Origin of the sequence: Microcoleus sp. bin38.metabat.b11b12b14.051 (genome assembly GCF_013299165.1) — a bacterium.
Classification (GTDB): Bacteria; Cyanobacteriota; Cyanobacteriia; order Cyanobacteriales; family Microcoleaceae; genus Microcoleus.
Map to the genome: position 1 here is coordinate 380,747 of NZ_JAAFKD010000002.1, position 44,025 is coordinate 424,771.

The 44,025-nt window shown below is 46.4% G+C and carries 44 protein-coding genes and 1 pseudogene (1 of these 45 running past the window's edge); 25 read left to right on the forward strand and 20 right to left on the reverse strand.

What is annotated here, in order from left to right; translation table 11 throughout:
* Positions 1 to 234: the 3' end of an ATP-binding protein gene (locus QZW47_RS04210; protein WP_293124300.1), read on the forward strand. Its footprint begins 363 nt before the window's first position; 234 of the gene's 597 nt are visible here — the last part of the coding sequence; the start codon falls outside the window, past its left edge; it ends in the stop codon at positions 232 to 234.
* Between the two features lie 291 nt (positions 235 to 525).
* Here the strand turns inward: QZW47_RS04210 and QZW47_RS04215 are convergent, their stop codons facing one another.
* Positions 526 to 930: a gamma-glutamylcyclotransferase gene (locus QZW47_RS04215; protein ID WP_293124302.1), complete on the reverse strand. Its 405-nt coding sequence runs from the start codon at positions 928 to 930 to the stop codon at positions 526 to 528.
* A gap of 120 nt (positions 931 to 1,050) precedes the next feature.
* On the opposite strand from QZW47_RS04215, the gene QZW47_RS04220 reads away from it, so the two are divergent.
* Positions 1,051 to 1,650 carry a glyoxalase-like domain protein gene (locus QZW47_RS04220; protein WP_293124303.1) on the forward strand — a complete coding sequence of 200 codons (600 nt, stop codon included), beginning with the start codon at positions 1,051 to 1,053 and terminating at the stop codon, positions 1,648 to 1,650.
* 411 nt (positions 1,651 to 2,061) lie between these two features.
* Here QZW47_RS04220 and QZW47_RS04225 read toward each other — a convergent pair whose 3' ends face one another.
* The 4 genes from QZW47_RS04225 to QZW47_RS04240 form a co-directional block, all read right to left on the reverse strand.
* Positions 2,062 to 3,333 carry a bifunctional sterol desaturase/short chain dehydrogenase gene (locus tag QZW47_RS04225; RefSeq protein ID WP_293124305.1) on the reverse strand — a complete coding sequence of 424 codons (1,272 nt, stop codon included), beginning with the start codon at positions 3,331 to 3,333 and terminating at the stop codon, positions 2,062 to 2,064.
* A 414-nt stretch (positions 3,334 to 3,747) separates the two neighbouring features.
* The gene (locus QZW47_RS04230; RefSeq protein WP_293124307.1) at positions 3,748 to 4,383 is read right to left on the reverse strand and encodes a restriction endonuclease subunit R; all 636 of its coding nucleotides are present in this window, start codon (positions 4,381 to 4,383) and stop codon (positions 3,748 to 3,750) included.
* A gap of 18 nt (positions 4,384 to 4,401) precedes the next feature.
* Positions 4,402 to 5,025 carry a restriction endonuclease subunit R gene (locus tag QZW47_RS04235; protein WP_293124309.1) on the reverse strand — a complete coding sequence of 208 codons (624 nt, stop codon included), beginning with the start codon at positions 5,023 to 5,025 and terminating at the stop codon, positions 4,402 to 4,404.
* 105 nt (positions 5,026 to 5,130) lie between these two features.
* Entirely contained in the window at positions 5,131 to 6,051 is a 921-nt protein-coding gene (locus QZW47_RS04240; protein WP_293124310.1) for a polysaccharide deacetylase family protein, read from the reverse strand.
* Positions 6,052 to 6,150: 99 nt separating this feature from the next.
* On the opposite strand from QZW47_RS04240, the pseudogene QZW47_RS04245 reads away from it, so the two are divergent.
* Together QZW47_RS04245 and QZW47_RS04250 are read left to right on the forward strand one after the other, a co-directional pair.
* A pseudogene (locus QZW47_RS04245) lies at positions 6,151 to 6,857 on the forward strand (Uma2 family endonuclease).
* A 59-nt stretch (positions 6,858 to 6,916) separates the two neighbouring features.
* Positions 6,917 to 7,051: a hypothetical protein gene (locus QZW47_RS04250; RefSeq protein ID WP_293124311.1), complete on the forward strand. Its 135-nt coding sequence runs from the start codon at positions 6,917 to 6,919 to the stop codon at positions 7,049 to 7,051.
* A gap of 29 nt (positions 7,052 to 7,080) precedes the next feature.
* Here the strand turns inward: QZW47_RS04250 and QZW47_RS04255 are convergent, their stop codons facing one another.
* A complete protein-coding gene (locus QZW47_RS04255; protein WP_293124312.1) occupies positions 7,081 to 8,730 on the reverse strand; it encodes a hypothetical protein in 1,650 nt (549 codons plus the stop codon).
* 265 nt (positions 8,731 to 8,995) lie between these two features.
* On the opposite strand from QZW47_RS04255, the gene QZW47_RS04260 reads away from it, so the two are divergent.
* Entirely contained in the window at positions 8,996 to 9,130 is a 135-nt protein-coding gene (locus QZW47_RS04260; protein WP_293124314.1) for a hypothetical protein, read from the forward strand.
* 193 nt (positions 9,131 to 9,323) lie between these two features.
* Here the strand turns inward: QZW47_RS04260 and psb27 are convergent, their stop codons facing one another.
* From psb27 to QZW47_RS04275, 3 genes are all read right to left on the reverse strand, one after another.
* Entirely contained in the window at positions 9,324 to 9,722 is a 399-nt protein-coding gene (gene psb27, locus QZW47_RS04265; protein ID WP_293124316.1) for a photosystem II protein Psb27, read from the reverse strand.
* A gap of 412 nt (positions 9,723 to 10,134) precedes the next feature.
* Entirely contained in the window at positions 10,135 to 11,367 is a 1,233-nt protein-coding gene (gene recF / locus QZW47_RS04270; RefSeq protein ID WP_293124318.1) for a DNA replication/repair protein RecF, read from the reverse strand.
* A gap of 253 nt (positions 11,368 to 11,620) precedes the next feature.
* Positions 11,621 to 14,443 (reverse strand): cation-transporting P-type ATPase, encoded by a 2,823-nt coding sequence (locus QZW47_RS04275; RefSeq protein ID WP_293124320.1) that lies wholly within the window; start codon positions 14,441 to 14,443, stop codon positions 11,621 to 11,623.
* Positions 14,444 to 14,756: 313 nt separating this feature from the next.
* On the opposite strand from QZW47_RS04275, the gene QZW47_RS04280 reads away from it, so the two are divergent.
* The 7 genes from QZW47_RS04280 (at position 14,757) to QZW47_RS04310 (ending at position 20,384) form a co-directional block, all read left to right on the forward strand.
* Entirely contained in the window at positions 14,757 to 14,939 is a 183-nt protein-coding gene (locus QZW47_RS04280; protein WP_293124322.1) for a hypothetical protein, read from the forward strand.
* Between the two features lie 487 nt (positions 14,940 to 15,426).
* Positions 15,427 to 15,945: a phycocyanin subunit beta gene (locus QZW47_RS04285; RefSeq protein ID WP_293124324.1), complete on the forward strand. Its 519-nt coding sequence runs from the start codon at positions 15,427 to 15,429 to the stop codon at positions 15,943 to 15,945.
* Positions 15,946 to 16,068: 123 nt separating this feature from the next.
* Positions 16,069 to 16,557 (forward strand): phycocyanin subunit alpha, encoded by a 489-nt coding sequence (cpcA, locus tag QZW47_RS04290; RefSeq protein ID WP_293124326.1) that lies wholly within the window; start codon positions 16,069 to 16,071, stop codon positions 16,555 to 16,557.
* Between the two features lie 148 nt (positions 16,558 to 16,705).
* The gene (locus QZW47_RS04295) at positions 16,706 to 17,515 is read left to right on the forward strand and encodes a phycobilisome linker polypeptide (protein WP_293124328.1); all 810 of its coding nucleotides are present in this window, start codon (positions 16,706 to 16,708) and stop codon (positions 17,513 to 17,515) included.
* A 171-nt stretch (positions 17,516 to 17,686) separates the two neighbouring features.
* On the forward strand, positions 17,687 to 18,556 hold the full coding sequence (locus tag QZW47_RS04300) for a phycobilisome linker polypeptide (RefSeq protein ID WP_293124330.1): 870 nt from the start codon (positions 17,687 to 17,689) through the stop codon (positions 18,554 to 18,556).
* Positions 18,557 to 18,884: 328 nt separating this feature from the next.
* Positions 18,885 to 19,163: a phycobilisome linker polypeptide gene (locus tag QZW47_RS04305; RefSeq protein ID WP_293124332.1), complete on the forward strand. Its 279-nt coding sequence runs from the start codon at positions 18,885 to 18,887 to the stop codon at positions 19,161 to 19,163.
* Positions 19,164 to 19,550: 387 nt separating this feature from the next.
* A complete protein-coding gene (locus tag QZW47_RS04310; RefSeq protein ID WP_293124334.1) occupies positions 19,551 to 20,384 on the forward strand; it encodes a HEAT repeat domain-containing protein in 834 nt (277 codons plus the stop codon).
* A gap of 255 nt (positions 20,385 to 20,639) precedes the next feature.
* On the opposite strand, the gene QZW47_RS04315 is transcribed toward QZW47_RS04310, so the two are convergent.
* Positions 20,640 to 20,768 (reverse strand): hypothetical protein, encoded by a 129-nt coding sequence (locus QZW47_RS04315; protein WP_293124336.1) that lies wholly within the window; start codon positions 20,766 to 20,768, stop codon positions 20,640 to 20,642.
* Positions 20,769 to 20,786: 18 nt separating this feature from the next.
* On the opposite strand from QZW47_RS04315, the gene QZW47_RS04320 reads away from it, so the two are divergent.
* Positions 20,787 to 21,413 carry a HEAT repeat domain-containing protein gene (locus QZW47_RS04320; protein ID WP_293124338.1) on the forward strand — a complete coding sequence of 209 codons (627 nt, stop codon included), beginning with the start codon at positions 20,787 to 20,789 and terminating at the stop codon, positions 21,411 to 21,413.
* On the opposite strand, the gene QZW47_RS04325 is transcribed toward QZW47_RS04320, so the two are convergent.
* Both QZW47_RS04325 and QZW47_RS04330 read right to left on the reverse strand, forming a co-directional pair.
* On the reverse strand, positions 21,402 to 21,695 hold the full coding sequence (locus QZW47_RS04325; RefSeq protein WP_293124340.1) for a DUF2103 domain-containing protein: 294 nt from the start codon (positions 21,693 to 21,695) through the stop codon (positions 21,402 to 21,404). The genes QZW47_RS04320 and QZW47_RS04325 overlap by 12 nt on opposite strands.
* Before the next feature lie 100 nt (positions 21,696 to 21,795).
* Positions 21,796 to 22,266 carry a response regulator gene (locus QZW47_RS04330; protein WP_293124342.1) on the reverse strand — a complete coding sequence of 157 codons (471 nt, stop codon included), beginning with the start codon at positions 22,264 to 22,266 and terminating at the stop codon, positions 21,796 to 21,798.
* 391 nt (positions 22,267 to 22,657) lie between these two features.
* On the opposite strand from QZW47_RS04330, the gene QZW47_RS04335 reads away from it, so the two are divergent.
* The gene (locus tag QZW47_RS04335; protein ID WP_293124344.1) at positions 22,658 to 22,984 is read left to right on the forward strand and encodes an antibiotic biosynthesis monooxygenase; all 327 of its coding nucleotides are present in this window, start codon (positions 22,658 to 22,660) and stop codon (positions 22,982 to 22,984) included.
* Positions 22,985 to 23,265: 281 nt separating this feature from the next.
* Here the strand turns inward: QZW47_RS04335 and cas6 are convergent, their stop codons facing one another.
* On the reverse strand, positions 23,266 to 24,144 hold the full coding sequence (gene cas6, locus QZW47_RS04340; protein ID WP_293124346.1) for a CRISPR-associated endoribonuclease Cas6: 879 nt from the start codon (positions 24,142 to 24,144) through the stop codon (positions 23,266 to 23,268).
* An 86-nt stretch (positions 24,145 to 24,230) separates the two neighbouring features.
* Between cas6 and QZW47_RS04345 the strand changes: the two genes are divergently transcribed.
* The 8 genes from QZW47_RS04345 (at position 24,231) to QZW47_RS04380 (ending at position 32,828) form a co-directional block, all read left to right on the forward strand.
* Entirely contained in the window at positions 24,231 to 27,776 is a 3,546-nt protein-coding gene (locus QZW47_RS04345) for a GAF domain-containing protein (RefSeq protein ID WP_293124348.1), read from the forward strand.
* Positions 27,773 to 28,399, forward strand: coding sequence for a response regulator transcription factor (locus QZW47_RS04350; protein WP_293124349.1), 627 nt, complete (start codon positions 27,773 to 27,775; stop codon positions 28,397 to 28,399). The genes QZW47_RS04345 and QZW47_RS04350 overlap by 4 nt, the downstream gene beginning before the upstream one ends.
* A 552-nt stretch (positions 28,400 to 28,951) precedes the next feature.
* On the forward strand, positions 28,952 to 29,485 hold the full coding sequence (locus tag QZW47_RS04355) for a DsbA family protein (RefSeq protein WP_293124351.1): 534 nt from the start codon (positions 28,952 to 28,954) through the stop codon (positions 29,483 to 29,485).
* A complete protein-coding gene (gene dps, locus QZW47_RS04360) occupies positions 29,482 to 30,039 on the forward strand; it encodes a DNA starvation/stationary phase protection protein Dps (protein ID WP_293124353.1) in 558 nt (185 codons plus the stop codon). The genes QZW47_RS04355 and dps overlap by 4 nt, the downstream gene beginning before the upstream one ends.
* Positions 30,040 to 30,243: 204 nt before the next feature.
* Positions 30,244 to 30,621, forward strand: a complete 378-nt coding sequence (locus tag QZW47_RS04365) for a cupin domain-containing protein (RefSeq protein WP_293124355.1) — start codon at positions 30,244 to 30,246, stop codon at positions 30,619 to 30,621.
* 95 nt (positions 30,622 to 30,716) lie between these two features.
* Entirely contained in the window at positions 30,717 to 30,896 is a 180-nt protein-coding gene (locus tag QZW47_RS04370; RefSeq protein WP_293124357.1) for a XapX domain-containing protein, read from the forward strand.
* A gap of 108 nt (positions 30,897 to 31,004) precedes the next feature.
* Complete coding sequence (locus QZW47_RS04375) at positions 31,005 to 31,664, forward strand: isochorismatase family protein (RefSeq protein ID WP_293124359.1); 660 nt, start codon at positions 31,005 to 31,007, stop codon at positions 31,662 to 31,664.
* A gap of 396 nt (positions 31,665 to 32,060) precedes the next feature.
* Positions 32,061 to 32,828: a glucose 1-dehydrogenase gene (locus tag QZW47_RS04380; protein WP_293124361.1), complete on the forward strand. Its 768-nt coding sequence runs from the start codon at positions 32,061 to 32,063 to the stop codon at positions 32,826 to 32,828.
* 636 nt (positions 32,829 to 33,464) lie between these two features.
* Here the strand turns inward: QZW47_RS04380 and QZW47_RS04385 are convergent.
* The gene (locus tag QZW47_RS04385) at positions 33,465 to 34,547 is read right to left on the reverse strand and encodes a class I fructose-bisphosphate aldolase (RefSeq protein ID WP_293124363.1); all 1,083 of its coding nucleotides are present in this window, start codon (positions 34,545 to 34,547) and stop codon (positions 33,465 to 33,467) included.
* A gap of 33 nt (positions 34,548 to 34,580) precedes the next feature.
* Between QZW47_RS04385 and QZW47_RS04390 the strand changes: the two genes are divergently transcribed.
* From QZW47_RS04390 to QZW47_RS04400, 3 genes are all read left to right on the forward strand, one after another.
* Positions 34,581 to 34,871, forward strand: coding sequence for a hypothetical protein (locus QZW47_RS04390; protein ID WP_293124365.1), 291 nt, complete (start codon positions 34,581 to 34,583; stop codon positions 34,869 to 34,871).
* The gene (locus tag QZW47_RS04395; protein WP_293124367.1) at positions 34,775 to 37,393 is read left to right on the forward strand and encodes a M1 family metallopeptidase; all 2,619 of its coding nucleotides are present in this window, start codon (positions 34,775 to 34,777) and stop codon (positions 37,391 to 37,393) included. The genes QZW47_RS04390 and QZW47_RS04395 overlap by 97 nt, the downstream gene beginning before the upstream one ends.
* Positions 37,394 to 38,119: 726 nt before the next feature.
* Entirely contained in the window at positions 38,120 to 38,536 is a 417-nt protein-coding gene (locus QZW47_RS04400) for an NUDIX hydrolase (protein WP_293124369.1), read from the forward strand.
* Positions 38,537 to 38,730: 194 nt separating this feature from the next.
* Here QZW47_RS04400 and QZW47_RS04405 read toward each other — a convergent pair whose 3' ends face one another.
* From QZW47_RS04405 to petC, 6 genes are all read right to left on the reverse strand, one after another.
* Positions 38,731 to 39,213, reverse strand: coding sequence for a hypothetical protein (locus QZW47_RS04405; RefSeq protein ID WP_293124371.1), 483 nt, complete (start codon positions 39,211 to 39,213; stop codon positions 38,731 to 38,733).
* Positions 39,214 to 39,264: 51 nt separating this feature from the next.
* Entirely contained in the window at positions 39,265 to 40,317 is a 1,053-nt protein-coding gene (locus tag QZW47_RS04410; protein ID WP_293124373.1) for an FAD-dependent oxidoreductase, read from the reverse strand.
* Positions 40,318 to 40,576: 259 nt separating this feature from the next.
* The gene (psbQ, locus tag QZW47_RS04415) at positions 40,577 to 41,032 is read right to left on the reverse strand and encodes a photosystem II protein PsbQ (RefSeq protein WP_293124375.1); all 456 of its coding nucleotides are present in this window, start codon (positions 41,030 to 41,032) and stop codon (positions 40,577 to 40,579) included.
* A 90-nt stretch (positions 41,033 to 41,122) separates the two neighbouring features.
* A complete protein-coding gene (locus QZW47_RS04420; protein ID WP_293124376.1) occupies positions 41,123 to 41,974 on the reverse strand; it encodes an alpha/beta fold hydrolase in 852 nt (283 codons plus the stop codon).
* A 337-nt stretch (positions 41,975 to 42,311) separates the two neighbouring features.
* Positions 42,312 to 43,301, reverse strand: a complete 990-nt coding sequence (gene petA / locus QZW47_RS04425) for a cytochrome f (protein ID WP_293124378.1) — start codon at positions 43,299 to 43,301, stop codon at positions 42,312 to 42,314.
* Positions 43,302 to 43,462: 161 nt separating this feature from the next.
* On the reverse strand, positions 43,463 to 44,005 hold the full coding sequence (gene petC / locus QZW47_RS04430) for a cytochrome b6-f complex iron-sulfur subunit (protein WP_293124380.1): 543 nt from the start codon (positions 44,003 to 44,005) through the stop codon (positions 43,463 to 43,465).
* Positions 44,006 to 44,025: the final 20 nt, after the last annotated feature.

Sequence of the window (44,025 nt, forward strand, 5' to 3'; positions counted from 1 at the left end):
GTTTTTCACCAGTGCAAACTTGCTACGGTCGAAGGGTTTACAAATGCTGTTCGCCATGCTCACAAAAATCTGCCATTAGCAACTCCAATCGAGCTTTTGATCGCGATATTTAACGAACGCCTAGAAATCAATATTTGGGATTTGGGAGAACCTTTTGATTTCCAGGCGAAGTTGGCAGAAGAATTGTCAGAAAAAAGTCCGTTTAAAAACGAGCTGGAATTTACGATTCACTAAACATGACTTTTTTTAAAGCTGATTGGAGATTTATTTATTCGGTACATTCCAGAGTCCTTACGGGACACGGCAATGTCGTGTCCCTAGCGTAATGTGTACCTCACATATAGCAGTTCGATCTCTGATATGAGGTATTGACAGGCTCAATATCTCAATCCGCCAATCCTTGTCCGTAGTTCGACTACGCTCACGCTTCCGCTTCCTGCCGCTCCGGGCCAATCAAAAATCAAAACCTTTACCTCACATGAGTGAGACTCGGCTATACGTGTAGACGCGGTTTCAGCCGCCGTCTTATTCTGTGAAAAATCTATTTTCCCACGTCCCATCGGGCAGCCAGATGCCTCTCAGAGCACGGACGCGATCGGGTGTCATGAAGTATGCCCAAGCCGTGCCTAATGGTTTGAGATGTCGATCGCAGATTTCGACTTCCTGCCGCTGATATTCGTTTTCCGTAGGTTCGCGCAGCGGGTGATAGTCTTCCAGTCGGTCTAAATCCTCCAAAATAGCGGAATTTGCGAAATTTAGCAGAAAACCATAGACATTGCCATCTCCGGTCACCATTGCAGGATAGCCGATCGGCAGTGCAAAAAGTTGACCGCGGGCGATCGCTGGACAAGCATCCACAACCTTTCCCTCGCAGTAGCGCAGGTAGTTGGACTCCCCCGGTTTGAGAGTGCCATAGACAAAGACTTTCATCAGGTAGGGCTAAAACGCTAGTTTTTGCTATATTAGATGCCTAAGCAAATAGTTTAAGTCTCGCGGGCGATCGCGACTGCAATTTTCCTAAATTTCGTTGTTTACCCTTTTTTATAATTCATGACTGTAGCAGTTAGTTTTATTGCTTTTGGACTTCGGCCTTTGTACTTGAGCTCTTTTTTGCCCGACTTACCCTTGGACGGCTTGTTTTCGACTCAAGGCATTATGGTAATGCTGCTGGCCGCCTATGCGGGGGCGATGTGGATGTTTCTCACCAGCGCTCCGAAGGTACACACCGTGATGGTATCGGATCTCGCACAGGCGAGGGAATTCTATGAAGGTATGCTCAGCCTCCCCGTCGCAGAAGTGCCGCTACACTACTACTACAATTACGAGCAAACCTTGGGGACAACTGGTATCGATCCCCTGTATTTGTCGCCGAATGTCGGCAGGGGAACGAGCTCTCAAACGATGGGGAATCCCGAGGGTTTGTGGTATCAGTTGATGAAAAATACTCAACTGCACATTATTAGTGGCGCGGGTGTCGGGGAAAAAAATCGCCAACGTCATGTTTGTTTCGATCGCGATTGTTTGGATCAGCTATTAATGAGGGTACAAACTCGCGGTATTAGTTATAAAATTCGCCGGGAAAAGCCGCTTAATTTTTTGGTTAAGGATTATGATGGCCGCGTGATAGAAATGGCTGAGGTTAGTAATTAGATAATAGTCGGCGGTTGAAACTCGGCGGTTGAAACTCGGCGGTTGAAACTCGGCGGTTGAGATTCGGCGGTTGAAACCCGGCGGTTGAAACTCGGCGGTTGAAACCGCGACTACACAAACGATGTCCGCCTCCGCGGACTGAAGAGCAGATCAGAGTCGGCGGTTGAAACCGCGACTACACATCAGATCAGAGTCGGCGGTTGAAACCGATCCTACACAAACGATGTCCGCCTCCGCGGACTGAAGAAGGTAACGTAATTTTAACGGTCTGTATTCAACCCGCGGAGGCGGGTTTTGTCTGTGTCGCCGCGGTTTCCAACCGCCCGGTATTCTTATCTTCAACCCGCGGAGGCGGGTTTTGTCTGTGTCGCCGCGGTTTCTAACCGCCCGGTATCCTGGGTTTCTGATGTATCAATTAATCTTCGCTTCAACGCTAGATTTTTCTGCTACTTTTTTAATCTCTGCAACCGTTTTGCGGCTGAAGAGTTGGAAATACAAAGAAACAAAGAATTCTTTAACTGGGAAAACAATTAACGTCAAAGGATTGATTGTCACGATGATGTTGCGAGTATCAGCTTTAGCTTGCTTGACAACTTGCTGCGCTACCCAGTCAGGAGACATAATGCCGATCGGGTTTAAATTACTTTTGAACGGCCCTAAAATCAGTTTACGCACGATGCAGGGCGCATCCAGCCGTCGCAGGGTGACTAAATCTCCAAGTGCGCGCTTGCTGAGTTCGTACAGGGGACTGACAGCGGGAATCACTTCTGCTTCTGAAGTGTTGATCCAGACTTCTTTACAAGCCATGTTTTCGTTAGTACGGACTGTTAAGAAAAAGAGTTCCATCAGCCGCCACGCGGAAAAAGTGTTAATTTCGTATGAGTTTGCGATCGCCTCTCCGGTTCTTTCGCCCTGTACGTTAATTCCGTGATTGATGACGAGAATATCGATTTTTTCTAACAATTTAGCTAAATCTGCCTCTTCGCCAGCGTGCCAAGTTACGGTTTTTACAGGCAAAATCTCGCCGTCTACATTCATAGTAATTTCCTCATTTCCAGAGGAGAGGGCGATCACTTTTGCACCGGCTTGATGCAGATGTTTGAGAAGCAAACGCCCTAAAGTTCCCGATGCGCCGGTGACGGCGACAGTTTTGCCTTTGAGAGAAAGTGCTGTACCCATAAGTTTATCTATTAAGGTGAAAGTACCGCAATAGTAAGCATTTTGATTGTCGAAATGATGCTTCCAGTGATAAGGTTTATTAACAAACCAGTTACCAGGGATAGTACGGAAGTCTCCCGGTTGGTGGGTGATGTCGGTTAACTCGTCTGCGCCTTTGATGCCGATCGCGCGGGCGATCGCGCTCAACAAAAAGCTTAAAGTATAAATACAACCCGCTGCTGCGCCCCAGTGATATTCCGGCAACCAAAAATAAGCTAAAACCCACAGCAACAAGCCCAAAACCATCATCGTCGCAGCTTCGGGCACGTCGTGACGCCAGTGTGCTTGCTTGTAAATAGTCTCGCTAACCGGGGTCAAATTCGGGCGGAAAACCCGGTGATGCCAATTGTGCAGTTTTTGGAGTGGCGGCACATAATGAGACGCAACGTGATAAAAGTCTCTGATGATTTCTGCCCAGCAGACAGAAGCTATTCCCACAGCGCCGACTATCCAGTAATTTACCATGCTCGCACCAGTTTCAAATTTGAGATATTATATCATACCCCGTCACAAAAAGGGTTTGTAGTGAGGACTTTAGTCCGCTGATTGTGAGGACTTGCATTCCTTACAAAAAAGGTTTGTAGTGAGGACTTTAGTCCGCTAATTGTGAGGAATAAAATCCTTACAAAAAGGGTTTGTACTGAGGACTTTAGTCCGCTAATTGTGAGGAATAAAATCCTTACAAAAAGGGTTTGTAGTGAGGACTTTAGTCCGCCGATTGTGAGGAATAAAATCCTTACAAAAAGGGTTTGTAGTGAGGACTTTAGTCCGCCGATTGTGAGGAATAAAATCCTTACAACAAAGTAATTTAATTATGATGGCTATCGGCGGACAGGACATTAGATATTGTTGGCTTCTAAAGATAACTAAAAATGGCTTTTATGTCTTGTCTGGCAATTGACTCAACCGTTTTAATATCTGCAAAACGCGGTACAATTCATTGCATGAATTGCGGATAATAAATTCTGGAGACAAGGCATACTGGGGAGTTTCGCCACCTCTGACTAGCTTGGCAAAAATGAAATTAGCCCCTGTGGCAATCATCCCAAAAGTCGGAGTTTTGGGATTGGGATCTGCCAGCATATATGTCAGGAGTTGGGCAAGTGCTGCGTCAGTTGAGAAAGAAAGTTGTTTGGATTCAATTACTGTTATCCAAAAGTTTTTTTTCAAGATGAGAACATCTATTCTGCCTTCGATGATTCTGCCTTCGTCTTCCTCTTGAATGGCGATCGACTTTTCGGCTTTGAATTGAAAAGGAGACTCGTAGAGACCGGCAATAAACAAAATGGGGCTGACAATTGTTAGCTTGACTGCATTTTCTAGTACAGGCGGGGAGTCAACCAAGTTGTAGTAGATATCTTGAACGCGATCGAGCAATTGTTTTTCTATGTCTGTGACTTCCGGCAAATTTTCTTGCCATTCTGGGAAGAAATCAGCTTTACGAACTCGCTGTAAGCCGAAGTTATCGATTAAATAGCGGAGGTTGACCTCTCTTGCTTGAAGTTTTTGTATCATAATTTGCACCGTACTATTTTAAGCTAGTTGACTCAGGCGTTTGAATATCTGCAAAACGCTGTACAATTCATTGTTGCGTCGGCGAATTGAAAATTGCTCGGACAAAGCATAACGTGGAGTTTCCCCTCTGAGTAACTTAATAAAAATAAAGTTACCGCCAGTAGTAATCATCCCAAAAGTCGGTTTATCTGGATGAGGATCTGCCCACATATAAGCTAGGAGTTGCCCCAATCCTTCCTCAATGGAAAAAGCAGCTTTTTTTGACTCAATTACCATTACCCAAAATTGGTCTTTTAAAAGTAAAACATCTAGTCTGCCTTCGATGATGACGCCATCATCATCTTCTTGAATTTGAATGGACTTTTCAGCTTTTACCTGAAAAGGAGACAGGTAAAAGCCGGCAATAAACAAAAGTGGCCCGACTACGGACAGCTTAACGACATTTTCTAGCAAAGGTGGATAGGTAAGTAAATTGATAAATCCTGCTTTTAGCCGATCTAGTGATTGTTTGTCTAAGTCGCTAATTTCTGGCAAATCCTCTTGGAATTCTCGGAGAAATTGCTCGTCTTCCGCTAACTGAAGACCGAAATTGTCTATCAAATAGCGAATATTTATATCTTTGGCTGGGAGTATTTGTGTCATTGTTTTAATTTTAGATATCTATAGTCCTATTATACTTCTATTTCTCTGCATCTTGATATTTGTACAGATATATTTTGACATTTGATGACTTGTATGCCGCGCAATTTATTTAGGTTTTCGATCGCCATTTTGCTGTTTTTGGTCTGCTTGCATTTGCAGCAATTGCGGTACAGTAACAAAACGATATCCCTGCTGTTTGAGTTTGGGAATAATCGCAGAGACGGCCTCGACTGTTTGCTGGCGATCGCCCCCGCCGTCGTGCAACAATACGATCGCCCCCGATGTCGCTTGAGACAGCACGCTACGGGCTATAGCAGCCGCCGGAGGTTGCGAAAAGTCTTTAGGGTCGATCGACCACATGACAACCACGTAATTCTTCTTTTTGGCATAATCCGCGAAACCATTATTTAAGCGGCCGCCGGGGGGACGAAACAACAAACTTTTCGCGCCAGTCGATCGATAAATATGAACCCCAGTATTATCTATTTCATCCGATGCAGTTTTTTCAGTGACATTGTGATAAAAATGATGCCATGTATGATTGCCGATCGCATTTCCCGCTTTTACTACTTGTTTGGCAATTTCTGGATTCTCGCGCAAATTTGCACCCAAGCAGAAAAATGTAGCTACCGCGTTATGTTTCTGCAAAACTGCTAATATTTTCAAAGTTTCCGCAGTTGGGCCATCATCAAACGTCAGCGCAATAACTTTTGAGTCGCTGATACTTGCTTTATATACAATTTGGCTGCGAAATTGCGTCGGCGGTGCGAAAACTAAAGGTTGTGCGGCGGCGGGTTGCGGAGTGGGAGTTGCGGCGGGAGAAGGCTGTATTTGGGGCTTCGGCGGTTTCAGGAGATGGGGCGGGGGATTGCCAAAAGGGGGGATTTGGGCGATCCTCTTCGAGGGCTCCGCTAACGAATTTGAATTTAGACTTTTTGGGCGATCGGGAAACAGCAAACTTAGAGATATCGATCCGATAACTATAGCGGTTTTAATGCAGGACTTTTTAGTAAATTTGGTCTTCATAAACTGTACTATTTGCTGTCAACTATCTAATTATCGCTTACAACTTTACCAAATTAGTTATAATTCAAAATAGCAACACATCACAATAAAAGAAAAGCCATGATTGCTCCGGCAAATCTCAGCCGCATTACAATCCCGCCTTTGGAAAATGGCGAACTTGCTAAATTTTTGCAGAATTCGAGCGGCGCTATACAGCAATGCGGGGACTCAAAAAAGCAGATTTGATTGAACGAATTGTTTATATGGCTTCACCCTTACCCTTTGAACCCCACGCCGAACCCCATGCCGATTTAATGGGCTGGCTGTGGACTTACAAGATTGCTACTCCAGGCGTGCGTCTGGGCGATAATCCTACCGTGCGTCTCGATTTAGATAACGAACCTCAACCCGATGCTGTGCTGCTAATTGATGCTCAATGTGGCGGCCAAACTTGCCTTAGCGATGATGGCTATATCGAAGGTGCACCCGAATTTGTTGCCGAAATTTCTGCCAGTACCGCTACGATCGATCTGCGCGACAAAAAGCGAGTTTACCGCCGCAATGGAGTTAAAGAATATCTGGTTTGGCAAGTCATGAATCGCCGGATTGATTGGTTTTCCTTGCAGGAAGAAGAATATATTTCTCTGCTACCCGATGCTGAAGGAATTATCCGCAGCAGAGTTTTTCCGGGATTGTGGCTGGCAGTCTCAGCACTTATAGACGGGGATATGCCAAGTGCGATCGCAACTCTTCAAGCCGGATTAAACAGTACAGTACATCAAGAGTTTGTCCAACAGTTAGCTTCCTATCCCAATGCTAATTTATAGAGATGCTACGAATCGCATCTCTATAGAACCCATTTGACATCTTTGAGTTTTTGGGTTGGGTGACGAGAAATACCGAGAGAAACCCGGTTTCTGAGATTTACGCGCGGGGCAAGAAACCGGGTTTCTACGAGTTTTTGGGTTGGGTGACGAGAAATACCGAGAGAAACCCGGTTTCTGAGATTTACGCAGAATAGATCTCAAATGGGTTCTATAAATAATATTCCTAGAATCGGCAAGTTTGCCGCGCCCTTTCATCCTCCACTTCTTGCCACCCAAAAGAAAAATGACTGATCGCATTAATTTGCGGCGTTGCAGAGCGAATTGCCCGCATTTGAATCTCCAAAGATGGCCGATTTTTCACAGATTTTCCCCAATCTCCGGCAATAGCAGGAATGATTTTTGCTCCCGGAGGCGCTAAACTCACTACGCGCTGTACCTGTGGCACAATACAGCTTACATCCCCACAATTTCCATAAGACATCGCGTGGAATTCTACACTAGCCGGAAACCTATCCCAAGGCTGCAATCTTGAATCAAATCCCCCTTGATTAATCTTTTGATTTCCATTGGGAAAAAAGACCGCTCCTACAGGAATTCCCATTCTTTGAGCTGGTTGAGTTGCCATGCCAAAAAAGTCTAAAATCCCTTGAACTGCATGACCAATACTCAGTTGCCAGAGGTCTTTTTGCAGAATTCCGGTATCGGGAAGTGGCCGTGTTGGTGTTGGTTTTGGTGTGGGATTTGCAGGGTTGGGCGATTTTGTAGCGGGAGTTATTGAAGCTGCTTTTGATGTGCTATTTCCTGTTTTAGACGCTGGAGTTGCTACTGGTATAGGCCGTGGAATTCGCCCTTGCCAAAGAGGTTCTTGCTCGTTTGGATACTGTTTAACTACTGCTTGAACGTCATTAGTATTGATAAATCCTTTAGTTAAGTATCGCTGAATTAAATCTCGTCCTTGCTGATTGTTAGCCCGCTGCAAAAGCATTTGCTGCGATGCTTGGCCGTAAATCCATAAGTCTTGAACTTTGGTAGCAACTGAAGCGGGGCCGACGCCACGAACATAGCGAATGTAGTCGAATAACATTCCTTGTGGCCTGCGTTTGACTATTTGATTTACTAACAAAGAATAGTCTTGTCTTGCTTGCAGGTTATAGGGATCGACAAAGGCGTGTGTAGCGTGACTTTCTCCGGTTTGGTCGTCCAAACCTGCGTCTTGAATTACGGTTAAACTGGTCTGATTTTTGCCGTTCAGGGCTAGGGTTTGCTGTCTGTCGGAACGCTGAGAATATGTATAGCCAAAGTTCATGGTAAATAACCAGGCGTATACTTTTAATCCTCGCTGTTTGCCTTTGGCGATCGCCTTTTCCAACAAATCATCTTTTTCGTAGCCGCGATTTCTCAAAACCGAAGGCCAAGCAGTCGGATTGTCTGCCGCCGGAAGGAGCACTTGACCGTCATAAAACACTTCGACGTAGACTTGATTGTAGCCTTTATTCACAACTTTGTCTAATACGCGATCGATTTCTCCGGGTCTGACATCGCAGGGATACAAACGCAGCCAAACTGCTTGGGTTTCTGGCCAAGTTTTTTGGCGGCATTCTGCTATTTCCCGGGCGTGTTTGCTCAAAACGGCAAAATATGCTTGCTGGGATTCGGGTTTTCCTGAGAGGGCGGCGCGGCGCAAGTCTTCTTTTTGATTTACCTGTTCTTTGGATAATTGACAATAGGCTGATGTTTCGCCGAAGGCTGGTTGATTTTCGATAAAGGGCCAAACAAGCTGGCTGATGAAGCTAGTGGTTAAAACAGCAGTTACCGCACTTAAACAGCGTCGCTGGTGTTGAAAGTTGGCGAGGCGAGTTGGTGCAATTTTCATGGGATAATTGAATCGGGTTTTCTAGTTGAAATCGGGTGGCGATCGCATTTTTGGCGATCGCCCAGACGCACAGCTACAAATTTTCTACTTTTTTTAGGTTAACCTCGCCCAACAACGGATGCAACCCCGCTGATTAAGTTGTGGAGAGCCCTAATTTTAGATCGAAGTTAAATTTCCCAGATTAATCTGCGGACTCAATCTAAAATCTAAAATCGTTCGACTGAGCGAAGTCGAAGTCTAAAATCTAAAATCGACTGCTCCTGTTATGGCACAAGTCGATCGCACAATGCAAATTCTTTCTGGCGGCGATTTAGATGCTGTGCGATCGAATAACGATAATACTCGGCGGTTGAAACCGCTGCTATACAAACGAAGTCCGCCTCCGCGGACTAAAGATTAAAGGGGTTAAAAAGCCCAGATTTGGTATCATATCCAGTTCGATTTTTAAGTATTTTTTGACTAAATACAGCAAAAAAGCGCCGGGAATGGGCGCTCAAAGCAGTTGATATTTCTACTAAAAATTGTTAACACTCAAATGTTAAGGATGCAAAGATTAATTATAAAAATTTATCTTTTATCCCTAAATTTTGAGATTAAGCTCCTCTGGTGAGAGCAGCTTCTACTTGCTGAAATTCTGACTCAAGACGCTTTTTCAATTTTTCAGGAACAGGACGATTTGGATAGGAACTATAATGTCCAGCCAAAGAGTTTAATGCTGTTCGCATTGTTGTGAAAGATGCCAGCTTGGTAAGAGCGGGATCGCGGCGGTATTCTGCGAAAAAATCGTTGATACTTGCGCGAGCAGCGGCTTGAGCGGCTGCTTTTTCTGGCGCCCCATCTGGTAAAGTAAGCGCTGTTCTCAAGCTGTTGACTAATGCTAACGTGTCTTTGCTGTAGTCTCCGCTCAGAGTGGCGGGAACATTGGTACAGCCTGCTACGCCGATGACAACAACTAATACGAGGGCTAACAGACGGGAAATGTAATGCTTCATAAGGGTTAAAAGAATGGAAGTGCAAACGGCAATCAAAATTAACCTTTATCCTATCTCGAATTGAGCTAATAGTGTCAAATTTTTATTATTTATTGCATCGATACCATGAAAAGTAAAATTTGTCAATGTCACGTAGATTGATATCATATCCGCTCGAATGACCACAATCAAATTGGTTCGATCGTTCGGACTTTAGTCCTAGTTATGGATGCGGACTAAAGTCCTCACTACAAACCCTTAAGTCAAGTGTTATGGATGCGGACTAAAGTCCTCACTACAAACCCTTAAGTCAAGTGTTATGGATGCGGACTAAAGTCCTCACTACAAACCCTTAAGTCAAGTGTTATGGATGCGGACTAAAGTCCTCACTACAAACCCTTAAGTAAGCGAACATAATATGTTTGATTCAAATCTAAAATTGATTGATTTGTCCAGAAACGACAGATAGAATTTGGGTTTGGCGCAGCCATTGGCTGTCAAAAGCCCCCAGGTGAGTGGTAGTAATCAGGGTTTGAAATCTTTCTTGAATTGTTTCTAAAAGTTGATTTTGGCGACTTAAATCGAGTTCTGCAAGTACGTCGTCGAGCAATAGTAAAGGTGCTTCGCCGACGACTTCTTCGATTAGCTGCAATTCTGCTAATTTTAATGCTAATACGAGGGTTCGCTGCTGGCCTTGGGAGGCGTATTGACGCGCTGGAGTGTTGTTAATTGTAAATGTAATGTCGTCGCGGTGGGGGCCGACTAATGTGGTTCCTTGAAATTGTTCTGCGATCGCCCTTTTTTGAATTTTCTCTAAAAATGCTTGCCGCACTCCTTCGAGATTGTCTTGACCGATTAATTCCGAGCTTACTTCGATATTAGCATCGTATTTGACATCTAAAACTTCTGTGGAACCGCTAATTGAACCGTGCCAATTGCGGGCTAATGGCATCAATCGTTCTAAAATACGATCGCGCCTGCGGATTACCCGAGCCCCCGCTGTCGCCAACTGGGCATCCCACAAGGCTAATTCTGAACTGGAATTGGAGGATTGGGGATTGGAAATTGGTAAGTCTTCTGTATTTTCTGGTTCGGGATTTTCGGTTTCCAGAAATCGGTTTTTGTCAAAACTTTCGGAAAATTCGGCTTTCCTGACTGCTTTAGAACGTTTTAGCAGAGCGTTTCGCTGACGCAAAATTTGGTTGTACTGGTGTAAAATGTGAGCGTAAATTGGCTCTAGTTGGATGACTAGCCGATCGATCCAGTTGCGCCTTCCTTCGGGCCCGCCGCGCACTAAGTCTAAATCCAAACAGGAAAATTGTACTACGTTGATGACGCTCAAAAAGTCTAAATGCCGACGTAGGGGTTCGCCGTTGAGCTTTAGGCTGCGGCGCGCCCCGGATCGCAGTGTTAAGGCTAGGTCGATCGCTCCGGTTTGACGTTCGAGTGTAGCATCTATTTGGGCGATCGGCTTTGATTCGAGGATTAAATCGCGATCGCGCGATACTCTGTGGCTTTTTAATGTGGAAAGCAACTCTACTGCTTCTAGCAAGTTGGATTTTCCTTGGGCGTTATTTCCTACTAATATGGTTTTGGGAGCATCAAATGCTACTTTTTGATCGAAGTAGTTCCGAAACTGCCTTAGGTGCAGTGTTTTCAAATACATAATATTAGGAATAAGGAAGAAGTCCGATGGAAGTCGGAAGAAGGAATAAATAAGTCATCGTAGGGTGGAATTGCGTACTTTATCGGTTTGCAAATGGTAATTGGTAATCAGATGTTTGTAGTGAGGATTTTTGTCAAGCGTCATGAATGCGGACTGAAGTCCTCACTACAAACCTTTTGTAATTAGGACTTTAGTCAAGCGTCATGGATGCGGACTAAAGTCCTCACTACAAACCAACTATCTACTGATAATACTATTTTCGAGCTTTGTAGAAGCGCACGAATAGTTTTTCCATCTCTATCCAGACAAACATTAAAGCGCTGAAACCGAAGCAAATCATCAATTCAAAAGGCGTCAAATAGTGAGTGCCGAAAAATGCTCTCAGCGGTGGAACGTAAATTAGCATCAATTGCAAAGCAGTAGTTACAATCACAGCCCCCCATACAAAAACGTTAGTGAAGGGGTTTAATTCGATCGTTAGCTGAGTGTTAGAACGAATGGCGATCGCGTGACCCATTTGTGCTAAACACAGAGTTGTAAACACCATTGTTTTCCAAGCTTCTGGATCTCCGACATGGTTGGGGTTTGTGGTATATTTGTAAGCCCAGGACATCATGGCGATCGTCAAAATTGCAAAAATAATCCCAATCCGCACCATGTAAGAACCCAAACCCCGCGCAAAAATACTTTCTCGCGGACTGAAAGGAGGCTTTTTCATCACGTTGGGTTCGGCAGGTTCCACCGCTAAGGCCAAAGCCGGAACGCCGTCTGTTACTAAGTTCATCCACAAAATTTGCAGCGGCGTTAGCGGCACTCCTCCCAAACCCATTAAAGGTGCGGCGGCAATTGTCAAAACTTCGCCGATGTTGCTGCCCAAAATGTACTTAATAAAGCGGCGAATGTTGGTATAAACAACTCGCCCTTCTTCAGCGGCGGCGACAATAGTTGCAAAGTTGTCGTCGAGAAGCACCATATCGCTAGCTTCTTTGCTGACATCGGTGCCGGTAATTCCCATGGCGATGCCGATATCGGCTTGTTTCAAAGCGGGGGCATCGTTAACTCCGTCGCCCGTCATCGCGACAAATTCGCCTAAACTTTGCAAAGCTTGGACAATTCGCAATTTGTGTTCTGGAGAAACGCGGGCGTAAACGCTGACTTGTTTAACTTGCAGTTTGAGGTCTTCTTGGCTGAGCTTTTCTAATTCTTGACCCGTGAGAACTCGATCGCCCTCTGCGGCTATACCTAAATCGTAGGCGATCGCTTTTGCAGTCAACTGGTGATCTCCGGTAATCATCACCACTCGAATTCCTGCATCGCGGCACTTCACTACTGCTTCGCGGACTTCCGGGCGCGGGGCGTCCAGCATACTGACGAGTCCCAGCCACACCATCTCTTGTTCGCTGGTTTCCTCAGAACCGGAGGGCGGCAGGTTTTCCCAGATTTTGTACCCAAACCCGAGGACTCGCAAACCTGCACTTGCCATGTTATTGTTTTCGGCGAGGATGCGATCGCGCATTTCCTGGTTTAAAGGTTGTACTCGATCGCCGATTATAATGCCTTGGCATCGCTCCAAAGTTAACTCGGGAGAACCTTTGGTCAGCATCAAATAATTCTGCTGCTGTCCTTGTTCTGCGGGAAATCCCGAATGTCCAGAATGTCCGGGCACTTCGCAAATCACGCTCATCCGTTTGCGTTCGGAAGAAAAAGGAAACTCCGCCGTGCGCGGCAGCAATTGAGACTGTTGTTCCTTATATATGCCTGCTTTTCCCGCTAAAGAAAGCAGAGCTCCCTCCGTGGGGTCGCCCAAAATCTTCCATTCTTGCTGTTCGTGCTGCAATACTGCGTCGTTGCACACTGCACAGGCAATTAATAAAGATTCGAGTTCTGGATATTCCTCTAAATTAGTAATTTGGGCTGATGTATGGCGATCGACAAAATCTCCGATCGGGGCATAGCCGTCGCCTCCAATGCCGATCGTACAGTCGCCCGTAGACACGAGCTGCACTACCATTTTATTTTGAGTCAGAGTACCTGTTTTGTCGGAACAAATGGTAGTAACTGAACCCAAAGTTTCTACAGCAGGAAGTTTGCGAATCAGCGCGTTTCGCTTCACCATCCGCCTGGTTCCAAGTGCCAAAGTGACTGTCACAACTGCGGCAAGTCCTTCGGGAACGACAGCCACAGCCATGCTGAGAGAAACTTCTAGCAGTTCTTCAAATCTGCTGGTATCGAACCCAATGCTGCCGTTGTCGAAGGTAATCATCCCGCCGATGACGACAATTGCGACTAAGCCGAGGGCACCCGATACTAGAACATTTCCCAACTGGCCCATCCGCTGTTGCAGAGGAGTCGGTTCGGTTTCTACTGACTGAAGCATGGCGGCAATTTTGCCAATTTCAGTTTGCATTCCGGTGTTGGTGACGATCGCCTTGGCCCGTCCCTGAACAACTTCTGTGCCCTGAAAAATTAGATTGAGTCGATCGCCCAAGGAAGCATCTTCGGGAAGTTCGAGATCGGCTTGCTTGGTAGCTGCGATCGCTTCTCCCGTCAAAGCTGATTCTCTGACTTGTAAATTGGCAGCTTCGATCAACCGTCCGTCGGCTGCGATTTTTACCCCAGCCTCCAACAGCATCACGTCTCCGGGTACGAGTTCCTTGGCTGCGATTTCCAAAGTTTTGCCGTCCCGCAAAACTCGCACGAGGGGGGAAGAGAGGTTTTTGAGGGCTGCGAGGGCTTTTTCGGCACTTTTTTCTTGGAAATAGCCGAGAATGCCGTTAAGTATGACGATCGCAAAAATGGCGATCGCATCTTTGGGAAAAGTATTCGATTTGATGTCCAAGAATCCAGAAATCACGGCCACACCCATCAGCATCAACAACATGATGTTGGTGAACTGATCGACAAAAATCGACCAAGAACTGCGGCCTCCTGTTTCTTCGAGTTCGTTGGTGCCGTATTGCTGCAAGCGTTCTGACACCTGTTGGCTGCTCAAGCCACTGTCTTTGTTGCTGCTGAGCTGCTGGATAGTTTTGTCAATTGCTACGGTGTGCCAAGAAGAGGGAGAATTTGAAGACATAAATTACGATCGAGCATGGGGCAATTAGGGGACTGCGGCCGGACAAGCTACAGCCGATGAATGTGGCTGAGCGCAGTAAAGCAGTAAAAGAGTTTTTAGTTTTTAGTTCTAAATAAAAAACTGTTTAACTTGCGACTCGTATTTGGCCGTTCGATGCCGGCGATCGGGCAGGAAGCTTTTAACTTTACTGCGTCTGATGCCTCTCTAGTGCCGTTTGTAGACTTACCGCTGACAGCACTTATCCACCTTACAACTAAAAATTAGCAATTTCTCCGGCTTTTACCCTAGACTCAGCGGCTGAGTCTAGGGCTCAATGCTGATTTTTCCGGCAGAAACTGAGGCTGTGGCGATCGGGCTGACAATCTTTTGGATTTTACCGCCACCGACTTCTGCGCGCATCCTGCATCGGGCAGAATTTTTGGTTTTTTCTCTATTCCCCCTGCCTGGTTTTAGCAAAGATTTTATTTTCTTAACTTTTCTTAACAATTCCGCTTGACCCCGGGAAAGCCAACAAGGTGCGAGCGGCGATCGGGGTTGCATCCACAGTGCAGATCAGGCGATCGAAGCACAGTAACTCTTTTAGGCGCCAAACCGACATCTATCCCAGGAAGTAGATTTGGCTGGTGCCGCCGGGGCCCCATTTACCTTCTCAGAGAGATAAGATCCTGTAATAATTTGTAATAAACAAAGGCGGGCGAGCATTGTATAAAGGTTATCAAGGGTTGAAACGGCACGCTCAAGTTAACAAAAATACTGATTAACAAGGTTTGTCGCATCTCATAAAAGGTGTAAAATTTTCTAAGATTTCTTAAATGTCCGTTACAATGTAACAATAGTACAGGTAGCGGAAAGGGAGAGATCGGGGCAGCAGATTAGCTGGCATCAAATTTCAACCCTTACAGGCATTAACAGCCTGAACAAATTTAACTTAACGGTTTTATACCGCAACCAAACTCAATTAACTCAAGTAGGAGAGTTCGTTCATGTTTGACGCATTTACAAAAGTGGTTTCCCAATCTGACGCTCGTGGCGAATTCCTCGCACAGGGTCAACTAGATGCTCTCAGCAGCATGGTGTCCGAGGCCAACAAGCGGATTGATGCAGTAAACCGCATCACCGGCAGTGCATCCACCATCGTGGCTAATGCAGCTCGCAGCCTGTTCGCAGAACAGCCTCAACTGATCGCTCCTGGTGGTAATGCTTACACCAACCGCCGCATGGCAGCTTGCTTGCGCGACATGGAAATCATCTTGCGCTACGTAACCTACGCCACATTTGCAGGCGACGCCAGCGTATTGGACGATCGCTGCTTGAACGGTCTGCGCGAAACCTACCAAGCTTTGGGAGTTCCCGGCGGCTCGGTTGCAGCCGGCGTGCAAAAAATGAAGGAAGCAGCGATCGCGCTAGCTAACGACCCCAACGGTGTTACCCGTGGTGATTGCAGCTCGCTGATGTCTGAAATCGGCAGCTACTTCGACCGCGCAGCTAACGCAGTCGGCTAAAAATAGCGAACGCGAACATTTCTAGATGTAAAGAAGCGAGCGATCCTCTTCGAGGGCTTCGCTAACGCATTTTTGCAAACACTCATTTTGGAACAAACAAAACATTAGGGAGACAGCAGAACAATGAAAACCCCTTTGACCGAAGCAGTAACGGCTGCCGATTCTCAAGGCCGTTTCTTGAGCAGCACTGAATTGCAAGTAGCCTTCGGCCGCTTTCGCCAAGCAGCAGCAGGTTTGGAAGCAGCTAAGTCATTAACCGCTAACTCTCAGCGCTTGATCGACGGTGCAGCTCAAGCTGTGTACAACAAGTTCCCCTACACCCAACAAATGCAAGGGCCGAACTACGCTTCCACAGCAACCGGCAAAGCCAAATGCTCCCGCGACATCGGCTACTACCTGCGGATGGTCACCTACTGCTTAGTTGCAGGCGGCACCGGCCCTATGGATGAGTACCTGATTGCAGGTGTTGACGAAATCAACCGGACATTTGAATTGTCTCCTAGCTGGTACGTTGAAGCTCTCAAGTACATCAAAGGCAACCACGGTTTGAGTGGCGACGCTGCAACTGAAGCAAATTCCTACATCGACTACGCAATCAACGCTCTCAGCTAGATTTGCGTGATGCCCGGAATTGTAAGCTGCTGTTAGCTTTAGTGTTAGCGGTTGTTTACGATTCCGGGCATCTGCGATCTGGGCCTAATTTTCCAAATACTTTTTTAAGCAATTTCAGTTTTTAAAGCAAAAAAAGGAAGAAGCGAAGATGGTGGGACTAAGTTCAGCAGAACGGTTGGGAATCAAAGCATTAGATGAAGCCGGACGAGTAGAACTGCGCCCCCACTGGACGCAAGACGATGTGACAGCAGTAATTCGCGCCGCTTACATCCAAGTTTTCGGCAACGAGTATTTAATGTCCGTCGAACGAGTTACCAGCGCAGAATCTCTGCTGCTGCAAGGGCAAATTTCAGTTAAAGATTTTGTGCGGGCAATTGCTCAGTCCGAAACATATCGGCAAAAGTTTTTTTACCCGAACTCACAAACGCGGTTAATCGAGCTTAATTACAAACATTTGTTGGGCCGCGCTCCTTACGACGAGTCAGAAATTGCTTTCCACGTTGATTTGTACAATGCAGAAGGCTACGAAGCTGAAATCAGTTCTTACATTGACTCAGTGGAGTATCAAGAGAATTTTGGCGACAGTGTAGTGCCTTACTATCGCGGTTTCGCGACTCAAAGAAATCAAAAAACCGTCGGTTTTAACCGGATGTTTCAATTGTACCGGGGCTATGCCAACAGCGATCGCGCCCAAAACCAAAAGCAAGGGCGCCTCACCAGGGAAGTTGCCAGAAATACAGCTTCGCCCATCTCCACCCCCTCCACAGGCAAAGCCCTCGCCGGTAACAATGGCGGCGGGCAACTCTACCGAATCACCGCAATGCAAGGTTCGGCTAAGTTTTCGCCCCAAGTGCGCCGCACAACCACCGAGTATCTCGTACCTTACGACCAACTTTCGAGCCGCTTGCAGCAAATCAACAAACGTGGCGGCAAAGTGGTAAATATTACCACAGCTTAAAAGTTTGTAAAGACGTTTTTTTGATGCGTCTTTAGCAAATTAGGACTAATTGATGTCAGTGAGTAAGGTGCGCCTCGGGGTACCTTACTTTCAGATACCTTTGCCTTAGTCCTAAAAATCTCAAGTGCAACAAAGCTTTAAATTTTTGTTACTAATTTAGGAGAAAATCTGGTGGCGATTACAACAGCAGCATCCAGACTCGGAACATCGGCATTGAGCGATGCACCGAAGGTAGAATTGCGCCCGAACTACAACAAAGATGACGTTGAAATGGTGATTCGTGCCGTTTACCGTCAGGTGCTGGGCAACGATTATTTAATGAAATCCGATCGCCTGACAAGTGCGGAATCTCTTCTGCGAGACGGCAGTTTGACAGTGCGAGAATTTGTGCGCGCAGTGGCCAAATCGGAACTGTACAAAACCAAGTTTTTCTACAACAGCTTTCAAACTAGGGCGATCGAACTAAACTACAAACACTTGCTCGGTCGCGCTCCCTACGACGAATCTGAAGTAGTTTATCACTTAGATTTGTACCAAACACAAGGGTACGACGCTGATGTTGATTCTTACATCGATTCAGTAGAGTATCAAGAAAACTTCGGCGACAATATCGTACCTTACTACCGGGGCTTTAACACCCAGCGCGGGCAAAAAACCGTCGGTTTTACCCGGATGTTCCGCTTGTATCGCGGCTATGCAAATAGCGATACCTCTCAACTAGAAGGCAATAACTCCCGCTTAGCAGTGGAACTTGGCACTAACAGCGCTACGGCTGTAGTTGGGCCTTCTGGCGGCAACGAAGGTTGGGCCTATCGCCCTTCAGCACAAAACGTAACTCCCAGCAGCGGCTTCGGCGGCGGCGCAGCTTACGGCAAAGAAGGACGGCTTCTGCGCGTCGAAGTTTCGGGCATTCGCACGGGCGGCTATCCCAACGTGCGCCGCAGCAGCAAAGCTTTCATCGTACCTGTTGACGATTTGTCCTCGCAAATGCAGAAATTTCAACGCATGGGCGGGAAAATCGCTAGCATTACTCCCATTTAGTCATCAGTCATCAGTCATCAGTCATTAGTCATCAGTCATCAGTCATCAGTCATTAGTCATCAGTCATTAGTCATCAGTCATCAGTCATTAGTCATTAGTCATCAGTCATCAGTCATCAGTCATCAGTCATTAGTAAAATTACTAGAGATTGATGGCCCTTGGCTAATTAGACTTTGCGTAAGGTGCGGTGTGCTTGACCATACATAATTAGGTGCTGAGTAAATTCTGAACTCAAGGCAAATGACAAATGACAAATGACAAATGACCACCCTTCGACTTCGCGAGCGGGCGAGATGACAAATGACAAATGACAAATGACAAATGACAAATGACAAAGTACCAATTAGCAATTACCAAGAAGCTTATGTTGGGTCAAAGTGTAGCTGGAAAAAGTGGCAATACAGCTTCCGCCGGTCGCTGTTTTCGGTATGAAGTTGTGGGATTGCGCCAAAGTGACGATACAGAAAATATCGATTATTCGATTCGATCGAGCGCGAGTACATTTATCACCGTGCCGTACAATCGGATGAATCAAGAAATGCAGCGGATTACTCGCATGGGCGGCAAAATTGTGAACATTCAGCCGCTAAGTGCGATCGCAGAATAATGATCTGAATCATCGTCGCATCGTAATTAATAGCGATTGAAAAGGGCGATGGAAAAAGGCGATCGAAAAGGGCGATTGAAATCGCTTCTACACAAACAATGTCCGCCTCCGCGGACGAAGAGTTAGAGTTAATTTAACCCCTCTGGGCTCGGGTTTTGTCTGTGTAGTCGCGATTTAAATCGCCGAGTTTCCACAACCCCTCTGGGCTCGGGTTTTGTCTGTGTAGTCGCGATTTAAATCGCCGAGTTTCCCCAACCCCTCTGGGCTCGGGTTTTGTCTGTGTAGTCGCGATTTAAATCGCCGAGTTTCCCCAACCCCTCTGGGCTCGGGTTTTGTCTGTGTAGTCGCGATTTCAATCGCCGAGTTTCCTAAGCCATATTAAAAATTATGAATTATGACGAATCTGACTCACCGCCGACGGGCGTAGCTGAGGGCGAATCTTTAACACTAGAACAGGCGATCGCAAATTTGCACTCAGAAGATTACAGTCTCCGGTATTATGCTGCTTGGTGGGTGGGCAGATTTCGAGTCAAGGAACCCGCAGTTATTGCCGCTTTAATTGCGGCCTTGCAAGAAGAATCAGAACAAACAAAAATCGGCGACTATTCCCTACTGCGAAATGCGGCGCGGGCGCTGGGAAAATTGGGCGACAAACAAGCCTTACCCGCCCTGACTCATTGTTTGGAATGCGCCGATTATTACGTGCGGGAAGCGGCGGCTCAAGCTCTAGAAATGCTGGGCGAGATCGATTCCATTCCACCGCTGATGCAGCTCTTAGATGGGGGCGTAGCTGTGGCCCTGCGAGTGCCTGGAAAATCGCACCTCGTGCAGCCTTACGACTCGGTAATTGAAGCTTTGGGTACGCTGCAAGCGACAGAAGCTATACCGCTAATTTCACCTTTTTTAGAGCATTCTGTGGAGCGGGTGCAGTACGCTGCGGCACGGGCGATGTATCAGTTGACTGGCGATCGGGTTTACGGAGAGCGGTTGGTAACTGCTTTGAATGGGGATAATTTGCAGTTGCGCCGATCGGCTTTGATGGACTTGGGGGCGATCGGCTATTTGCCCTCAGCGCCAGCTATTGCTGAAACTTTAGCAGAAAATAGCATGAAATTAATTGCGCTCAAAGGAGTTTTGGAACATCATCTCAATCAACAAGCATCTCTATCTTTGTCCGATGAAGCTATCCAAGTTATGGATTTAATGGATAGTTTACTGTGAACAAAAATTAGTTGTAACATATTTAATTTTCTGTCGATTACCTGTAAGATTTTTTGTAGTGAGGAAGGCAATTCCTTTGATTTTATGCGGACTGAAGTCCTCACTACAAACCTATTTGATTCTGGTTGGTGTGTTCTGACATTAGTGGCAGGCAATTCCTTTGATTTTATGCGGACTGAAGTCCTCACTACAAACCTATTTGATTCTGGTTGGTGTTTTTTGACATCAGATGACATAGGATTTCTGGAGCGATTCTCAATTGTTTGCTTTAAATTCAGGACAGAGCAGTGCTGTTTCCTTACCTGTTGCGATCGCGCTCTTCGTGGGTGAGGCTGCAAAAAGTTCGATCGCGCGATCGAGCCAACCTACAATGACAATGGTCACGGTAGATTTTATAAATAAATGGCATTAGAACTAATTCGCGCAGTCGAACAAGCAGATTCTTCCGAAGGCTTGTTAAATACTGTCAAAGCACTGGCGGCGGCTGAGTCAAAAGAAGCAATTCCTACCTTAATTACAGTCCTCGGCTACAACAACCCCGGCGCCGCTGTGGCCGCCGTTGACGGGCTGATTCAACTCGGAGAACCTGCGGTGCTGCCGCTGCTAGAACAGCTTGACGGCTACAATTACGGAGCGAGAGCTTGGGCGGTTCGGGCTTTGGCGGGAATTGGCGATCCTAGGGGTTTAGAAATTTTGATCGAGGCGGCGGCGAATGACTTTGCTTTGAGCGTGCGGCGGGCGGCTGCTAGGGGTTTGGGGACGATTTGCTGGGAACTTATGCCGCCAGAACAAATTGCAGGCGCTCAAATTCGCGTGGTGAAAACGCTGCTGCAAGCGTCCCGAGATCCGGAATGGGTGGTTCGCTACGCAGCGGCGGGAGGTTTACAAGCTTTGGCTGGTGCTGCGACTGTGAAACCGGATTGGTTAGCGGAAGTTTGGGCCAGACTACAGGAAATGGCCCAAAGCGATGAAACTTTGGGGGTTAAAGCCCGGGCTTTGCTAGCTCAGCAAAAATTGTCACTTGGCTAGGGTTTGGGCGATCGTCTCTTCCAAGTCCCCTTGACTGAGAGTGGTTAATATAAAGACTTCTTGTACAGTTTTGCCCTGTCTGGCAATAATTTTAAATCCCCCGCGAATGGGTACTGACACTCTTAATGTCATGTGGGGGATGTGTCCTTTAACTTTGTTAATGACGCCGGGGGTAACGGTTTGAATGCCCATTCTCAGAGTCAGGCGCTCTAAAATTGGTATCAAACCCTGAAGGTGAGTAGAGTGATTCCAAACTAGGCGGCCTTTGGGTTGTGGGTTCATGACTTTTTTACCAAATTCAACATACCCAGTCTAAGTCACCGCCGGCTGGAACCAATTTCAAATTCCCTGAAGTTATGTATGAATAACGTTAGTGTGCGCGTCATTGCGAGCAAATCGACGCAATCTCAAACCGATATTTTTGCTCGCGGGCGCGCTTGCTGAGATTTGATGGTGCAGAATTGTCCGCTACTTTTTGATATTTTGGGTTGGTAATTGTCGGTTTTTCTAGTTGAGTTGCGATCGCCCGCAGGATTTCTGTGATGCTGCAAGGTTTGCTCAGATAGCCGTCGGCTTTGAGTTCCTGGGCTTTTTCCATTTCGGAGGCTGTCATAAAAATAAACGGAATCCTGGCCGTTGCTGGATACGATCGCAATGCCGCGAAAACTTCAAAACCGTTTAGTTTCGGCATCATGACATCAGACAAAATTAAGTCGGGAATTTGGGCGATCGCTAACTGGATGCCAACTTGTCCGTTTTCGGCGCCCACAGCTTCAAAACCTCGCGATTGCAGAAGTTCTAAAACTGTTTCTCGGATTAAGTTATTGTCTTCAATTACTAATATTTTTTTCATGTTCTTGAGTGCGCTCTTTACTTTGTTTTTATTTTTATGTTATGATTTTTGCTGTAAAATTTAAGATTTTCAATAGGGTTATTGCAAAAAACCACTTTTTACGGTTTTTTACGGGTAAAGCGCGATCGCAGCTAGGTGCAGTGTCTCCTCAATCCGCAGCTTAGCTCGCTGAAAACTACAAACTGTGAACTTCACAAAATTACTGCCAAGAGGGTAAAATATATAGCCTTTCTCAAAAAGGTGAGGTACAGATTCTGATTTTAGATTTTAGATTTTAGATTTTAGATTGGAGGATTGGAGGATGGAGGAATTGAGGGATTAATCGGTCAATTCCTCATCTTTCTGACAACTGCTATAATTTGGTGGAGCGCGATTTTTTGAGGACAATGATATGTCAGAATTTTTAGACTTTCTCAGACATCAGTTTGCCTACGTGGCGATTGGCGAATTTAAACCAGGAAAATTTAAAGAAGCAGAAGAACTTTTTGGCAAAGCCGTTGCAACCTATGCCACAGGTTTTAAAGGAGCATACCTGCTGCAATTGCCCAATACTGACAAAGGGATTGCGATCATTTTTTGGGAAAGCATAGAAGAGATGGCAGCAAATCAAAGCGAAGCTTATCAGGAAATATTGAAGCAGATGACGCCTTTGTTTGCCAAAATTCCCGATACTGATGTTTATGAAATTGTCAGTGAAATTAAGCCGAAAGGTGAATAGACAACTTTTTCTCTGTTTTTTTGATCGAATTTTGGGACGGGCGGGACGCCCATCCCACAAAAATATTTTTTTAATCAAATTTTGGGACGGGCGGGACGCCGATTCCACAAAGATGTTTTTTTAATCAAATTTTGGGACGGGCGAGACGCCCATCCCACAAAAATATTTTTTTAATCAAATTTTGGGACGGGCGAGACGCCCATCCCACAAAAATGTTTTTTTAGGGTGGGATGTTGCTTCCAGCAGCGTCCTAGCTAGGGCTTGCAATTCAAGTCTAATAATTAAAAATTAGGCAATCGGCGCGTCATTCCCATACCCATCGGCGTTTTGCGCCCGACTCCGCTGTAAAGTGCAAAATCTGCTAAAGCGTTAATTTGCTTAATAGTAGCAGGATCTATATCTCCCATAATTCGGTAACTAACCTCGCCGACACAGCCAATAAATTTACTGCGAGAATCCGTACAAACTTCTGTGCGGATATTGAAAAAACTGGGAAAAATAGCTTCTGTGAATGTAGGTTCGATCGCAATTTCGCTATACTTGTTCCAGCGATTCGCCAAACTGCCAAATACACTTTCTCTACTTGGCATCGCACTATCGTACACACCTTGCCGAAAATTCGTAGGAGTGCAGAAAGTAAACGCAATTTGGCGATCGGTTTCCGAAGCTATCTCGAACAATTCGGCGTAACTGCAACAATTCACCCACGGCTGATGTGATTGCGGTTGGCTGACAATGTTCGTCACGTACAAATTTGTAGGGCCCAAATGCCACGGGCGATCAAAGTTGAGTTGCTGCCAAAGTTCAGTTAGCCGATCGAACAAACCGTCATCCAGCAGAGAAATGCGCCACCAAATCGGCGTATTTTCCCCAATTGCTTGCTTGTGTTCCCACTGTACAGCCTGGGTTGCGCGCGAAGCCGGAGGCAAAACTCTCTTTTGTGGCTGCGGTGTGCTGGCTTTGTAAACCTCTTTTTTGCTGACTTGGAAAGGGCTTAAAGTAAAAGCTTTTTCATTAGATTGGTCGTGCAGGTACGCGCTCAAATCTGTGTCTACAGCACTCACAAGGTTGAGAAATAAGGCGTGGAGGTGCCGTCCCGTTAAAAATTGGGATGGAATGGGTGCAACTGGCAGTAGATTTAAAATGAGGCTGTGAGGCATTGGAAAATTATATATCGATCGCGCTCCAACTTTCTGGGAAGACAGCAAAATAGATACAGGCAGACAATACATCGCACGTCAAACCGATGAACCCATTAAATCAGTCGGAATCGATGCAGCAATTGCAGTCACAATTGGCTCAACTAAAGCAGGAGAATGCACAACTGCGGTGTTCAAAAGCTCGCGATCGCCTCAACGAAGCCACAGCAACGGCTGCTAAAGCCTTACTCACCGTTGAGAACTTGGACGAAGCGGTCAATTCTGCCCTGCAAATCATCGGGGAGTGCTTAGAGACCGATCGACTGAGTGTAATCGATCATTTTGACAGCCCATCTCAACCTTTACCATGCTGGAAGCTATTGTATGAGTGGAATTCACCCCACACCGTGTCACAAATTTCTCATCCTGAAGCAGCCCAAGGAACTTATGAGGGAATTGAGGACTGGTATGAGCGTTTGAGTCAAGGTCAAGGTATCAGTTATCTACTAGAGAATATGCCTGAACCGTTTCGCAGCGGACAAGCAGCAATCGGTGTTAAAGCTTTACACGTTGTTCCTATCTTTGTAGAAAGTCAATTTTGGGGAATGGTGGGTTTTGATGACTGTCGGGAAGCCAAGCATCGAAGTTCGGCTGAATTGGCAATCTTGAAAACGGCAGCGGCTTGTATTGGTAGTGCAATTAGGCGCGAAAGGTTGCGCCAAGCAGCGCTACGCACACAGAAATCAGTGCTGCAAGCAGAACAGGAACGAGTCGCCCAACTGGAAGCGCAAAACCGTTTATTAGAAAATCGCGATCGCCTTTTAGAAGCTACCGCAAAAGCTGTCAACGCCTCACTAACCTTGGAAAACTTCGATGAAGCCGTGAATTCGGCTTTGCAAATTCTTGGGGAAGCCTCTGGTTGCGATCGGATTAATATTCTCGAAAACTTCCTCGATGCCACATCGAACAAGCCTGCGTATCACACCGTTATTTATGAGTGGGTAAGACAGGGTACAGTAGCGCAAATTTCTCACCTGAAATCAGGCAGTATCAGTTCCCAAGGTATAGAAGAATTTATGGAACGATACTTCGATCTGGGCGATGGATTTGGAGGGTTGATTGATGAATGGGATGAACCGTTGCGGAGTGCGTTTAAAGCAGTTCAGGTGCAGTCAACTTACTCTACACCGATTCGAGTTAATGGGCAGTGGTGGGGAGTATTGTGTTTTGATTACTGTCAGGAACCAATTCGCGTCAGCCGGGGGGAAGTTGCAGTTTTGAAAACAATAGCTGATTGTATTGGTAGTGCAATTAGGCGCGATCGTACCCAGAAAGCTATCTTGCAGGCAGAGCAACAACGAGTTGCGGAACTCGAAGCACAGAATCAGCGATTGGAGAAGCGCGATCGCATTCTTGAAGCCACCGCTACGGCTGCCAATGCCTTACTCATCGTCGAAAACTTGGATGAAGCCATTAATACGGCACTGCAAATTATTGGAGAATGCTTGGAAACCGATCGACTGAGTGTAATCGAGAATTTTACGCATCCCAACGATTCATCATTTCCGTGGTGGCGGGTGCTATATGAGTGGAATTCACTCGATACAGTGCCACAAATTTCCCATGCTGAAGTTGCTCAAGGAACTTATAAAGAAATCGAAGAGTGGTACGGTAAGTTTAGTCGAGGTGAAGGAATTAGCTACCTACTGGAAGAGATGCCGGAACCATTTCGTAGTGGGCAAGCCGCGATCGGTGTGAAGGCACTACACATTGTGCCTATTTTTATCGAGAGACAATTTTGGGGAGTGGTGGGGCTTGATGACTGCCGAGAAGCTAAGCATCGAGATTTGGCTGAACTCACAATCTTGAAAACGGCGGCGGCTTGTATCGGCAGCGCGATCGAGCGTCAACGCACCCAGAAAGCTATCTTGCAAGCAGAACAAGAACGCGCCGCCGAATTGGAACGCATCAATGCTGAACTGCAAAGGGCGATCGCCCAACTGGCAGAATCAGAAAAACGCTACCGCACTTTGTTTGAACTCAGCAGCGAAGGAATTCACCGCGCTGCATTTGACGAACCGATTCCAGTTACGCTACCGGTTGATGAGCAAGTTGAACTTTCCTACCGCTATATGTACATCGCCGAGGCAAATGCTGCCTTTGCTGCGATGTATGGATATGACAAGCCAGAAGATGTCATCGGGTTTCGGATGACGGATGTTCACGTTGCCAACTCAGAGAAAAATAAGGCATTCATGCGCGCCCAAATTGAGGGTGGATATCGAATTCGCAATGCTGAATCCGAAGAAGTTGATCGCAACGGTAGAAAGCTCTACTTTTTGAATAATACGGTTTGCACGATCGAGGATGGCTATCTGACAGGCGGCTGGGGGACGCAAACCAATATCACCGAACTTCGAGAAGCCCAGCAAACTTTGCTGAGGGCGGAACAAGCGCGCGCCGCAGAGCTAACCAAAGCCAATGAAGCCTTAAAACAGTCGCTTGATGTGCTAGCAACAGAGCCAGATTTAGATCGGTTTTTGGGTCATGTGTTGGGGGCGATCGCCACTCAATTTCAATCACCGCTGACAGAGTATTGGTATCATCCCGAATCCAACCATTTAGCTTTTGTGGGCTTGTCTTACTATCAAGGACAACTGTTGACACCAGAGGCTCAACCCGGACATCCCGGCACTATTGGGATGCCGATTCCACCCGAACTGGCCAACCATGAAGATTGGCGGCATCGCCAAGACTATTCCATTTATCAGGGCATGGGAACAGACGAGGATTTTGTAGGTCAGTGGATCGCTCAACAGATGGGCATGGATGCTAGTAAGTGGTATGTCGATCGCGGTGTGACTCAGTTTCTCAATGTGCCGCTTAATCTAGGGGACAGAACCGTTGGCGCACTGGCTGTTTATCTACCGAGCGATCGTCAGTTCACCACCCAGCAAATCGAACTCGCTCAGGCGCTGGCACATCAGGTGACGCTAGCAGTCGAACTGACCCGCCTTGCCGCAGAAAACCGTCAAGCTGCCATCCTCGAAGAGCGCAACCGCATGGCGCGAGACATTCACGATTCCCTCGCCCAATCGCTTACAGGAGTAGTCATGCAACTCAACGCCGCCACCGAGTTTCTCGATCGATCGCCCGATCGCACCCAAGCCTGCATTACCCGCGCTCAGGATTTAGCCAAACAAGGGCTAGCAGAAGCGAGGCGCTCTGTTTGGCTGCTTTACTACAGCGATCGGGCTGCTTGTGGTTTGGCTGATTCCCTGACGCGATTAGTCGAGCAAATGACCACCGGAGCTACCACACGCATCACCGTCAGCGTAGACGGCACGCCCTATTGTTTGGATGCCACCCTCAGTATGAATCTGCTCCGCATTGCCCAGGAATCGCTCACCAACGCGCTTCGCCACGCCCAACCTCAAAATATTCATCTCGAACTCACCTACTCTTGCGAGCACATCCAACTGCGGATATGTGATGATGGCTGCGGGTTCAATCCTCAGCAGACAGAAGGGCGGGGCTTGGGTTTAGTTGGGATGAGCGATCGAGCTGGGGCGATCGGCGCACAACTCCAAATTCGTAGCAAACTAGGAGCAGGAACTGAAACGATCGTCACAGTTGCGATCGCACCGCCATGACTAACACTCCCCTGCGTATCTTACTTGCCGACGATCACCCGATTTTGCGGGAAGGCTTGGCGTTAATTTTGGACAACCAAACCGATATGACTGTTGTGGGAGAAGCCAGCAACGGAAGAGAAGCCGTCGAGGTTTTTCGCCAACTGCAACCCGACGTAACGCTGATGGATTTGCGAATGCCAGAAATGGGCGGCGTAGAAGCGATCGTCGCAATTCGCACCGAATTTTCCACCGCTTGTATTATCTTGCTTACCACCTATGACGGAGATGAAGACATCTACCGGGGACTGCGGGCTGGTGCCAAGTCTTACCTGCTCAAAGATGCCTCTACGCAAGAGATTCTCAGCGCAATTCGCCAGGTTTGTACGGGCAAAAATCACATTTCTCCGGCTGTCGGTGCGAGGCTGGCGGAACGCGCTCAGATGCCTGAATTGACCGATCGCGAACGCGAAGTATTGCAGCAGATGGCGAAGGGCCAAAGCAATCTGGAAATCGGCCTCACCCTCAGAATTGCCGAGAGTACGGTAAAAACTCATGTCAACAGCATTTTGAGCAAACTCGGTGTGGGCGATCGAACTCAAGCTGCGATCGTGGCTCTCAAACGCGGTATTGCTAAGCTGTAGGCGAGTCCTTCTGTGGTTGAATAATTCCGTAGTTACCGGATTTGAGCTAAATAGTTTTTATTCGGTCGCGTAATTGTGTACGTTCGTACACGAAAAAATTAGCGAAATTCATTAAGGGTTTTTTTCCGAAGATGAACGGCCAATAACTCGCGATCGGATTGAACCGCGTGTAGCGATTGCTCCCGATTAATCGCGATCGACTAGAACAAGTCCGTCGCCAAATGCTGAAAGCTGCAACACCGGGTTTTTCTGCGATCTCAAATAAAATTTGTTCTCGATTCTAACGTACTCGTGAGTGCAGCACTGTTTAAAGGCTCGATCGCGCGGCAAGCTTTCAACAAAGCAACCGCAGACGGGCAAAACGCAATTTTGAGTAGCAAAACAACCAAAATTGAATAGTTAAATCAACGATTCGGAGCGATCGCAGCAGCTTACTCAATCTAAAGGTGGAGCCACACTAGACCTTTAGATTGACTTAAAACAAACCTTTGCTCCGATTGCAAAAGTAGGAACATCGGCGAAACTTAGTTTCATACCGCTCAAAAGAACACCGTGAGTGTCCTAGTTATTCCTGTCAGCAGTCGCGATCGCATTCAAGGATTAGATGTTGCCGCTATTACCCTAGTGGAATACGGCGACTATCAATGTCCTAAATGTGCAGAAGCCCACGACATTGTACAACACCTCCAGCAGCATTTTGGAGAACAAGTTTGTTTTGTCTTCCGGCACTTTCCCCGAAATCACTTGCATCCCCAAGCGCAACAGGCGGCGGAAGCTGCTGAAGCGGCTGCTAGACAAGGAAAATTTTGGCAAATGCACGATTATTTGTTCCACCACCAACACGCCCTTGGTAATGGCTACTTGGCTGAGTATGCAGATGCTTTGGGACTCGATGTGATGCAGTTCCTGCGCGACATGGCGGCACACATTTATGCCGATCGAGTGCGGGAGGACTTGGCCAGCGGTATCCACAGCGGCGTCTGTCAAACACCGACTTTTTTTATCAATTGTCTGCGCTATGACGGCGCGTGCGATCGCCAAACCCTGACAGCGACGCTCAAACAACAATTAGAGGTAAATCCATGACTGCTAACCAACCGCTTTATGCAACTCGCATCGATTTAGCTGCACCAATTCGCGATCGGGCGATCGGCCTACTCAACCAAACTCTCGCATCCACGATCGACCTCAAAACTCAAGTCAAACAAGCACATTGGAACGTCAAAGGCAAGGACTTCTATCAACTTCATTTGCTGTTTGATGAAATTGCCTCCCAAGTTGAAGAATTTACCGATCTGGTAGCGGAACGAATTACCACACTGGGAGGCTACGCCCTCGGAACCGCCATAATTTCGGCACAACAGTCAGAACTGTCAGAGTATCCGTTTGATATCGCAGATGGCACGGATCATATCATCGCTTTAGCCGATCGCTTGGCGATTTATGGCAAATCAGTCCGATTTTGCATCGAACAAACTTCCGTTTTGGGAGATGCCGATACGGCAGATTTGTACACGGAAATTTCGCGGGCGATCGACAAGCGTTTGTGGTTCCTAGAATCCCATTTACATTCACCAGCAGCCAGTGTAACAGAACAGTCAAAAAAACCTCAGCCTGTTGCCGCAGGAGCAATCAAGTAATTCGCTAAAGAATCAGCGGAAATTCCTATAATTGTGGGAGTTTCTTGAGCCAATCTGTAAGGTGCTTCTTTAGTAATCTTTAAATTGAATTTATGATTTATAGGGAAGCACCAGCTCGATTTATTTTTCATAAACCTGGGAAATAGTGTTACTATTTCGTCTAAGTTAAGGTTCACCAAAACTATCTATCAAAGGAGAGGAATTATGACAATTGTTCGCGGTAACAACGCTGATAAATTTGAAGTACCAGGAGTCGTTGTAACGAAAATAGCAGCCCCTAGCACAGGTGCAAGTGAAGTTCTGATGTTTCATGCAGAACTCGAACCGGGCGCACTCAATCCAACTCATGTGCACGATCACGAAGAGATTGTGTACTGCATGGCTGGAACGATGAAGGGAACGATCGGGGATCAAGAAGTAGAACTTCAAGCAGGCGACACGATGATTGTTCCTCCCCATGTTTATCACAATCTCGTGAATCATGGCGAGGATCAGCTAGAAGTAATTTGTGCTATGCCTGCTGGAACTCAGAATTGGGATGACCAAAATCAACCGATGTCTCCGCCACCCTGGACGCTTTGAGTTGCTTGAGCAACGCTGCTCTGATTGCAGGGCAGCGATCGCGAATCTATAGAGATATCTACCTCCGAAAACGACGCTGAAACGGGAGTCAAACAATGAGTTTTCTTCAAGATGCAGGAAAAGCTTTAATGTGCGGCTGGATTATTGGAATCGCATTTAGTATACTAAAACTCCCTGCTCCTGTTCCACCAGTTCTGGGATTAATTGGAGCAGTTGGAATTATATTCGGCGGATACTGCTATCGATTGTTGGGGAGTTTGCTTCTCAAGCAGTAAAACCTGCATCGCAAGCACAATCACAATGTTCCCTTTACACAATTGTAGATTCATCGCCCGCGCCAATTTCACAATACATTCACAAATTCACACCAAATAACGATCGCCATGACTACAAACAATGTTTTTTTCGAGCAACTCACGCCTGATAATGCTGCCATGTTGCTGATTGACCATCAAGTGGGCACTATGCTGTTGGGCATTACCGATATCGATCCAGTAAATTTGAAAAACAACGCTCTCTACTTAGCTGATGTTGCGAAATTATTCAACCTACCAACTCTTTTAACTACCAGCAATCCCAATGGCCCTAACGGCCCTCTGTTTCCCGAACTACTTCAGGCGCTGCCAAATGTTCCGATCGTCGATCGCGTCATCATTAACGCTTGGAACGATCGAGCTTTTGTCAAAGCTGTAGAGCAAACAGCTCGCCCAAAGCTAATTATGGCAGGTGTTACCACCGATGTTTGTTTGGCATTTCCAGCGATTTCTGCCGTTGGTGCAGGGTATGATGTTTATGCGGTAATTGACGCATCCGGCACGTGGAATACCACCACGCAAAACGCTGCTGTGGCTCGGATGACTCAAGCTGGTGTCAAGTGCGTCAACACGATCGCGATTGCTGCCGAGTTGCAAAAAGATTGGACGTTACCAACGGCACAGGGCATGGGTGCAATTTTTGCCGAACGCTTACCAAACTTCGGTTTTGTGATGGCAGGGCTGGAACATACGGCAAAACAAAGCAGCAAAGTTCCGTTGAGTTTGTAGTGAGAGCGATCGGGCTGTAAAGCGGTTGACCATCTTTCAAAGATGCCTGCTATCATGCTCTTAATTAAAATAAAAATTGCCATGTAAAATCATAGTTTTCTGCTGTTTGCCCGGTTCTCGCTTCCGATCGTCTACGATCGCTCCAATGCCATACTTCGACAAAATTTGATTGAGCTACAGCAAGTGATTGTGGCTTTGTTCAACAACCCACACTTGGTACAAGCAGGTTCCAGATCCACTATACTATTTGCGTAAGATATTCGTCGGCATCCCGACATCCTACCTGTAGCCCGGATGGACAGGCGGATTGGTTGGTTTCGCCTACACCATACTTGTGCCCAAGCTGGTTGGTGCAGGAGATGTGACTGTTTTAACTCATTTCTGGAAGAGGTTTTTATGAATAGGGTAGAAGGGAAAGTTGCGGTTGTCACAGGTGGGGCTTCGGGAATTGGTAGGGCGACTTGTCTGCTACTGGCGAGAGAAGGAGCCTGTGTTGCGGTAACAGATATAGCAGAGAAGGAAGGCAGAGATTTGGTAGCAGAGATTACCGAAAAAGGAGGACAGGCAGAATACTGGGATCTAAATGTTACAAAAGAAGCGATCGTTAAACAGGTGGTGTCTGAAGTCCGAGAAAAGTGGGGCAAAATTGACATTTTAGTGAACAATGCAGGCATTGTGGGCATCAATAAACCCACTCACGAAATCGCAGAAGATGAATGGAATGCGTTGATGGTAATAAACGTAAATGGTGTTTTCCTCTGTACTAAACACGTTTTGATTTCCATGCTAGAAACGGGAGGTGGCAGCATTATTAATTTGTCTTCTGTTTACGGATTGGTTGGCGGCCCCGATATGCCTCCTTATCATGCCTCAAAGGGAGCAGTGCGGTTGATGACTAAAACAGATGCGCTATTGTATGCTAAAAATAACATTCGGGTTAATTCAGTTCATCCGGCATTTATCTGGACACCGCTGGTAGAGAAGTTGTTGGCCGAACAAGGCGATGTGACAGAAGGACGGAAAATGCTTGATAGCTTGCATCCCGTGGGGCATATGGGTGAACCTGATGATGTTGCCTACGGTATTCTTTATCTGGCATCGGATGAATCTAAGTTTGTTACTGGTTCAGAATTGGTAATTGATGGGGGCTATACCGCTCATTAATAGTTGACTGTTGACTGTTGACTGTTGACTGTTGACTGTTGATAGTTGACTGTTGACTGTTGACTGTTGACTGTTGACTGTTGATAGTTGATAGTTGACAGTTGATAGTTGACTGTTGACTGTTGACTGTTGATAGTTGACAGTTGATAGTTGACAGTTGACAGTTGATATAGCAGTTCTCAAAAAGATGACGCAAAAGACCGACTCGATCTCTCAATTCCTCAATCCTTACCCTCCAAGCGAAGTCGCAGGCGGGCTAATCTAAAATCTAAACGAGTGCCTCATCTTTTTGAGAAAGGCTATAGTTGACAGAAGAGCTCGATCGCGAAATAGAAGAGTTGCACAGTACGGAAATCAAACCGTTTATGCTATGAGTTCTCGCCTTTATTCATGAGGTTATTTATGTCCTCGCCGCTGTGGCGATTGCTATACAACTGCACCTGTTCCTCAACTTTGTTCTTTGGACTTAGAAGTGAGACATCGCGGAAGCATCTCATTTTCGCAAAAAGCATTTTTTTACAGTGCGAGCACTTCCAGAACTCGCACTACAAATGCAAAACCGAGATGCTCCCGACATCGCCGCGCCAGATAGCATTGAGCGCACAGCGCGCACCCTGCTTTTAGTGCTGTGAATTTTTAGGCGATCGTGATTTCGGGCGACAAGTAAACGTCTTGAATGGCGTGGAACAATTTTACGCCTTCTTCAAAGGGACGCTGAAAGGTTTTGCGGCCGGAAATTAAGCCGCAGCCACCTGCGCGTTTGTTGATGACTGCGGTGCGAATTGCTTCGGCAAAATCAGTTTTCCCTGAAGCACCGCCGGAGTTGATTAAACCCATCCTTCCTGCATAACAGTTGAGGACTTGATAGCGGGTGAGATCGATCGGGTGATCGGTTGTCAAATCTGAATACACGCGGCTGTCGGTTTTGCCGTAACTGTGACCGCTGGCTTTCGCAACTGCTGCGTACCCGTTGTTAAATTCGGGCAATTTCTGCTTGATGATGTCGGCTTGAATTGTTACTCCTAAGTGATTTGCTTGACCAGTTAAGTCAGCGGCAAGGTGATAATCTTTGTCTTGTTTGAAGATATCGTTGCGGAGGTAGCACCACAAAATTGTTGCCATTCCGTACTCGTGAGCGTGGGCAAAAGCTTGACTGACTTCTTGGATTTGTCGCGTCGATTCTGGGGAACCAAAGTAAATTGTTGCTCCGACTGCAACGGCTCCCAAATTCCAAGCTTGTTCGACGGAAGCAAACATTATTTGGTCGGATTGATTGGGATAAGTTAGCAGTTCGTTGTGATTTAGTTTGAGAATGAAAGGGATTTTGTGCGCGTATTTTCGGGAGACGCTGCCCAAAACTCCGAGGGTTGTCGCGACAGCGTTGCAGCCCGCAGAGATTGCGAGTCTGATGATGTTTTCACTGTCAAAATAGATGGGATTTGGTGCAAAAGATGCGGCTGCGGAGTGTTCGATTCCTTGGTCTACTGGCAGGATGGATAAATAGCCGGTATTTGCCAAGCGTCCGCTAGAATAGAGTTGCTGGAGCGATCGCAAAACTTGAGGAGAGCGATCGGTTTGAGCGAAAATGCGATCGACCCAATCCGGGCCCGGCAGGTGCAACAAGTCTTTAGAAACTTTGGCTTGATGGGTGAGCAAGTCTTCGGCTTCGTCACCTAACCAAGATGCGATCGAACTGGGAACTGATAGTGTAGCTGTCATGCAGATTTCCCTCTGAATTTCAATTGCAGGCTGATGATTGCAGACATTAGCCTTGCTGATATTGTAGCTAAAAAATCTTTTTTTCCATCCCGGCAACGATCGCCCCAATTTTCAACAAGATTAGCGACAACAGCAACTGGGACGCGCTACTCTGTAATTATGCTGGCAGTTCAGCTTTCCTCGCCACTGCTAGCGATCGCCGATCGACTCACAACTCCTCAATCACAATGTCACACACCTACTTTGATGCTGAAAACAGCCACAAATCCTTCGAGATGCCCGGTGCTAGACCCCACTACAACCCCGATCGCCCCGGACAAGTAGAGCATATTTTCCTCGATTTAGTGCTGGATATTCCCAAACAAAGTTTTCGCGGCACTTGCAGCATCCGCATAAATCCTGTCCGCAGCGGTATTGACAAATTAACCTTAGATGCTGTCAACCTGAATATTAAATCAGTAAAAGTCGGCGACACCGAGCAAAGTTTCGACAGCGACGGCGAAGTGCTGCAAATTCAACTGCACGAACCAACAGTAGCTTACGAACCAATTACAATTGCGATCGCCTACTCGGTAGAAAAACCCCAGCGCGGTCTCTATTTCGTCGGCCCAGACAAACACTATCCAGACAAACCAACCCAAGTTTGGACTCAAGGTGAAGACGAAGATTCCCGCTTCTGGTTTCCCTGTTTCGACTATCCCGGACAGTTGGCAACTTCCGAAATTCGAGTGCAAGTTCCCCGACAACTTTTTGCAATATCTAACGGTGAATTAATTAGCACAAAAAATGACGGCGATGATAAGATTTATCACTGGTCGCAAACTCAAGTTCACCCGACATATTTAATGACATTAGCAGTCGGAGATTTTGCAGAAATCAAAGACGAATGGAACGGCAAACCAGTTAATTATTACGTCGAAAAAGGTCGCGAAGCAGACGGTAAGCGCAGCATGGGCAAAACGCCTCAAATGATTGAGTTCTTCTCAAAAGCATTTGGCTATCCTTACCCTTTTCCTAAATACGCTCAAGTTTGTGTCGATGATTTCATCTTCGGCGGGATGGAAAATACTTCGACAACTTTGCTAACAGATAGGTGCTTGTTAGATGAACGCGCCAGCCTTGACAATCGCGGTACTGAAAGTTTAGTCGCCCACGAATTAGCTCACCAGTGGTTCGGCGATTTAGTAGTAATTAAACATTGGTCTCATGCTTGGATCAAAGAAGGCATGGCTTCCTATTGTGAGGTGCTGTGGACTGACAAAGAATACGGCAAAGAAGATGCGGCTTATTATATGTTAGGTGAAGCCCGCAATTATTTAGCTGAAGACAGTTCTCGCTACCGCCGCCCGATGGTTACTCACGTTTACCGCGAAGCGATCGAATTGTACGATCGCCATTTGTACGAAAAAGGCGCTTGCGTTTATCACATGATTCGCGCGGAGTTGGGCGACGAACTATTTTACAAAGCAATTCACACTTTTGTGCGCGATAACGCTCACCAAACTGTGGAAACGATCGATTTGCTCAGGGCGATCGAAAAAGCCACTGGTCGCAATCTGACGTTTTTGTTTGACCAATACGTTTATCGCGGCGGTCATCCAGATTACAAAGTTGCTTATTCCTGGGACGGCGATAGCAAATTAGCCAAAGTTACTGTTACCCAAACTCAGGTAAAAGACAGCAAAAATGGGAACGGTAATAGCAAAGATGTCTTTGACCTCAGAATTCCGATCGGCTTCGGGTACAAGCCGGAAAAAGATGCAGATGATGACAGTTCTGCGAACCTAAAAACTTTCACAGTCCGAGTCCACGAACGCGAGCAAAGTTTCTATTTCCCCCTCGAAGAGAAGCCTGCATTTATCAGTTTTGATGTTGGCAATAAATACTTAAAAACAGTTGTTTTAGAGTATGGAGTTGCCGAACTAAAAGCTCAGTTGCAGTTCGATCCAGACCCGGTTTCCCGGATTTATGCCGCCCAAGCTTTGGCGAAAAAGGGAGGACTAGAAGCGGTAAATACGCTGTCAGAAGTTCTCAATAAAGAGTCGTTTTGGGCGGTGCGCGCAGAAGTTGCGAGTCAGTTAGTTGAGATTAAACTCGATCAAGCTTTTGACGGTTTAGTAGTTGGTTTGAAGGATAAAGATGCTAGGGTGCGCCGCGCGGTGGTGAATGCGCTGGGTAAAATCAAGACTCACGAGACTTATAAGGCGCTGAGGGCGATCGTTGAAAAAGGCGACGCCAGCTATTATGTAGAAGCGGCCGCAGCGAGTGCTATGGGCTCGATCGCAGGGGCTAACCCGGATGAAAAACCGACGGACGAACAGGTACTAAAAGAGTTAAAGTTGGTACTGAAAGAGCGTCAGGGCTGGAATGAGGTTGTGCGATCGGGTGCGATCTCCGGTTTGGCGCAAATGAAAACTTCGGAAGATGCGCTAAACCTGATTTTGAAATACACAGCCGTCGGTACTCCGCAAGCTTTGCGCTTGTCTGCAATTCGCTCTTTGGGGACAATTTCGACAGGTCAAACTAAGCTTAATTTAGAACGAATTTTGCAGCGACTCGCGGAACTTGCTAAAGAGACGTTTTTCTTGACTCAAGTATCTGTAGTTGTGGGTTTAGGACAGATGGAAACTCGCAAAGCTATTCGCATTTTGCGTTCTTTAGCTGACCAAACTCCCGACGGCCGCGTCCGTATGATGGCTGATGAAGCGGTGCAAAGAGTGCAGAAAAATGCTGGTTCTGATGCAGCGGTGAAGCAGTTGCGGGAAGAGTTAGATCAGGTGAAAAAGGAGAATCTAGATTTGAAGAGTCGGATGGAAAATCTGGAGGCTAAGTCGAAGAAAGATTAGGCTTTTTGATAGCGGTAAGGTGCGCTGCGGTGCACCTTGCATAATAACTAGCATTGAGGAGGCGATCGCAAATGTCGAACCTGGGACGGCTATCATCATCTTTACTATATATCAAAGAGTTACAACAATTCTAGCATTAGGTATCCTGGGAGACAGTTCGCCCGGTCAATAGTAGCTATCAACTTTGTTGATGAATTTGGCAAAAGTCTCGGGTGCATCTCAATGAAGGCAAATATGTTTGTAGGGGCGAAGCATGACCGCAGTCAATATGGGATTATAACTAATAACTTATATGCGGTCATGCTTCGCCCTCTTCAAAAGTGAGATGCACCCAAAGTCTCGAAACGCCCTTATTTGTGTTAGGTGTGGTTAAAGTCGCGGTTTGCGATCGCCCTGTTATTAAAATAATCTTATTTTTTAGCTGTCTTGCATTGAAGTTTGGTATTTTAAGCACAGGCAAAATCCTAAATATTTCTATTTCTGACTTAGTTATTGTCTCGGCTGAGAAATGGCAGATAGAAATTAAGCAATCATACTCAATAAATAAACCTGGATTTTATTCTGAGGAAATGACTACCAGCTACTATTTTTCTGAAAATAAACTGGTTTTGCTGTACTGGCGCGTCAGTTCTAATAGATAATCAGGGTGTATCGACATTTTTATTTTGAATCTTCAACTGTAAATCAAGTTGAAGCAGCCTTTGCACCCTAAAGATTGCATAAATCATGAGTACAAGAACTATTGTATTGGTAGAACAATCGGCTGTCATTCCCTACCGTATTCAAAACGGACAAATTGAAGTAATGGTGATTACTTCTTCAACAGGTAAGCGGTGGGTGATTCCTAAAGGGCTAATTGAACCTGACATGACTCCTCAAGATTCTGCGGCTAAGGAAGCTTGGGAAGAAGCGGGTTTGTTGGGTAAGGTGTTCCCGGATTTGCTGGGAACTTATGAGTATCAGAAGTCTGGCTATATTTGTCAGGTAGAAGTATTTTTACTACAAGTACAAACTGTTCTGGAAAATTGGCCGGAAGCTAGTTGTAGAAAGCGACAGTGGGTAAGTATTCCGAAAGCAATTAAGCGGGTTAATGAACCGGAACTTAAACAGATTCTGGCAGATTTGCCGAATCGATTCTGGTGATTGGGTTCGTAGTAAGGACTTTAGTCCTAATTAAGGTTTGTAGTGAGGACTTTAGTCCTAATTAACTCAAATATAGAGAAAGGACTGAAGTCCTCACTACAAACCTCTGAGGAAGAGTTCTAATTAACTTAAGCATAAAGAAAGGACTGAAGTCCTCACTACAAACCTAGGATATCGCTATGAAAACTTTCTCCTTAAGCGTTAGCTGACAGGAAAGGAATGCTTTCAGCTAAATTATCCTTGACTTCAATTCCCTGTTTTCTCGCCCAAAACTGGCTGAGAAAATGAATTTGGCGCAAACCGACAACTAGATTCAAACCAGGTACAAAAATCCACCAAACTGTTAACGGTTCTTTGAGTCCTTCTTGGCGATACAATTCGTTAACTGTGTTATAAAGTTTGAACTGCACGATGTAAATCCAAGCAATTCCTACGAATGAAAACCAACCAAACCATCCGGGAACGTCGGGATCGAATAGCCGCAAAGCTTGGGGAATGGCTACTCCTAAAACAAAGGGAAGCAAGCAAAGTGTCCCCGACCAACCTTTGCCGTTATAACTCCGCAATTCTTCTTGGATAATCCATTTGTACCAGCCGTAATATAGCATTAAGCTGACTACTGACAATAATATTACTCGCCACAAGGAGCGGGGTTTACCTAAAGGTTTGTCGGACATTTTGAGATGTAAGATATGAATGGCTTTATTTATTGTATTAACATTTGTAAATTATTGCAAAATCATCTCTCGGATCGATCGCGCGGTTGCAGGGGCCAGCAGCACACCGTTGCGGTAGTGGCCACTAGCGATGAAAACCTTGCTGTCACCGGGAAGCGTCTCGATAATTGGGGCCGGGCGTCCTTCCGGGCGCGGGCGCAATCCCGACCATTTTTTGAGGATTTCAGCTTCGGCTAAGGCGGGATAAAGTGCGATCGCCCTTGCCATCACTTCCTCCAACATATCAGTATTCGCCTGAATTTCTCCGCCACTTTCGGGAAACTCCACCGTCGCGCCTACCCAACATTCTTGATTTGCCAAAGGCACAATATGGACATCATCGCAGGTAATTACTGGCGCAAAATCTGGGTTTCCTAAAGGATGTTTCAGGCGCAAATGCAGCGCTTGTCCCAATACCGGGCGAATGTCCACCAATTGATTTAACGACGCGGTGACAGCCGCAGAACCTAGGCCAGCGGATACAATTAGTCGATCGAACTCGCCACTAGCAGCAATCGCCGATCCTTCAACTTCTACCCCAAACTCAAAAATCACCCCATTCTGTTTAGCAGCATCCACCAAAGCCAAAGTTAGTGCGGTGGGATCGATTTGTCTGTCTTGAGGCGAATAAATTGCTGCAATTATGTTATTATTTAAATCAAGATGAGGGCAAAACTCGCGCACTCGTTCCACATTCCAAAGTTCTAATTGCCAACCTTGAGACTTGCGAGTTGCTATCAACTTTTCCCACTTAGTTAAATCTTCTCCTTCCGAACACAACATCAAAATTCCCTGTTTGTTAAACGGAATTTTTCGCCCCGTTGCTGTTTCCAATTCAGGAATCAAAGTTTCGTAATGCTGAAGGCTGGTTTCCCTCAACTGCCAATTTCTGCCCTTAGTTTTGTGACTGATAACTCCCATCAAAACGCCGAGGGCTGCACCTGTAGAACCTTGGGCGGGCCAGTGTTTGTCGAATACAGTTACTTTTAGTTCGGGGAATTTACTTAGTTCAAAGGCGATCGAAGCCCCGACAATACCACAACCAATAATTGCAATGCGAACCATGCGATTTTATATTTTATAGAAGAAGACGGGGCGGTTGAAACCGCTTCTATACAAACAAAACCCGCCTGCGCGGGTTGACTAACTGGCCGTAAAAATTACGTTTCACGATATTCTGTTCAGTCCGCGGAGGCGGACTTTGTTTGTGTAGACGCGGTTTCAACCGCCGTCTGCTTTGTTTGTGTAAACGCGGTTTCAACCGCCGTCTGCATCACGATTGTCTTCAGTCCGCGGAGGCGGACTTTGTTTGTGTAGACGCGGTTTAAACCGCCGTCTCTGCTTTAGGAAGTAGCTGCAAGAAAGTATCGAAATCATTCACAGCTTTTTTATAATTAGCAGTGATTTTTGGATAATCAGCAAGTTTAGCAGCGTTATCAATCTCGACCAAATCAGCAAACAAACTCTTGGTCAAATCAATAGCTTGCTGTTGAGATTTCGGCAACAAAGTGGCCGACACGGTTTTCATCGTGCCGCGCAATTCGCCTAGAGGGCCGTGAATGTAAGTTTTGGCATCAATCCAATTTTTTTTCTGAATTAGGGTTCCGAGGTTGTCCATGCGCGATCGGAACTCTGTCAGGGTAGGAACATAGCGCTGAATTTGCTGGATCTGGGCTGTTGTGTAAGTAGTGGGAACTTTTGCTTCGACACTGCTACAACTAACCAGAAATGCCATCAAACACGCCATCATCAAGGCGAAAAATGAACGGGGACGAGTCATATCGATTTCAGATTTTAGATTTTAGATTTCTCGTTGCGGGCAGGCACGGGGTACTGCCCCTACCGGGCACTGAGAGTTAGGTACAAAATATTATTTTACCTCCTGACGGCGCAGAAAAGTTATCAGAGCATTGCCAACTTTTTCTGACCAATGTTCTTGAGGATAATGCGAGACTTCTTCTAGGGTGACTAACTCGGCATTTTTCATGGAAATGACTAATTTTTTAGCGGGTTCAACACTCAGCCAAGGGTCAGTCAAACCCCACACAAATAAGGTTGGTTGTGTCCATCCTTGGAAGCCGGATTCAATTTCTGCCATTGACTGCGGTAATTGAATGTTGCGGATTGTGTTCATTAGCGATCGCCCCGCATCCGAACTCTTCAAAAACGGGCTGCGGTAAACATCTAAATCCTTGTCTGATATGATTTTGCGGCTGCCGCCTTCGAGGGTTCTGTCCACCAAAAGCGGGTCTTGCGTCATCATGTCGCCAATAAAAGGCAGTCCCAACTGCTGCATTTTCCAAGGCAATTTGATATCTGCTGAAATTGGTGTATTGATGACTACTAAACGATCGACTTTATCGGGGTTTCTCAAAGCGTATTGAATGCCGACAGATGCTAAAAAGCCTTGGACTACTAGGGAAACTCGGTCTAGTTCTAGTGTTTGAATAAAGCCAGCGAGGGCGTCCACAAAGGCATCGGGAGTGTAAGCAAAGTCGCGTTTGTCTGGTTTTGTCGATCGCCCGTAGCCCACCCAATCCGGGGCGATAGATCGAAATCCCTGGGTTGCCAAATCCGGCATAATCGAAGTCCAGGTAAAGCTTTGAGAAGGCAAACCGTGCAGCAGCAGCACCGGTGATTTATCACTTTCGTTTACCGGATTTGCTTCCCGATAAAACCATTCCAGTGAACCTACTTGGATTGTTTTCTCATCAATTGCCATTATTTTACTTCTTATAGTAGATGTCATTTGGAAGAAGGAAGAAGGAAGAAGGAAGAAGGAAGAAGGAAGAAGGAAGAAGGAAGAGGGTAGAAGGTACGAAGAATGTAGTAGATAAGAATGTTTTAATTATCGTATAGCGGTTCTCAAAAACATGAGGTATGCCCCATGCCCTATGCCCCATGCCCTATGCCCTATGCCTGACATACCTCACCTTTGAAAGGCTATATCATCGAGCGTTTGTGATATTTATCTAAAGAATAAGGCGGGGAATACCCGCCTTACTTACTTAATAGTTGGACACGCACATATCGCTTTACCCAACTAATTAAAGCCGCGCTTAGAAATTCATTTCAGCAGCTTGTACTTTTTCGACCTGTTTCTTCTTGAGAACCAGCATGATTTGAGCCAACATTGTCAAAGCGATGAAAGCCATCAAACCTGTAACTCGATTGGCACTTTGCAGCACGATTTCCACGTCTTTTTGACCGAAACCACCCACATTAGGATTGTTCGTCAAAAGTTCGCCTGCTGCAACAGTTTGTCCTTCAGTAACAATCAGTTCTGGACCTGCGGGAATTGTATCAACAACCGCTGCACCTTCTGCTGGTTGAATTGTCAATTCATAACCGCCATCTTCCGGTTGAGAAATTTTAGAAATGGTGCCAGCTACCGAAGCATTATAAACAGTATTGTTGCTCTTGGCGCCTGTAGGATAAACCTGACCGCGACCGCGATTTCCGCCGACATAAATTAGATATTTGCCGTAGTGAACTGACTTGTCAGTTGCGGGATTTGGCGACAAAACTGGGAATACCAATTCTTTGTATTGTTCACCAGGCAGCGGGCCTACTAAAACAATATTTTCTTGGGTTTCGCTGTAAGGTTGGAAGTAAAGATCGCCGACTTTTTCCTTCATTTCTTCGGGAATTCTGTCAGCGGGAGCAATTTTGAAACCTTCGGGTAACATCACTACTGCGCCGACATTCAAGCCGCCTTTGCTACCGTCGCCGGTAACTTGCTGCACGCTTTGATCGTAGGGAAGCTTGACCACAGCTTCAAACACTGTGTCAGGTAAAACGGATTGCGGTACTTCAACTTCTGTTGGTTTGGCACCGAGGTGACAGTTAGCGCAAACAATTTTGCCAGTTGCTTCGCGGGGAGTAGCTGGTGCTGTTTGCTGAGCCCAGAAAGGGTAAGCAAATGCTGCTTGGGGAAGTGCGATGTCGCTACTGAGAAAAAATCCGGCGGCGGCGATCGCAATTAAGGCAGTTTTGGCGATCGTCCTGGCACTGCGGCGAAATATCGCAGATAAGTTAGTTTGTGGCATCAAAGTATTCAATCTCACTCAAAGGTCAGACAATTTTGTATTTGGAATTTGGGATTTGGAATTTGGAATTTGGAATTCTTAGACTGCTTTAGGAGGCTATTATCTTTGGGTTTTACCGCTGACTGTCAATCTAAAATCTAAAATCCAAAATCCAAAATCATTTAAGACCAGGTAGGTGCTTCGCCGGTGCGGAAATCTGTTTCTTTCCAAGGGGTAAAAGCAATCTTGTCATCTGCAACAGTGGCGTGGGCCAGGGCCAGAGACAAAGGTGCGGGGCCGCGTACCACTTTGCCCTCACTGTTGTATTGAGAACCGTGGCAAGGACACATAAACTTGTTTTCGCTAGCATTCCAAGGTACGACGCAACCCAAGTGAGTGCAGACTGCGTTGATGCCGTATTCAGCCAGAGTTAAGTCTTTTTGCACCACAAGATAGGTGGGGTCGCCTTTGAGGCCTTGGGCCAAACTGCGATCGCCCGCAGGGTGCGAAGTCAAATATTCGCTAACGATGATGTCGTTACCCAAGGCATCTTTAGCTGTGACACCGCCACCAGCAGCCCCACTCGACGGAGGAACAAAATACTGGACAACGGGATAGAGTGCGCCCAGTGCCACACCTGTGACTGTACCGAACGTCAGCAAATTCATAAATTGGCGACGCCCCATATCGGGAACATCGGGATTTCCAGCAGAAGTTTGAGCCATGACCTGCCTTTACGGTTTTA

Coding starts and splice junctions, on each gene's coding strand:
- QZW47_RS04215 (WP_293124302.1), bottom strand. CDS start 930: ATGAAAGTCTTTGTCTATGGCACTCTCAAACCGGGGGAGTCCAACTAC.
- QZW47_RS04220 (WP_293124303.1), top strand. CDS start 1,051: ATGACTGTAGCAGTTAGTTTTATTGCTTTTGGACTTCGGCCTTTGTAC.
- QZW47_RS04225 (WP_293124305.1), bottom strand. CDS start 3,333: ATGGTAAATTACTGGATAGTCGGCGCTGTGGGAATAGCTTCTGTCTGC.
- QZW47_RS04230 (WP_293124307.1), bottom strand. CDS start 4,383: ATGATACAAAAACTTCAAGCAAGAGAGGTCAACCTCCGCTATTTAATC.
- QZW47_RS04235 (WP_293124309.1), bottom strand. CDS start 5,025: ATGACACAAATACTCCCAGCCAAAGATATAAATATTCGCTATTTGATA.
- QZW47_RS04240 (WP_293124310.1), bottom strand. CDS start 6,051: ATGAAGACCAAATTTACTAAAAAGTCCTGCATTAAAACCGCTATAGTT.
- QZW47_RS04255 (WP_293124312.1), bottom strand. CDS start 8,730: ATGAAAATTGCACCAACTCGCCTCGCCAACTTTCAACACCAGCGACGC.
- QZW47_RS04260 (WP_293124314.1), top strand. CDS start 8,996: ATGGCACAAGTCGATCGCACAATGCAAATTCTTTCTGGCGGCGATTTA.
- psb27 (WP_293124316.1), bottom strand. CDS start 9,722: ATGAAGCATTACATTTCCCGTCTGTTAGCCCTCGTATTAGTTGTTGTC.
- recF (WP_293124318.1), bottom strand. CDS start 11,367: ATGTATTTGAAAACACTGCACCTAAGGCAGTTTCGGAACTACTTCGAT.
- QZW47_RS04275 (WP_293124320.1), bottom strand. CDS start 14,443: ATGTCTTCAAATTCTCCCTCTTCTTGGCACACCGTAGCAATTGACAAA.
- QZW47_RS04280 (WP_293124322.1), top strand. CDS start 14,757: ATGCTGATTTTTCCGGCAGAAACTGAGGCTGTGGCGATCGGGCTGACA.
- QZW47_RS04285 (WP_293124324.1), top strand. CDS start 15,427: ATGTTTGACGCATTTACAAAAGTGGTTTCCCAATCTGACGCTCGTGGC.
- cpcA (WP_293124326.1), top strand. CDS start 16,069: ATGAAAACCCCTTTGACCGAAGCAGTAACGGCTGCCGATTCTCAAGGC.
- QZW47_RS04295 (WP_293124328.1), top strand. CDS start 16,706: ATGGTGGGACTAAGTTCAGCAGAACGGTTGGGAATCAAAGCATTAGAT.
- QZW47_RS04305 (WP_293124332.1), top strand. CDS start 18,885: ATGACAAAGTACCAATTAGCAATTACCAAGAAGCTTATGTTGGGTCAA.
- QZW47_RS04310 (WP_293124334.1), top strand. CDS start 19,551: ATGAATTATGACGAATCTGACTCACCGCCGACGGGCGTAGCTGAGGGC.
- QZW47_RS04320 (WP_293124338.1), top strand. CDS start 20,787: ATGGCATTAGAACTAATTCGCGCAGTCGAACAAGCAGATTCTTCCGAA.
- QZW47_RS04325 (WP_293124340.1), bottom strand. CDS start 21,695: ATGAACCCACAACCCAAAGGCCGCCTAGTTTGGAATCACTCTACTCAC.
- QZW47_RS04330 (WP_293124342.1), bottom strand. CDS start 22,266: ATGAAAAAAATATTAGTAATTGAAGACAATAACTTAATCCGAGAAACA.
- QZW47_RS04335 (WP_293124344.1), top strand. CDS start 22,658: ATGTCAGAATTTTTAGACTTTCTCAGACATCAGTTTGCCTACGTGGCG.
- cas6 (WP_293124346.1), bottom strand. CDS start 24,144: ATGCCTCACAGCCTCATTTTAAATCTACTGCCAGTTGCACCCATTCCA.
- QZW47_RS04345 (WP_293124348.1), top strand. CDS start 24,231: ATGAACCCATTAAATCAGTCGGAATCGATGCAGCAATTGCAGTCACAA.
- QZW47_RS04350 (WP_293124349.1), top strand. CDS start 27,773: ATGACTAACACTCCCCTGCGTATCTTACTTGCCGACGATCACCCGATT.
- dps (WP_293124353.1), top strand. CDS start 29,482: ATGACTGCTAACCAACCGCTTTATGCAACTCGCATCGATTTAGCTGCA.
- QZW47_RS04365 (WP_293124355.1), top strand. CDS start 30,244: ATGACAATTGTTCGCGGTAACAACGCTGATAAATTTGAAGTACCAGGA.
- QZW47_RS04370 (WP_293124357.1), top strand. CDS start 30,717: ATGAGTTTTCTTCAAGATGCAGGAAAAGCTTTAATGTGCGGCTGGATT.
- QZW47_RS04375 (WP_293124359.1), top strand. CDS start 31,005: ATGACTACAAACAATGTTTTTTTCGAGCAACTCACGCCTGATAATGCT.
- QZW47_RS04380 (WP_293124361.1), top strand. CDS start 32,061: ATGAATAGGGTAGAAGGGAAAGTTGCGGTTGTCACAGGTGGGGCTTCG.
- QZW47_RS04385 (WP_293124363.1), bottom strand. CDS start 34,547: ATGACAGCTACACTATCAGTTCCCAGTTCGATCGCATCTTGGTTAGGT.
- QZW47_RS04390 (WP_293124365.1), top strand. CDS start 34,581: ATGATTGCAGACATTAGCCTTGCTGATATTGTAGCTAAAAAATCTTTT.
- QZW47_RS04395 (WP_293124367.1), top strand. CDS start 34,775: ATGTCACACACCTACTTTGATGCTGAAAACAGCCACAAATCCTTCGAG.
- QZW47_RS04400 (WP_293124369.1), top strand. CDS start 38,120: ATGAGTACAAGAACTATTGTATTGGTAGAACAATCGGCTGTCATTCCC.
- QZW47_RS04405 (WP_293124371.1), bottom strand. CDS start 39,213: ATGTCCGACAAACCTTTAGGTAAACCCCGCTCCTTGTGGCGAGTAATA.
- QZW47_RS04410 (WP_293124373.1), bottom strand. CDS start 40,317: ATGGTTCGCATTGCAATTATTGGTTGTGGTATTGTCGGGGCTTCGATC.
- psbQ (WP_293124375.1), bottom strand. CDS start 41,032: ATGACTCGTCCCCGTTCATTTTTCGCCTTGATGATGGCGTGTTTGATG.
- QZW47_RS04420 (WP_293124376.1), bottom strand. CDS start 41,974: ATGGCAATTGATGAGAAAACAATCCAAGTAGGTTCACTGGAATGGTTT.
- petA (WP_293124378.1), bottom strand. CDS start 43,301: ATGCCACAAACTAACTTATCTGCGATATTTCGCCGCAGTGCCAGGACG.
- petC (WP_293124380.1), bottom strand. CDS start 44,005: ATGGCTCAAACTTCTGCTGGAAATCCCGATGTTCCCGATATGGGGCGT.